Source organism: Collinsella sp. CLA-ER-H6, from assembly GCF_040092305.1.
Classification (GTDB): domain Bacteria; phylum Actinomycetota; class Coriobacteriia; order Coriobacteriales; family Coriobacteriaceae; genus Collinsella.
Genome location: NZ_JBBNLS010000020.1, coordinates 1 through 41,772, shown reverse-complemented (window position 1 = coordinate 41,772; position 41,772 = coordinate 1). Strand labels below are relative to the sequence as shown.

The following is a 41,772-nucleotide window of genomic DNA, read 5'->3' as shown; positions in this document are numbered from 1 at the left end:
ATAAGGAGGGCCTACGAGGCATGGGTCGAGGCCGGACTTCCGCTCGATTGGGACAGGCAGGCCTTCGAGGCCGAGCGCAAAATGGATTCTAAAAAACACCTTGCCAAATAGGAGCGTCAGGACGCAAGAAACCCCCGCCGCACGAAGTACGCAGCGGGGGTTTCTTGCATGTCCGAGGACGTTCTGAAAAGTAACTTCAGGGCGGGCCCGGACGAGAACAACCGACTACAGATCGATGTGCGATTCCTTGATCGGGAACGGCTCCGCGAAGTGGCAGGCGCAGCAGTGACCCGGTGCAACTTCCTTAAACTCGGGAAGCTTCTCGGAGCAGATGCCCTGCGCGATCGGGCAGCGCGTGTGGAAACGGCAGCCGGTCGGCGGATCCAGCGGTGACGGCGGATCGCCGGCAAGGATGATGCGCTTACGGGTCTTCTGGATATCAGGATCGGGAACCGGCACGGCAGACAGCAGCGACTGCGTGTACGGATGGTGAGGCTCGCTATAGAGCGTCTTCCAGTCCGAAACCTCGACCATCTTACCCAGATACATAACGGCGACGCGATCGGAGATGTGCTGCACGACGGACAGATCGTGGGCGATAAACAGATATGCGGTACCGAACTTGTCCTGCAGTTCCTTGAGCAGGTTTAGAACCTGGGCCTGAATAGACACATCAAGAGCGGAAACCGGCTCGTCGCAGATAATCAGCTTGGGCTTCAGCGCAAATGCGCGGGCAATGCCGACACGCTGACGCTGACCGCCGGAGAACTCATGAGGATAGCGGTTAATGTGCTCGGGGTTCAGTCCGACAACGTCGAGAAGCTCGCGGACACGCTCAATGCGCTCCTCCTTGGTGCCCACGCCGTGAATGGTCATGGGCTCGGAGACGATCTCGCCGATGGTCATACGGGGATTCAGCGAAGCATAAGGATCCTGGAAGATAAACTGCATCTCGCGACGCATGTCCTTGATCTCATGCTTGCTCATCTCGGCAACATCTTTACCCTGGAAGAACACCTTACCGGCGGTCGGCTTGGTCAGGCGCATAATGGTGCGGCCCGTCGTGGACTTACCGCAACCAGACTCGCCAACCAGACCAAAGGTCTCGCCAGGATAAATCTCAAAAGAGATGTCGTTTACGGCAGAGACGACGCGCTTGGAAAAACGCTTGGCGAACATGCCGGACTCAGCGGGGAACTCCTTAGAGAGGTGCTCGACCTTCAGCAGCGGAGTACGCTCGTTATTATCTGCCATTACGCCTCGCCTCCCTTCTTGGAATCCTTGCGCGAACGGGACGTCTCGGGGGCGTTCTTAAGGAACTCGGGGTCACCGGAATAATGACACGCAGAATAGTGGCCGGACTCGGTGACAACACGCTCGGGGCGCTGTTTGCGGCACTTATCGGTCGCATAGGGACAACGAGGCGAGAACACGCAGCCCTCGGGCAGGTTCATGAGCGAAGGCGGGTTGCCGTGAATCGGCGTAAGCGGCTTCTTCTCATCGATGGCCTGCTCCGGAATGGAGCGGATAAGGCCCCATGTGTAGGGGTGACGGCTCTCGTAGAAGATTTCCTCAGCAGTACCGAACTCGACGGGACGGCCGGCGTACATAACCATGATCTTGTCGGCCATATCGGCGACGACGCCCAGGTCATGGGTAATCATGATGATGGCGTTGCCGTTCTTCTCCTGCATTTCCTGCATAAGCTCAATAATCTGAGCCTGAATGGTAACGTCCAGGGCAGTCGTGGGCTCGTCGGCAATCAGAATATCGGGATCGCAGGCAAGGGCCATGGCAATCATGACGCGCTGACGCATACCGCCAGAGAACTGGTGTGGATACTCATTGACGCGCTTCTCGGGCTCGGGAATACCAACGAGGTCCAAAAGCTCGGTGGCACGCTTGAGCGCCTCCTGCTTGGAGTAGCCACGGTGCAGACGAAGGCCCTCGCCCACCTGTTTGCCGATCTTATAGACCGGGTTCAAGGAGGTCATAGGATCCTGGAAGATCATCGCGATATCGTTACCGCGAATGTGCTGCATCTCTTCCTCGGTCATTTCGAGGATGGAGCGGCCGCGATAGCGAACGTCGCCGCCCTCGATCTTTCCCGGAGGCATCGAGATAAGGCCCATGATGGTCATGGCGGTCACGGACTTACCGGAGCCGGACTCACCGACGACACCCAGAGTCTCGCCACGATCGAGCGTGTAGGACACACCATCGACAGCGCGAACAACGCCATCCTCGGTGTGGAAATACATCTTAAGGTCATCGACCTCGAGCAGATGCTGGCCCTCGGGAACCGGCTGGTCCTTCAGGTCCACATAGTTCTTGTTCTTCTTCATCCTTATGCGTCCTTCATCTTGACGTCGAGGGCGTCGCGCAGACCGTCACCCAGCAGGGTGAAGGCGAGCACCGTCGAGAGAATTGCCAGACCGGGCATGATCATCATCCAGGGAGCAGTCAGAAGATACTGCTGACCGTCCTGAATCATGGAGCCCCACGAAGGCGTAGGCGGAATAACGCCCATGCCGAGGAAGGACAGAGCGGACTCGGTCAGAATGGCGCCACCAATGTTCATGGTCGCGTAGACCACGATGGAGGCAACGGAGTTCGGGAAGATGTGACGTACAACGATACGAGCATCGGATGCACCCATCGCGCGCGCAGCGTCAACATAGTCGTTTTCCTTGACCGTCAAGATCGCAGAGCGGAAGACGCGCGCAATCGAAGGCCAGCCGAGAATACCGATGGCAATAAAGACGTTCTGAAGACCACGGCCGATAACGGCAATCATGGCGACAACGAACAGCACGTACGGGAACGCCAGGAAGATATCCGCACAGCGCATGATGATCGTATCCCAGATGCCGCCGTAGAAACCGGCCAGGGCGCCCATGACCAGACCGATCAACGTGGAGATGGCAGTGGCCATAATACCGACGGAAAGCGAAATACGTGCACCGTAGATAACACGGACCAGAATGTCACGACCAAGGGCGTCGGTGCCAAACGGGTGCTCTGCACACGGAGCCAGCAGCGACGTCTCGGCCATGGTGGTCGAGTCGGAAGCCGTCGGCGAACCGAGCCAGGGCTTAGCCCACAGATCTGCGGTCAGGGCAACCACAACGACGATGATGATCCAGCAGACACCGATAACGGCGAGCTTGTTCTTACGAAGACGCTTAAAAGCGTCGCCCCACAGCGTGCGGGACTTGGCGGGAGCAGATGCGGCCTTGGTGGCGGTAGCCTGCTCCTGAGACTGAGAATCAGTTTCCTGCATGAGACGTACCTCCCTTAGGCCTTATCCGACGGACCGCCAAGGCGGATGCGCGGGTCGAGGAATGCATAGCTGATGTCGACGAGCAGGTTGATCACCATGACGACGACGACGATGAGCGTAACGCCGCCCATAACGATGGGCCAGTCACGCATGCTAATGGCGCGATAGACCTCATAGCCGATACCGGGCCAGTTAAAGACCGTCTCGGTCAGGATGGCGCCCGAAAGCATGCCACCAAAGTCGACACCAATATAGGTAACGACGGGGATGAGTGCATTCTTAAGCGCATGCTTGATGATGATCGCACGATTGGAGAGACCCTTGGCCTTTGCCGTACGGATGTAATCCTGGTTCATGACGTCAAGCAGCTGCGAGCGCATGATGCGGGCAGCATAAGCGGTCGAAACCGAAGCCAGCGTAATGGTCGGAAGCACATAGTGCATCCAATCCTGATACTGAGAGCTGGAACCGCCGGCGCCCGAGATCGGCATGGAGAATGCACCGCCCGTGGCGTCCTTGAGGATGACGCCAAAGAACAGCTGCAGCAACATACCGAGCCAGAAGGCCGGGACCGCAACGAGGATCGACGTGGTGAGCGTTACCAAAATATCCCAGAAGGAATAACGCTTTACCGCCGAAATGATACCCGCACCGATACCCATGATTGCCTCGAGCACGATGGCGCACGCGGCAAGTTTGACCGTATACGGATACTTCTGAGCAAAGATTTCCGTAACCGGCAGCTTGCGCTGATACGAATTGCCCAGATCGCCATGAAGCAGGCCGTTCATGTAATACAAGTAACGGTCCACGAGCGACGTTTGAACGGGGTCGCCGTTCTCGTCAAGGATCGCGTTGCCGTCCTCGTCCGACTGGACCAGGTGATAGCGAACGCGAAGCTGAAGCTCTACCTCGGGGGACAGAGCCTTGTCTCCACCGATCAGCTTGATCGGATCTCCCGGCACGATATTCTGGAGGGCGAACAGAATCAGCGTAACGCCCAAAAACACCGGGATGAACTGAAGCACACGTTTAACGATGTACTTACCCATACCACTCCCCTATCTAGGGATTAACCTAAATGGGATGCCGATCGCCAGACCGGCATCCCAAAATTACCATCAGCCAGTTTACCCCAGGTTAGGGAGAACTGTATGTTTCCCATGAGGTCTACGTAAATACTTGACCCTCACGGAAGCTGCAAACTCTTAGGCGAGCTCAGCGGTACCCAGCTCGGCGTGCTTCTGCGGATCGACATAGAGGTGCTTGATGCGATCAGAACCGGCGATGGTATGCGTGTAGAACATCACCGGGATGACCGGGCAGTCAGCAGCGACCATTGCGTCGGCCTCCTGCATCTTAGCGACGCGCTCTTCGTCGTCAACCGTGGTACGGGCCTCGTCGACCTTGGCGTCGAACTCGGGGTTGTTGTAACCAGAACGGTTGTCGCCACCGAGGGAGTCGGAGTGGAACAGCGGATACAGGAAGTTGTCCATGATCGGATAGTCGGCAATCCAGCCCAGACGACCGAACTGATAGTCGAAGTTCTGGTACTGCTCGAGCAGGGCAGACCACTCGGGGGTATCGGAGACAGCGGTAACGCCAACCTTGGCGAGGTCGCCGATGATGGACTCCATGATCTCCTTGTGACCGCCGTCCTGGTTGTAGGAAAGGGTCACGCTAATGCCACGATCGCCGTTAGCGCCAGCGGGAGCAACCTTGTCGAGGTACTCGTTAGCCTTGTCGACGTCGTAGGCGCAGAACTCCCATGCGCCCTCCTTGTAGCCATCGATGCCCGGAGGAACAATGCCGTCAGCGGGGGTACGGGTACCCTTGAAGAGGGTCTTGCAGATGGCCTCACGGTTGATGGCCAGGGAGATACCCCTACGCAGGTCGGCGTTGTTGAACGGCTCGGCCGTGTTGTTGCAGGTCAAGTAGTAGGTGGAAGGCTCGGCGCCGAGCAGCATGCGCTCGCCGTCACCCATGGTGTAGCCGTCCTTGGACACGCCGCGATCCTTCTTGGCGGCGTCGATCTGAGCGACGGGAACGTCGCAGACATCGAGGTTACCGGCCTGGAACTCCTTGTAAGCGGTCTCCATGTCCTTGATGACCTGGAAGTGGATGCCATCGATCTTGGCCTTGTCGCCATAGTAATCGTCGAACTTCTTGAGGTTGATCTCCTGACCATCCTCCCACTTGCCGTCCATCATGAACGGGCCGTTACCGACCGGTGCAAGATAGAAGCTCTTGACATCGGACTCAGCGCACTCGGGAACCGGGGCCAGAGCCGGGTGAGAGGCGACGAAGGGGAAGTCGGCGTAAGCGGAAGACAGCTTGACGACGAGGGTCTCATCGTCGGGGCAAGTAACACCGCTGAGCTCGGTAGCGTTACCGGCAAGCAGGTCGTCATAGCCCTCGACCATGGAAAGGTGATAGGAGACCTCGGAAGGGCCGTACTCGGTAGCGATGGCCGACTTGGTGTTGACCAGACGCTCCCAACCGAGCTTGAAGGACTTGGAGGTAACGTCGTCACCGTTGTGGAACTTGGCCTTCTTGATCTTGAAGGTAAACTCGGTGGCGTCGTCGTTGGCCTTAAAGGACTCGCAAGCCAGCGGAACGATCTCGCCCTTCTCGGCGTCATAGGCGGTCAGAGCATCAAAGAGCTGGTACTCGACCTGAGTGCCCTGGTCCTCCTGGACATTGTAGGGGTCGATGCAAACCGGGTTGTTGATGTAGAAGTTCAGCGTCGAACCGGACTCAGAACCGGAAGTGTCGCCGCCCTTCTTGCCGCATGCGGCAAGAAAAGCCATGGAGCTCGCAGCAAGGGTGCCGCCAACAAAGGCGCGACGACCCATAACGGGCTGGTGGAACATAGAATCAGCCATGCCATCCTCCTTATGAGATAGGACAAAGAAATGTTCAGTCGGATACATGTCGAGACAATCCGATCCGAACCATCAAAACGCCGCCCGTTGCTATGGCTGGTTATGCACAACAGACCAACGTTTTGCAATACTGTAGCGCATTTTATGCACGATTTGGGGCTAATTCCGGTCAACGGTCGAGAATTTCTTTAGTTAGGCGAAGTATGTGGGGATATTTTGACTCTGTTACAAATATGTAAACAAAAAGGGTCCCGCACTTGCGAAACCCTTTTCAAGTATTTATGCAGCTCGTGCTTAGTAGCCCACGATGCCCTGCGGGAAGAAGAACATGCACAGGACGACGCACACGGCAAACACGACAGCCATGATGACAGTCAGGCGGTCAAGGTTCTGCTCCATAACGCCTGTGGCAGAGCTGGAGTTATACAGCGAACTAGCGATCATATCCGAAACGCCGGTGCCCTTACCGGAATGCATCAGGACGAGAATCGTCAACGCCACGGCAGAGACAGCCCAAACGACAAACAGAAGAATCTGAAACGGACCCATAGATAAGCTCCTTAATAGAACAATTCAAACTCCAGTACTGTACCACAATCCCCCGCTCTACCCTACCTGCCACTCGGAGACGGGGCGGAAATGGCAGAAATACCAAAAAGGGGGTTGTCCAATTGTGGACAACCCCCTGCAAGAAAACGCTTGGAGTTTTCTCTTAGGCCTCGGTGGCGAGCACGCGACCCGTCATCTCGGCGGAAGGCTCAATACCAGCCATGGTGAGCATGGTCGGAGCGATATCGGAAAGACGGCCGTCCTCGATACCGGTGAGCTTGGCCTTCTCATCAACGATGATGAACGGCACGCGGTTGGTGGTGTGAGCCGTGAACGGATGCTTGGAACCGTCGGAAGCGACGTCAAACATGTGATCGGCGTTGCCGTGGTCGGCGGTAATCAGCGCAAAGCCGCCCTTGGCGAGAATCGCCGGGACAACCTTGGACAGAGCATCGTCAACAGCCTCAACGGCCTTAACGGCAGCGTCGAAGACACCGGTGTGACCAACCATGTCGCAGTTCGCGAAGTTCACGATGTAGAAATCAGCGCGATCCTCGTTGATTGCGGCGACGAGCTTCTCGGTAACCTCGGGAGCGCTCATCTCGGGCTGCAGATCGTAGGTAGCAACCTTGGGGGAAGCGACGAGCACGCGCTCCTCGCCCTCCTTGGGCTCCTCGATGCCGCCGTTGAGGAAGAACGTCACGTGGGCGTACTTCTCGGTCTCGGCGGTGTGCAGCTGCTTCAGGCCATTGGCGGCGATAACGTCGGCCAGGACGTTCTCGGGGAACGTCTTGGGGAAGGCGACCTCAACGTCAAACGTCGGATCGTACTCGGTCATCGTCACAAAGTGCGAAAGTTTGATCTGCTCGCGCTCAAAGCCGTCGAACTCCTTGTCCGTGAACACGCGGGTCATCTGACGAGCGCGGTCGGGACGGAAGTTGAAGAAGATGGCCGCGTCGCCCTCGTGGATGCCCTCGTTGTGGGCAGCGAAGGGTTCGACGAACTCATCGCCGCGCGGATCCTTCTCGTAGTAGGCCTTGATACCGGCAACGGGGTCGGTATCGGCATCGGACGCATTGACCATGACGTCGTAGGCGCGCTGGATGCGCTCCCAACGGTTATCGCGGTCCATGGCCCAATAACGGCCCGAGACAGTAGCAACGCGAGCGTCGCAACCGGTCTCCTCGGAGATCTTCGCCAGGAAGGCGCAGAACTCGCTCATGTAGCCGGCACCAGACTGCGGGTCGACGTCGCGGCCGTCCATAAAGGCGTGGACGCGAACGGTCTTGACACCGTGCTCGGCAGCCATCTTGACCAGGGCCTCGACATGGTTCATGTGAGAATGAACGCCGCCAGGGCTCATAAGGCCCATGAGGTGAAGGGTCTTGCCATCGGCCTTGACATCATCCATAGCCTTGACGAAAACCTCGTTCTTGGCGATGGAGCCGTCCTTGATGGCGTTGTTGATGCGAGAAAGCTCCTGAAACACGATGCGGCCGGCACCGATGTTGAGGTGACCCACCTCGGAGTTACCCATCTGGCCGTCGGGAAGACCCACGTCCTCGCCCGAAGCACCGAGTGTGGTGTGGGGGTACTTCTCGTACAGGCTATCAAGGAAGGGCGTCTTGGCAGCGGCAACGGCGTTCTCGCCATCGGCCGGAGCCAGGCCGCAGCCGTCCATGATGATCAGGAGTGCAGGAAGATGACGCTGTGCCATATGTCCTACTCGCCTGCCTTGACGACCATAGAGGCAAAGTCGGCAGCCTTGAGCGAAGCGCCGCCCACGAGGGCGCCGTCAACGTCGGGCTTGGCGACGAGCTCGGCGATGTTGCCGGGCTTGGCGGAACCGCCGTAGAGAACGCGGATGCCGTTGGCGAGCTCCTCGCCGAACATCTCCTTGAGGGTCTCACGGATAGCACCGCAGACCTCCTGGGCGTCCTCGGCGGTAGCGGTCTTGCCGGTGCCGATGGCCCAGATGGGCTCGTAGGCGACGACGACCTGCTTGGGGCAGGTGATCTCAAGACCAGCAAGGCCGGCCTTGACCTGGTTCACGACGTGCTCGACATAGGTGCCGGCCTCGCGGACCTCGAGGGACTCGCCGCAGCAGAAGACGGGAACAAGACCGGCGGCAACGAGAGCCTTGGCCTTCTTGTTCTGGTCCTCGTCGGTCTCGTGGAAGTAGTCACGACGCTCGGAGTGACCGATGATGCAGTAGGTGCAGCCAGCGGACTTGAGCATGTCGCAAGAGGACTCACCGGTGAAGGCACCCTTGGCCTCCCAGTACACGTTCTGTGCACCGAGGGCGATGGGGGCAGCCTGAATGCGGTCATGGACCGTGGTGATGTCGATGGTCGGAGGGCAGACGAGCACCTCGACGCCAGCCGGAACCTCGGGCAGAGCCTGGGCCAGCTCGTCGGCGAGCTTGGCAGCCTCGGCGACGTCGTTGTTCATCTTCCAGTTACCAGCGATAAGAAGGGTGCGATTAGGCATCGAGAAGCGCCTCCACTCCGGGCAGGGCCTTACCCTCGACGAGCTCCATGGAAGCGCCACCGCCGGTGGAGATCCAGCTCATCTTGTCGGCCAGGTTAAACTTGTTGACGGCTGCGACGGAATCGCCACCACCGATGATCGAGGTGCAGTCGGCCTCGGCAACAGCCTCGGCGATAGCCTGGGTGCCGTGAGCGAAGTTGTCGAACTCGAAGACGCCCATGGGGCCATTCCAGAACACGGTCTTGGCGCCCTTGACAGCCTCGGCGTAGAGCCCCTCGGTCTTGGGGCCGATGTCCATACCCTCGCGGTCGTCGGGGATAGCGTCGGAAGCGACAACCTCGGGGACAGCGTCCTCGCCAAAGTGATCGGCAACGCGGTTGTCGATGGGGAGCAGGATCTTGACACCCTTCTCCTCGGCCTTCTTGAGCATCTCGCCGGCGCGCTCGACCCAGTCCTCTTCCTTGAGGGACTGACCAACGGACAGGCCCTGAGCCAGGAAGAAGGTGTAGGCCATGCCGCCACCGATGATCAGGGTGTCAGCGGAGTCGATGAGGTGATCGAGAACGCCGATCTTGGAGGAAACCTTGGAACCGCCGACGATGGCGACGAAGGGGCGCTCGGGCTCGGCGAAGATGCCGGTCAGCGTGTCGACCTCCTTCTCGAGCAGGAAGCCGGCGACGGCAGGCAGGTAAGCGGCGGGGCCCACGACGGAACCCTGGGCGCGGTGAGCGGTGCCGAAGGCATCGAGAACGAAGACGTCACCATAGGAAGCGAGCTTCTTGGCGATCTCGGGATCGTTCTTCTTCTCACGCTTGTCAAAACGGACGTTCTCGAGAACGAGGACCTTACCCGGCTCGACGGCGGCGACAGCCTCAGCAGCCTTCTCGCCGTAGGTGTCAGCGACAAAGGCAACGTCGAGACCAGAGAGCTCAGCGAGCTTCTTGGCGACGGGCTCGAGGGACAGCTCGGGCTGGAAGCCGGTGCCCTCGGGACGGCCGAGGTGGCTCATGAGGATGACGCGAGCGTTGTGCTCAACGAGGTAGTTGATGGTGGGCAGGGCAGCCTTGATACGGGTGGTGTCGCCAACGACGCCATCCTTGATAGGCACGTTAAAGTCAACGCGGACGAGAACGCGCTTGCCGTCGACATCGATGTCGCGGACGGTCTTCTTGGTAAAGGCCATGTTTGCTTCTACCTTTCGTACGTGTCTGCCTTCCATTACGGCAGACGATTTCTTATAAAAAGGACGCGACCCTAGGGTGTAAGCCCTATAAGGCCGCGCCCTTCTTTAGACGCTCAACGAGCTATTCGCTAAAAGCTAAATTAAGCAACGAACTTCTCGAAGTACTTGATGGTGCGGACCATCTGAGAGGTGTAGGAGTTCTCGTTGTCGTACCAAGAGGTGACCTGAACGAGGGTCTGGCCGTTGCCGAGGTCAGAGCACATGGTCTGCGTGGCGTCGAAGATGGAGCCGTGGGTCTCGCCGACGATGTCGCGGGAGACGATCTGGTCCTCGTTGTAGGCGAAGGTATCGGGGATGGTCTCGGCGTAGGCCTTCATGGCAGCGTTGACCTCGTCGACGGTGACCTTCTTGTCAACGACGGCGTAGAGGTTGGTCAGCGAGCCGGTCGGCGTCGGGACGCGCTGGGCGGCACCGATGAGCTTGCCGTTGAGCTCGGGGAGAACCAGGCCGATGGCCTTGGCAGCGCCCGTGGTGTTCGGGACGATGTTCTCGGAGCAGGCGCGAGAGCGACGGAAGTTGCCCTTGCGCTGCGGGCCGTCGAGCGGCATCTGGTCGCCGGTGAAGGCGTGGATGGTGGTCATGATGCCGGACACGATGGGAGCGAAGTCGTTCAGACCCTTGGCCATCGGGGCGAGGCAGTTGGTGGTGCAAGAAGCAGCGGAGATGATGTTGTCCTCAGCGGTCAGCGTCTCATGGTTGACGTTGTACACGATGGTGGGCAGATCGCTGCCGGCCGGAGCGGAGATGACGACCTTCTTGGCGCCAGCGTTGATGTGGGCCTGAGCCTTAGCCTTGCTGGTGTAGAAGCCGGTGCACTCGAGAACGACGTCGACGTCAAGGTCGCCCCAAGGCAGGTTGTTAGCGTCGGCCTCCTTGTAGATCTTGATCTCCTTGCCGTCAACGGTGATGGAATCCTCGCCAGCAACGACCTCGTGATCGCGAGCGTAGTTGCCCTGCGTGGAGTCGTACTTCAGCAGGTAAGCGAGCATATCGGGAGAGGTGAGGTCGTTGATAGCGACGATCTCGGAGCCCTCATGACCGAACATCTGACGGAAAGCCAGACGACCGATGCGACCGAAGCCGTTAATAGCAACCTTTACTGCCATTGTGTCTCCTTTCGTAAGGCCCCCGCGAGCTACAGCGCCCGCCGTTGAGGCCCACAAACTAACCACTCGCCTAATATACCTTTTTTTTGACTTGAATTTCACGAGAATGCCCGAAATTGAAAATCAAATTTACGTTAAAACGTTTTAAAGACTAAAATAGCAGCTAAATCCATATATAAGTCGTTACTTCAAACTACCTGTTTGCTTCAATGAGCTTTTCAAGCCGTAAAACACGATGGTAGAGGGCTGACTTCGACAAGGGAGGGTCAGCCATCTCCCCCAAATCACGCAGCGACAGATCAGGATAGCGCTCGCGCAGGTCGCAAAAGACCGCCAAGGCATCCGGAAGCGCATCGCGAAGGCCACGCTGCTCGAGCTCATCGATAAGCGCAAGCTGATGTTGGGCAGCACCGGCGCTTCTGGTCTGGTTGGCGAGCTCGGCATTCACGCGACGGTTCACATCGTTCTTAACCAACTTGACCGCGCGCGCCTCCTCAATCTCGGCAACGCTGCGCTTGGCACCAATCAGCTTTAATAGATGCTCGATTTCCTCGGCGCTCTTAATGTACACGGCATATGACCCCCGCCGTGCATTAACACGAGCATGGACCCCAATCTGCTCCAACAAATCGCAAAGTCCCTTGGCATATTGCTCGCCCTGCACAGCGATCTCCAAATGAAAATCGCCGCGTGGATCGGCCACGAAGCCGCCCGCGATGAGCGCGCCGCGGATATAGGCAAGTCTACAGCAAGGACGGGCGACAATGTGACGCGGCACACCTGCGACGAGCCCTCCCCTACGGTCGAGAATGCCCAGCAGCACCAGAGCCTTATCCAAATCGGGCTGATCAGGCAAGGTGATGAGGTAGTTTCGAACCTTATGCAAGACAGATTTGCGGACGGTGAACTCCGTTTTGAGCTTAAGGATACGATGCGTCAGCGTGATCATCGTGCGCGCGACGGCTCCCGTCTCAGTCGCAACCGTCAAACGATACCGCCCAGAGCCGGCAAGCGAGAGCGTACCGCTCACACGCGTGAGGGCGGCAAGCGTCGACAAGTCGCAGTATTCACATTCGGGTTCGCAGCGCGCAAGCTCGTCGCGCACCTCAGCGGTAAACGACATGCAGGCCTATGCCTTCGTGTTGGCGCGCGACAGGTCGCGGTGGGAGATGCTCACATGATACTGAGCGCCTTCCAGGTAACGGGCCGTGGCCTCGGCAATGGCAACGCTGCGGTGCTGGCCGCCCGTGCAGCCGATGGCGATAGAAAGCTGCGGCTTACCCTCCGCGATATAGCCCGGCATCACCGTATCGAGCAGCTGTGTCCAAGCCTTCCAAAACTCCTGCGTCTTGGGATGGTCCAGAACAAAATCGGAGACCTTTTTATCGAGACCGGTCATCGTGCGCATCTCGGGATCGTAGAACGGATTGGGCAGGAAGCGGACGTCGATCATAATGTCCGCCTCGACGGGCATGCCGTGCTTAAAGCCAAACGAGAACACGTGGACGTCCATGAGCTGCTGGTCGGACAGCTCGGAAAATGCCATACGTAGCTTGTTGCGCAGCGCAGAGGTGCGCAGACGGCTCGTGTCGATAATCATATCGGCTCGGTCGCGCACGCCCTGCAGCTGAAGGCGCTCGCGCTGAATGGCATCGGCCGTAGTCTCCCCCGGTTTGGCAATGGGATGACGGCGGCGATTTTCGCTATAGCGACGAATCAGCACCTCGTCAGAAGCCTCCAGGAACACGATGTCGCAGCTCATCTCGCGCTCTTCGAGCGCGGCGACCGCATCGAGCAACTCGTCAAACAGTCCCTGGCTACGCAAATCGCAGGTGACGGCGAGATGCCTGCCCACGCCCGTATTGATGCCGACGAGCTCGGCAAGCTGGGCGATGAGACGCGGAGGCAGGTTATCGATGCAAAAATAGCCCATGTCCTCGAACACGTGCATGGCCTGTGTGCGGCCTGATCCGGACATTCCGGTGATGATGACGATATCGGGGATGCGCTCCGAGCGCTCCGCCGCATCCATGGCATCTCCCTTTTGCATGTGTTGCCTCCCGAAAACAAGCGCGGGACCCAGCAACCCGGATCCCGCGCGGTCAATTGCCTATATTGAGTATACCGCCCCGAGCGGATACGAGGCCTGTCTTACGCCTCAAGCGCAGCCTTGAACCAACTCGTAATACTCGTGGGGTGCGTGATGGCGGTGCCGACGACAACGGCCCAGGCGCCAGCATCGATCGCGGCGCGAGCCTCCTCGGGCGTGTGCACGCGGCCCTCGCAGATGATGGGAAGACCGGGGAATTCCTCGGTCGCCTGACGCAGGAGCGGCAGATCAGGGCCATCGGCCATGGTGCAGTCGATGGCAGCGACACCGTGAGAAAGCGTGGTAGATACAAGGTCGAAGCCCATATCAACCGCACGGCGAATGTCCTCGATGGTGGCACAATCCGCCATCAGGAGCACACCCTCCTCGTGCAGCGGGCGGAAGGTATCCTCGACCGTCTTGCCATCGGGGCGCGGACGATCGGTGGCGTCGATCGCCACGATATCGGCACCGGCAGCAACGCAGGCGCGAGCGTGACGCAGCGTCGGCGTGATGTAAACGCCCTCGTGCCCATCCTTCCACAGGCCGATGACGGGAACCTCACAGCGACCCTTAATGGCGGCAATGTCGGCAAGGCCCTGGCAGCGAATGGCGGCGGCGCCGCCGAGCTCGCAAGCACGCGACATTTGAGCCATGGTCTCGGGCGTACGAAGTGGCTCGCCCATATACGCCTGAACGCTCACGACGAGCTTGCCCTTCAGGGATTGAATCAAAGGATCGACGGTCATAAGGCTGTAACCTTTCTCAGAACAGCCTCCCGAGGCGTGTTGTCTCGGGAGGCTCCTACAGAAGATACGTTTACTTCAACGAGGCAAGAAGATGCTCAGCGGCACCGATGAGCGGAGCATCGCCCTCCAGAGAACCGATGAGGATCGGCATGTCCTGAAGCGGATCGAGCGCCTGGCTGGCATAGCCCTCGTGTACCGAATCCTTCCACGTCTGTGAACGCCAATCGGGACCTTGGTGAATCACGCCACCCGAAAGCACGATGACCTCAGGGTCCAGGATGTTAGCGAGCGAGCCCAAGCTGGCACCCAGCGCAAAGCCGGCGTCATGGATGACCTCGGTCGCCTTTGCGTCGCCCGCACGGCACAGGTCGTTCACATCGCGACCGACCGAAGGACGGCTGGGGTCGACGCGACCAAAGCGCTCATCGTACATTCGACCAATGGAAGTGCCCGAAGCAACCGACTCCAGATGGCCGGAACGCCCGCAGGCGCAGGGAATGCCGGCGGCAGCCGAGCACTCGATGTGGCCCATATGGCCGGCAGCACCATGGAAGCCTTGCATCACGCGGCCGTTCTCGACATATGCGCCGCCGATGCCCGTACCGATGCCAAGACACAAGACGGAGAACTTGCCCTTGCCGACGCCCCAGTGGGCCTCGCCCAGAGCATGAGCCTGCACGTCGCCTACAACGGCAACGGGAAGACCAAGGTCCTCGCGCAGACGCGGCCCCAACTGAACGCCGGACCAGCCGGGCATAATCTCGTTGGCATACGCGATGGCGCCCGTCTTGGGATCGACGACGCCTGCGGCACCGATACCGACACCGAGGACCTCGACATCGGGATTCGCCTCAAGAGCGGCCTTGATGGACGCCTCGATACGTTGGAAGACGGCCTCGCCGCCCTCCTGGGCCTCAGTAGGAACCTCGGCCTCAAAAACGGGATGGGGCACGCTGCCGTCAGCCGGGTACTCCATAATGGCGGTCGCGATCTTAGTTCCGCCGATATCGGCAGAGCAGACGTACTTGTTCTCCATGTCGTTCTCCTTAGGAGATAAAAACAACTACAGGAAATGCGCCGTCAGGCTAGCCGTCACAGCGCGGTAAAGGTTTTCCAGGTGCCCGAGGTTGGGGTGAAAGTGGTCGGGCGTTGACCTAATGGGTCACGCCCGACCACTTGACCCCCAAGATCGGGTGCCTGGGGAAGCTTTACAGGAGACCGTTGTCCTGGAGGACCTTCTTAATCGCCTCGACGTTCTCGCCGGTCATGGCCTTCACCGGGCGCGGCATGGTCGGGCTGTCGAAGATGCCCATGAGGTTCATAGCGGTCTTGAAGGCGCCGACGCCACCGGCATAGCCCTGGACGCCCGAGGTGACATCCCAGATGTGGGAAATCTCGTTGAGGCGATCCTGCTCGGCCTTGACGGTAGCCCAGTCGCCGGCCTGAGCGGCCTTCCATTGGCGCACGTAGCCCTCGGGCTCAACGTTGGCGAGACCCGGAACGGAGCCATCGGCGCCGCCGAGGTAGGCGCCATCGACAACAACCTCGTGACCGGTAAGGATGCTCATCGGATGGCCGTTCTTCTCATTCTCCTGAACGAGGTAGCGGAACGAGATGTCATCGCCCGAGGAATCCTTGACGCCGGCCAGGACGCCCTCGGCGCCGAGCTTGGCAAGGAGCTTCCAGGGAAGCTTGGTGTGGACGCACACGGGGATGTCGTAAGCGAAGATGGGCAGGTCGAGTTCCTCGTGCAGGATGCGGAAGTGCTCCTCGACCTCGGTCATGCCCTGCAGGGCATAGAACGGGCAGGTGGCGACGAGGGCATCGGCGCCCAGCTCCTGGGCGACCTTGCCGTGCTCGATCATGCGCTCGGTCTCGGTGTCGATGATGCCGACCAGAACGGGAACGCGGTGATCGACGATGCGCACAGCCTCGGCGACAATCTGGCGACGACGCTCGTCGGTGGAGAAGACGACCTCGCCCGAGGAGCCCAGGAAGAACAGGCCATCGACGCCGGCATCGATCATGCGGTTGATGCTGCGCTCAAAGGAGGCAACGTCGAGCTGGTGGTCTTCGGTATCGGGAACAACGACGGGAGGGATAACGCCGGTGAATTTCTGAGTTGCCACAAGAATCTCCTTAGTTGTCTGGCGGGCGACCCTATGCCACCCACTCTTGTTGGCAGTGTCCAGGCCGTCTAGGCCAAAGAACACGGGTAGAACGTTTGGTTAAAAAAGTCGACGACTTCGTTTTCGAACGCATTGATACGCTCGTGAGCGTATTTGGCATAGATGATATGCCTCCGGTCACACTCAAGACCGTTGAACACGGCAAACTGACCCTTGGGGTCGCTCACGGTATCCATGAGCGATGTGCCCATGAACACCGAGCCGCGCACCCGAGACGACAGCGCCTCGAGGCCGCCGGGAAGCGGATTGGCAACCGCCGTGCAGGCGAGACCCCGCTCGTCCAGAGCAGAAACCGCCAGCGCGACTCCACCGCCTAGACCCTCGCCCCATGCAAAGATGCGGTCGGGGTCCATGCCATCAAGATTGCGCGCGACCTTCGCCAACGCACAGCCCCAACGGACGCGCCTGACAAAAGCAGGCGAAGTAATCCCCTGCCGCAGATCGCTGGGTCCAATCACCTCATCGTCCAGTGCAAGCACGGCATACCCCATGGCGGCAAATCTCGTCATGTGATGCCAGCCGCGCACAGGCCGATCGATGTCGTGGAACATCAGGCACAGCGGCACGCGCTCAGATACTCGGGCACGACCGACAGGCTCGATCAAACGAGCGTGAATCGCATCGTCACCGAGCTCAAAGGAGACCTCCGAGTAACGGGCGCAGGGGTTAACAAAGTCAATCGCCGTAATGGCCGGGCCTTGAATCTCAAGATTCGAAGCGCATGTCTCTAAATCAGAAACATCTGCTTGGACATCACCGCGCCAGTCCCGATATTCTGCGAGCCTTGACGAAACCGTTCCAGGAATTCCCACGAGCCCGGGGACAATCAGCTCATTGACATTGCTCTCGCACTTAGACATGAGCCTCCCCTCCCTTGCAGAAAAACGGAATGATCAGATCGTCAAAATCCTGAATCTCCTCGTGGCCAAAGCCTTCAAAGAACTCATGACGCTTTTCGCAGGTCAGGTTGTTATAGACCGCAAACTGCGTCGCTGGCGGGCAGACGATATCGGCTGTGCCGGTGCCAAACAGCACGGGGCATTTGACCATAGGGGCAAAGTTCTTGGAATCGAAGTACGCCAGCTTGGCATAGGCTTCGTCAATACGAGTCGAGTCCTCGTCAAACCAGCGAGACCAATAGCGCAGGCCCTCGTAGGCAATGTCGTCTGCATCCAAATCCCAGACTAGGCGGAAATCCGACAGGAAGGGATAGAGGATGGCGGCACGATTGATAAGCTCGCTGTTAAGCGCACAGGTCGCAATGCCCAAAACGCCACCCTGCGAAGCGCCGTTCACAAACACACGGGAAAGATCGATGCCCTCGAGCTCGCGAACAATACGGCACAGAATGCGAATATCTTGGTGCAAGCGGACATAGTAGAGGTTGGCCGGGTCGCCGTCGATACCGGCGACGATATGGCCCGCGACCGTTGTGCCCTCAAATCCGCCAATGTCCTCGGAGGGACCTCCTTGGCCGGGGCAATCAAGGGCGATGAGTGCCATGCCCATGCCCGCAAACGACGCCTGCTCAAACCAGCTGCGGCTTGCACCCGGATACCCATGGAACTGAAGCACCAATGGCACGGGCTCGTCCGAGACGGGTTTAAGGCACTTGGCATGCAGGCGAGCGCCACACATGCCGATATACCAGAGGTCGAAAAGCTGGCAGGTCACGGCATCGGTGACCGATGCCGTCTCGATCGCATAGTCAAGCCCAACGGCGTCGGCCTCGGCCATGCGATCCTTCCAAAAGAGATCGAAATCTGATGGACGAGGCATGGCGCCTCGATATTCACCAAATTGATGTTGTAGCTCCTGAGCACTTGGCATGGCTCGTGAACCCAACCTTTCGAAATCGCAACGGAGGTGCGCCCGGCAAGGGAACCGGGCGCACGGGAGGGAAAGCGAGGCTACTCGCCGAGCTTGGGATGCAGCAGCGACGGCGCAGCGCCGAGCAGCATCTTGGTGTAGGGGTCCTGGGGATGCTGGAAGACCTGCTTGGCCTCGCCCTGCTCGACGATCTTGCCGCCATTCATAACGATGATGTCGTCAGAGATATAGCGGACCGTCTGGATGTCATGGCTAATGAACACCATGGCCAGGCCGAGCTCCTTCTTAAGGTCGGTCAGCAGGTTCAGGATCTGCGCGCGGACCGAAACGTCCAGAGCCGAGGTGGGCTCGTCGGCGATGATGGCATCGGGGTTCAGCGACAGGGCACGGGCAATTGCGACGCGCTGACGCTGGCCGCCCGAAAGCTGACCGGGAAGAACCTCGGCGGCGGAGCTGGGCAGACCGGTGAGCTCCAGGAGCTCCTTGACGCGCTTCTCCTGCTCGGCCTCGGTACCCAGGTTGTGGACGCGCATGGGGTCGAGCAGCTGCTCGCGAACGACCATGCGGGGATTGAGCGCCGTGGCCGGGTTCTGGAACACGACCGAGATGACGCGACCCATGTGGCGACGGTCCTCGGCGGTACGTTTGGTAACGTCCTTGCCCTTAAAGTAGACCTTGCCGCTCGTGGGGGCCTGCAGGCCGCACATGACGTTGGCGGTGGTGGACTTACCGCAACCGGACTCGCCGACGATGCCGATCGTCTGACCGGGCATGAGCTTAATCGTTACACCCTGGACGGCGTGAACCAGGTTGGGGTGCAGAATCGAGCCGGTACGGGTCCTAAAGGTGACGTGGACGTCATCAAGAAAGATGATCGGCTCGACGCCGTTGACTGCGGTCTCGCTCATCTACATCACCTCCGCGTGAGGGGTCAAACCATTTGCCTTGAGCACCTCGTCGGGGAGCTCGGAATAGAAGTGCTCGGTACCGGGCACGCGCTTGAAGACCGGACGGGTATCCAGGCCAATACGCGGATGGCTCGAGCGGGGCGCGAAGCGATCGCCCTTGGGGAAATCGCGCGGGCTCGGAACGGCGCCGGGCACCTGGTGCAGGCGACCCGAACCGCTCTCGATGGACAGAACGGAACCCAGAAGACCGCGGGTGTACTCGTGGATCGGGTTGGTGAGCAGCTCCTTGGTGGGTGCCTGCTCGATAACCTGGCCAGCGTACATAACCGTGATGTTATGGGCAACCTCGGCGACCAGAGCCAAGTCATGCGAAACGAAGATCATGGCAAAGCCGAGCTTGGCCTGAAGATCGTTGAGCAGCTTGATGACCTGCTTCTGGACGGTAACGTCCAGAGCGGTCGTGGGCTCGTCGCAGATGACCAGCTTGGGGTCGCGGGTAAGGGCCATAGCGATCAGGACACGCTGACGCTGGCCGCCGGAAAGCTCGTGCGGATAGCTCTCGAGCGTGCGCTTGGGATCGAGGCCGACGAGCTCCAGGAGCTCCTCGGCGCTGCGGGTTCCGCCGCGCTTGGTGAGCTGCTTCATCTGGGCAGAGATGAGCATGGAGGGATTAAGCGAGGACAGGGCGTCCTGATAGACCATAGCGATATCGGTACCGCGCAGGCCGAACCACTCCTTCTTGCTCATCTTGAGCAGGTCACGGCCCTCCCAAAGAACCTCGCCGGAAAGATGCTCGTCATCGTCGGTCAGGCCCATGATGGCCAGCGTGGTGATGGACTTACCGCAACCGGACTCGCCCACCAGGCCCATGGTCTGACCAGGACGAACGTCAAAGTTGACATGGTCGACGACGTTGATATCACCGTGATGCTCAAACTGAATGCAGAAGTCACGGACCGAGAGAATCGGTTCAACAGACTCGTCGGGCACATGGCGATCGTCACGCTTGAGCTCGACATCGCGCAGGGCGCCAAGGCGAGCGGAGAGGGACTGGGCCTGCTCCTTGTAGGCGCGAACGGGGTCGGAGACCAGCAGGTCGGCCTCGCGACGCTTGGAGGAATCGGTAGGATCCAGGGCGGCGGAGGGGGCAGCGGCCATGGCGTCGGTAATGCCCTCGGAGAGGATGTTGAGCGCCAGGCAGGTGATCATGATGGCCAGACCCGGGAACAGCGCCTGCCACCAACGGCCGGCGAGCACGCCGCCGCGGGCGTCGGCGAGGATGTTGCCCCAGGTAGCGGTGGGCTCCTGGATACCAGCGCCGATGAAGGTCAGCGAGGCCTCGAAGATGATGGCGTCGGCGACCAGGGTAACGGTGAAGACCATGATCGGGGCGATGCAGTTACGCAGAACATGCTTGATCAAAATCCACGGAGCCTTAGCGCCGGAAACGATGACCGCGCGGACATAGTCCTCGCCGTACTCGGACACGATGTTGGCGCGCACGATACGGGCAATCTGCGGAGTGTACATAAAGCCGATGGCGAAGATGATCGACGGCACGGAGTTGCCCAGGATGGAGACGAAGACGGCCGCGAGGGCGATGCCCGGGATGGACATGATGATGTCCAGGATACGCATGATCGTCTCGGAGACGGCCTTGCGCGAAACCGCTGCAAGGGCGCCCACGACCGAGCCGCAGACCAGAGCCATGGCAGTGGCGCCAAAGCCGATAATCAGCGAGTAACGACCACCGTAGAGCATACGCGACAGAATGTCGCGACCCTTATCGTCGGTACCGAAGATAAATCCGTTGCCGGGAGCCTGGCGAGCCGTAAAGATCTCGACCGGGCTATAGGGGGCAAGAAGGGGCGCCAGGATCGCAGTCAGGGCGACCAGCACCAGCACGACGGCGGCAATCTTAGAAGACAGCGTCATCTTCTTCCAGCCACCGAGCTTGAGCCCCTTGGAGGCAGCCTTCTCGAGCTGCTCGGTTTGCTTCTCTCGAATCTTTACCATAATCTACACCGTCCTGATGCGCGGGTTGATGAGCAGGTAGAGCATGTCAACCACGATGTTGATGATGATGAAGGCAAGAGCAACGACGATAACGACGCCCTGAACCAGGTTCGCCTCGTTGCCCTGAACGCCCTGCAGAATCGCGGTGCCCATGCCGGGGAGGTTGAAGATAACCTCGATGACGACGGCGCCGCCCATGAGGTAACCGATCTTAAGACCGAGGGTGGTGACCGGGGTGATCAGCGCATTGCGAAGAACGTTGATGCCGACGACGACCTTCTCGGGAACGCCGGCGCCGCGAGCCATACGGACATAATCCTTGTCGAGCTCCTCGACCATGGCGGTACGCACGATACGAGTCATCTGGCCCGTCAGCGGAAATGCCAAGGCGATGGCGGGCATGATCATACGCCCCAGATAGCCAACCGGATTCGTGGTGAAGTGAGGCAGAGCACCCGATGCCGGGAGCACCTTAAGGTAGGAAGAGAACAGCAGAATCAACAGAACGGCAAGCCAGAACGACGGGGTTGCCAGGCCGGCGATGGAAAAGACGCGGATCACTTGGTCCGGCCATTTGTCGCGATACAGTGCCGCGATGACGCCGAGCAAAAACGAAACGACCGCACCGATGGCAAGACCGATGAAGGTCAGCTGCATCGTGACGGGCAGGGCCGTGGAGATGCGCTTGGCAACGGAGTTGCGAGCAGCGCCATAGGTGCCCATGTCGCCATGGATCAAATCGCCCATATAGCGCACGTAGCGCACGGGCCAGGGGTCGTCCAGACCATACTTCTCATGGTACTCGGCAACCGCCTCGGGCGAGGCACCGTCACCCAACGCCGTGTAGGCGGGGTCGGTCTTGGAGAACGACATAAGGAAGAACACCAGGACGGTGACGCCCAATGCCATGATCGGCAGCGCCACAAGACGCCTTCCAATCAAACGTAGCAAGTTGTTCACGTTCTCTCCCCTTTCTTTTGTCGGTAGGACCAACTGGTATATGAGTACGGATACTCATTACAAGACCCGAGCGACATCGTTGCCGCCCGGGTCTTTGTTTCAACTATGAGGATACGGTCCCAACGACCGACATCCTGCATTCAGACTCAAGCGAGTCTTACGCCTTGACGGTCGCAACGCCCCTGAAGGACATGCTCGTCGTGCCGATGCCCTTGAAGCCATCGAGGGCCTCGCCGTTGGGCGCAGTGGACGGATCGTCCCAGGAAGCGGAGACGGTCTTGACGTGGACAACGGGGTACAGAACGGCGTTGTCGGCAATGATGTCGAAGCACTCGTTCCACTTCTTCTGCTGCTCGTCGCCCTCGGCGGCAAGAGCCTCGTCCATGAGACCGTGGAGCTTCTGCCACTCAGCGGACTCCTTCCACGGGCAACGGGTCTGCATCCAGACGTTGTCGCCGTACCACCAGTTGAGCAGCAGGTCGGGATCAGCGCCGAAGCAGGAAGGATCGCCAGGGGCAAGGAGGATATCGTAGGCCTCGCCGCCGTCAATGGCAGCGTAGGTAGCCGGCGAGGTATCGGTCTGGATGGTCACATCGAAGCCGAGAGCGTCGAGGTCGTTCTTGACCTGGGCGGCCATGCCCTTAATCTGCTCGTTGTCGGTGGTGCGCAGGGTGATGGCACCCGGGGTGATGCCAGACTCCTCGATGAGCTTCTTAGCCTTCTTGGCGTCAGTCTTGTACACCGTGGAAGCCTCATGATAGTTGGTGAAGCTCTTGGGCAGGTAGCAGCTGGCAGCGGTGGCAAGGCCGGCGAAGGTGTTGCTGACCATCTTCTCGGTGTCGAGCGCATACATGACGGCCTGACGGACCTTGACGTTGTTCCAAGGCTCCTTGGCGACGTTGAACATGATGAAGCGGGTGCCGAAACCCTGAACGTTATCGATCTTGCAGCCGGCGCTCTCGAGCTGGTCGACGGCGTCAGCGGTAACGAGCTCCATAACGAGCGTGGAGCCCTCCTGCTGAGCGGTAACGCGAGCGGTGGGGTCGGTCAGGATGCTGTACTGGATCTTCTTATCCTCGGCAGCATACTCACCGTTGTACTCGGGGTTGGGAACCAGAGTGATCTCGGTATCGGAGATAGAGTCGTACATCCAGGGGCCGGAACCGATCGGCTGCTTGGCGCGATCCTCCTCGGTCTGGGTGGCCGGGGTAACGCGGACGATGGCCAGACGATCCTTGAGCAGGGAGAAGTTGGGGACCTTGGTCTTGACCGTCACGGTGCTGGCGTCCTTGGCCTCGATGGACTCGAAGGGCTGGAAGAACGGAGCATAGGTAGCGGAAGCGGCGCAAGCAGTGTAGGAGGCAACGACATCGTCAGCGGTGACCTCGGTGCCATCGGAGAACTTGGCGCCCTTGCGGATGGTGACCTCGAAAGTGGTGTCGTCCACAGACTTGGGATCGTCGGTGGCGAGCTCGTTGAAGGTGCTGTAGTCGTGGTAATCGATGCCGTAGAGGCCCTCGACGACGTGCCAGTTAGCACCCAGGCCCACAGCGGAGCCGGTGCTGGCGGGATCGAAGCTGGACGGAGCGTAAGCGGAACCAGCGGTGATCACGCCGCCGCCACGGTTAGCGGAATCGGTGGAACCGGAAGCGGAACCCTCGTCGTTAGAGCTGCCACCGCAGCCGGTGAGACCAAGCCCTGCGACAGCAGCGACGCTGCCGGTGAGGCCGAGGAACGAACGCCTGGACATACCCTTGTTGATGATGGCCATGTCTTCTCCTATCAATAGAGAATCTTACTCGGGAGCATCTAGACTTGCCCCCGCGCAACTTGCGGACGATATATACCTTACCTTCCGACGAACCCAACTGAGGTGCCGCGCTCGGCGACCGATACATGCATACGCTTGAACGGTATTTACTACCGTTCACCGAATTCGTTGACAAACGATTCGCCAGACAGTATGTATCGGCGAGGTGAGATATCAGTCTTCGTCAACCCGCAGGATAGCAGGGTTTTCGCTTGGGTTAGTCAAACGTTTTAGCGTTAATAAAACCCGAAACCAGCAGGCAATCATGGCGAAATAAATGGTTGAAAATCGCGCAATCATGTATATCAGTTGTTTAGGCTCGTGTTTAGCTATCGGAATGGCCAGCCGCCGCCTCGGCGCGCTCGGCATTCCACGCAACGAGCGCCTCATGGACCGCCTTGGCAACATCGGCAGGTATGCCGCGAACTTCCGCGATCTCTTGCTCGCTCGCCGCGCGCAAACGCTTCATCGAGCCAAAATGGCGCATAAGGGCACGTTTTCTGGTGGGTCCCACGCCTGGAACGTCATCGAGTACCGAAACTGTCATGGCTTTATCACGCAACTCACGATGGAATGTGATGGCAAAACGGTGCGATTCATCGCGCACCTGTTTAATTAGATAGAGCGAAGCAGACCCGGTCGGCAGCACGACGGGAGTCTCGTCCCAAGGCACGAAAACCTCCTCATCGGCCTTTGCCAAGCCACAAACTGGTATATCGAGCCCAAGAGCCTCAAGTTGCTTGATCGCAGCGGTCAATTGCGGCTTACCGCCATCGACAACGAGCAAATCGGGGCGCGAGCCAAAGCGCTCGTCGGCCATGCGCTCGGGAGCATAGCGTCGTCCCAAAACCTCGGACATCGACACGAAGTCGTTTGCCTCGTCCAATTCGGCCTGAATTTTAAAACGACGGTACTGGCTCTTGTCGGCGCGTCCGTTGGTAAACACCACCATCGAGGCGACGGTAAAGGTTCCATGCAGCGTCGAGATATCGAAGCACTCGATACGCATCGGCGGCGCCGGCAGCGCCAGCGCGCTTTCGAGCTCCAGGAGCGCTTGATTGGTGCGGTCGTCAGCGTACCCCGTTCGCATCATGTAGCGCATGAGGACATGGCGCGCATTTTTGGATGCCATATCGAGCAAACGGTGCTTTTCGCCACGCTGCGGCCTATGGAGATGGCAGGAACGCTCGCGCTTGCCTGCAAGCCACTCCCCCAGCGCCTCCGCATCCTCAAGCTCGACAGAGAGGTTTATCTCAGCTGGAATATCAGCCGTCTCGTCGTAATAGCGCTTAAGAAAGCCCGACTGGAGCTCTTCCTCGTCAACATCAAAACCCTTGTCAAGAATGAACTCGCAGGTGCGAACTGTTCGGCCCTCACGCACGACAAAGACGCAAGCGGCAGAGATGGTCTCCTCGCGATAGAAACCGATGACATCGATATCGACACTGGAGGGAAAAACGACTTGCTGACGGTCGTCCAGACCCCTGATGACCTCCAAACGACGCTTGACGCGTGCCGCGCGCTCAAAATCGAGTGCCTCGGCGGCATCCGCCATCTCGGAAGTCAGCTCGTCGACGACATCCTTGCGATGGCCCGACAAAAAGCGCTCGACACGCTTGACGTTCTTGGCATAGTCTGCCGGGGAAATCGCGCCGACACACGCACCCGGGCCGCGCCCGACATGGTAGTCAAAGCAGGGGCGCCCGTTTTGTGCGCAAATCATATTGACGATGTCTTCCTCGCCCTTGTGGGACTCGATGATACGGCGACAACGACGCCACTCCGCACAGGATGCAGAGCAGATGGGGATAACCTTGCGCAGCGTATCTATCGTCTCACGTGCCGCACGGCTATCGGTATAGGGTCCAAAATAGCGCGTTCCCGGCTTATGACGCTCACGCGTGTATTTGATAGCGGGATACAGGTCGCCCTTTGTAATGGCGATAAAGGGGTAGCTCTTGTCATCCTTGAGGTCGACGTTAAAGTACGGATGGTACTGGCCGATCAGGTTGCGCTCGAGTACAAGCGCCTCATGCTCGGTTTCGACAACGATGTAGTCAAAGCTCGCCACCAGCTGCATCATCAGCGGGATCTTTTGACGCTCATCCTGCAGCGTCACGTACTGGCGCATACGGGAACGCAGGTTTTTCGCCTTGCCAACGTAGATGACATCGCCCCTGGCATCTTTCCAAAGGTAACATCCGGGCTGCGTGGGAACGCGCGAAACCTGCTCGGCGAGTGTTGGAATGTTGTCGTGACCGGCCACACGCACCTACTTGCGACGAAGCAGCGCCGAGACCTCGGGCATCTTAAGGACGACGGCAAGGCCAAAGGTAACAGCAAGCGAGACGACACCCGCAACGCAAACGTAGCCAAGAGTAATCAGAATCGAGCCGCCAAGTGCCCCGACAAAGTGCTCAAGCGCCCACATGACGCCGGCGCCTGCGGCAGCACCCAGGCCACCGAGCAAAAGGCCAAAGAAACCGCCATGCAGGATAGATTTGACCTGAAGGCCACGCAGACGACGACGCAGCCACCATAGCGAACATCCGACCAAGATCACGTAGTCGACGACATACGAAAGCGCGATTGCCGGCATACCGAAGCCCAGCACAACGCCAAACAGCAGAACCGAGCCGGCCTGGCCGATGGCGGAATACAGGCAATAGCGGCTATAGGGCTTCATGTCGAGCAAGGCAGAGAAGCTCTTCTGCATCAACACGACCACGCCGTAGAGCGGCAGCGAGAACGCCAGGTAGACAAGGAACTCGGACACCAGCGCCACGCCGGATTCATCGAACTTGCCAGCACAGTAGATCATGTTGAGCGGACGTGCGAAGACAATCAGGTACAGCGCGAACGGAATCAGGAAGAACAGCATCTGGGCGACGCCACGCGAAATGCCCGTGCGAACGCTGTCGTAATCCTTCTCCTGTGCGTCGTGAGAGAGCTCGGTATAGAGCGCCGTCGAAAGCGAGGCGGCAATCAGCGCGTAGGGCAGCGTGTACCACAGGCGCGCATAGGCGATGACGGAAGGACCAGTCTCGGGCTGGACCACCAGCGCGGCAGCGTTGGTGATAGAAGTCGAGACAAACATGCACACCGTGGCGAGCAGCGTCGGGATACCGAGCGCAATCGTCTGGCGCAGTGCGGGGTCCTTAAAGTCGATATGGATATGGGGATGCACGCCGTGCTTGCCAAGCGCGGGGATCTGACATGCCATCTGAACAAAGACACCGAGGGTCGTACCGGCCGCAATCAAGATGATGCCGGCACGTTCGCCAAACTGTGCGGACACGGGCGCAAAACCCATAAAGCTCGCAATGACGATCACATTGTTGAGGACCGGGGCAAACGTCGACCAGAAGTAGTCGCGGTGTGCGTTGAGAACGCCCGAGAACACCGAACCCAAACCATAAAACAGAATCTGGATGGCAAAGAAACGGAACATGAACGCAGCGGTATCCATGCTGCCGCCGTCACCCGAAAGGAACGATTGTGTCCAGATAAAGCCCGGGGCGAACACGGTCCCCAGCAACGAAATGCCACCCAGCACCAAAAGCAGAATGCCGAGCAGGTTGCCCACGTACTCGTTCGAGGCCTCGCGACCCTGCTCACGCCTCACGCCCATGTACACGGGCAAAAACGCCGTCACGAGCATGCCACCCATCACGAGTTCGTAGAGCATATTGGGCAGGTTGTTGGCGACCTGATAGGAGGACGAGAGTAGCGACATGCCGATAGCGGCCGCCATTGCCCACGTGCGGATAAAACCGGTGACGCGAGACACGATAGTCAGGATGGTCATAAGCCCGGCGGAACGACCAACCGTGGAGTAGTCCGACGAGCCCATGTCGTCAGTGTCATCTCGCGACGAAGAAGCTTCGGACGAGGGTGTCTGAGGCGCAGATTCTTTTGCAAAATGAGCTCCGCGCTTCAATTCTTCCTGCGGCATCGCTCAGTCCTCTCTCGTAATCGCGGCAACCGTCGCCCCGCAAAATGCAATTAAATCATCGGGTGCAAGCTCGAGCTGATAACCACGCTTGCCTCCCGAAATAAAAATGGTATCCCAAAGGACACACGTCTCATCAATGAGCGTCCGGTAGCGTTTTTTCATACCGACCGGGCTGCAGCCGCCGCGAACGTAGCCAGTCGCCGCAAGCAAATCCTTCACATGCATCATGGCCAAGGACTTCTCCCCCGCGGCACGCGCGGCGGACTTTAGATCGAGCTCGTCGGCAACAGGGATGCAGCACACGACATAGTCGTTGGACGGCGTCACGCAGACCAAAGTCTTAAATCCTTGACCGGGCTCCTCGCCAAGCTGCTCCGAAATCGCGACCCCCAGGCCCACCGACTCATCACCATCGTCTTCGTACGTATGTAGAACATAGGAAATGCCGGCACTTTCCAGCTCGCGCATCACATTGGTTTTTGGCGTCTTTACAGCCTTTGCCATGACATATCCTTTCCCTCGCATTCGGACGCAAGGATTAAGTATATGTCCAATTCGGCTGTATACGTCACTTCGGCACAGCAAGCGCCATCGAATCACAAGGAGTCGATGGCGCCCATAAACTGAATCGCCTATTTATTGAGCATCAAGTTGAGCCTGACGCTCCCGGTCACGCCTGAGCAACGGCGCCAAAAACTTGCCCGTATAACTCTGCGGACAGTCCGCAACCTGCTCCGGTGTGCCCGAAACCACGACGGTTCCGCCGCCGTTACCGCCCTCGGGACCCATATCGATCAGGCGGTCGGCAACCTTGATGACATCAAGGTTGTGCTCAATCACCAGCACCGTGTTGCCCGCATCGACCAAGCGCTGCAGCACATCGAGCAGCTGGCGGACGTCCTCAAAATGAAGACCGGTCGTCGGCTCGTCCAAAATATAGAACGTCTTGCCCGTCTGGCGTCGATGAAGCTCCTTGGCGAGCTTCACACGCTGCGCCTCGCCGCCCGAGAGCGTCGTGGCGGGCTGGCCCAGGCTCACGTAGCCTAAGCCTACATCGTACAGCGTCTGGAGCTTGCGCTTAATCTGCGGGATATTCCCAAAGAAGGCCAGCGCCTCGGTGACGCTCATGTCGAGCACGTCCGAGATGGTCTTGCCACGGTAGGTGACCTCGAGTGTCTCGCGGTTGTAGCGTTTACCGCCGCAAACTTCGCAGGGAACGTAGATATCGGGAAGGAAGTGCATCTCGATCTTGATCTGCCCGTCGCCCTTGCACGCCTCACAGCGCCCGCCACTCACATTAAAGGAGAAACGACCCGGCGAGTAGCCGCGCGCCTTCGACTCCGGCGTACTCGCAAACAGCGCGCGAAGATCATCCCACAGGCCGATATAGGTAGCAGGGTTGGAACGCGGCGTGCGGCCAATCGGCGACTGGTCGATATCGATAACCTTATCGATACACTCGATGCCCTCGATTTTCTTATACGGACCCACGGGGCGCGTCGAGCGGTGAATGGCATTCGTAAGGGCAGGCGCAATGGTGTCGGTAACCAGGGAGCTCTTGCCCGATCCCGACACGCCGGTAACAACCGTAAGCGTACCAAACTCGATCTTGGCGGTAACGTTTTTGAGGTTGTTGGCTCGAGCGCCCGTAATTTTAAGGCAGCCGCGACCGGGCTTGCGCCGTTCATCAGGCACCCGGATCATTCGTTTGCCGGTCAGATAAGCGCCCGTCATCGACTCAGGACACGCCATGATATCGGCAGGCGTTCCCGCCGCGACTACGTGCCCGCCGTTGACGCCGGCGCCGGGCCCCATGTCGATCACGTAGTCGGCGGCACGGATTGTATCCTCGTCGTGTTCGACAACGATAACGGTATTGCCGATATCGCGCAGGCGCTCGAGCGTCTTGATCAGGCGCTCGTTGTCACGCTGATGAAGACCGATCGAGGGCTCGTCCAGAATATAGAGCACGCCCATGAGACCCGCGCCGATCTGCGTTGCCAGGCGAATACGCTGTGCCTCGCCACCGGAAAGCGTCGCCGAGGCACGATCGAGCGTCAGATAGTCAAGTCCGACATCGACCAGAAAGCGTAGGCGCTCCAGGATTTCCTTAACGATGCGCCCGCCGATAAATTGTTGGCGCTCGGTAAGCTCCAAACCCTCAAAAAACTTGAGCGACTCGCGGCACGATAGGCAGCAGACCTCGTAAATGGACTTACCGCCTACGGTAACGGCGAGCATCTCGGGGCGCAAACGAGCGCCGTGGCAACTCGAGCACGGCTCCTCGCGGATGTACTTCTCCAAGCGCGCCTTGGTGTTCTCATTCGTCGTCTCGATATAGCGCTCGTACAGGATATTGCGCACGCCCGAAAACTTGGTATCCCACTGGCTGCGACGTCCGTCGAGCTTTTGGTAGTCGACCGAGATCTTCGTATCGCCCAGGCCATCCAAGAATGCACGACGCACGCGAGGGGGCAAGTCCTCCCACGGCGTATCGGCGCTCACCTTAAAGTGTTTGCAGACCGCAGCAAAAATCTGCGGATAGTAGTTCGAATTGCCAAACAGGCTACCAAAGACTCCATCGGCAATGGACTTCGAGGGATCCTCAATCAGCGCCTCGGCATCAACGGTTTTCTTAAAGCCCAGGCCGTCGCACTCAGGACATGCGCCATAGGGAGCGTTGAACGAAAAATCACGCGGCTGAAGATCGTCAATGGAGTGTCCATGCTCCGGGCACGCCAAGGCCAACGAATACTCCAGAAGCTCGCCCTCGGTTCCCTCGGGAGCATCACGATCGGGCAGCATGTACACGTTTACATTGCCGTGAGCCAGCGCGGTCGCCTGCTCAACAGACTCGGCGATACGGCCAAGAGAGTTCTCACGGATCACGATGCGATCGACCACGACCTCGATATCGTGCTTGAACTTCTTGTCCAGATCGATCGGATCATCGAGCGAGCGCACTTCGCCGTCGACACGCACGCGGCTAAAGCCCTCGGCGCGAAGGTCCTCAAACAGTTTGGTGTACTCGCCTTTTCGCCCACGCACCACCGGTGCCAGCACAAACGCGCGGCGACCCTCCCCCGCCGCCAAGACCTTGTCGGCAACCTGGTCGGTCGTCTGGCGCTCAATGACGCGGCCGCATTCGGGACAGTGCGGGGTGCCCACACGGGCGAACAGCAGGCGCAGATAGTCATAAATCTCGGTTACGGTGCCAACCGTCGAGCGAGGGTTTTTAGACGTCGTCTTTTGGTCGATCGACACCGCCGGCGAAAGGCCGTCGATTGAATCCAAGTCGGGTTTGTCCATCTGGCCCAAGAACTGGCGCGCATAGCTCGAAAGGCTCTCGACGTATCTGCGCTGGCCCTCGGCATAGATGGTGTCAAATGCCAGCGAACTCTTGCCCGAGCCAGAAAGACCGGTAATGACCACGAGTTGGTCACGCGGAATGGAAACATCGATATCACGGAGGTTGTGCTCACGAGCGCCGCGAATAACGATAGAAGAATCAGACATGGAAGCTCCTTGCCTCCTATTGCATCGAATCATACTGTCGATGAGTTTAGCGCACTCGACGCGCACAGATGTTCGTAATACAAGATTCGCAGACCTTTAGCTTTGCGTATCGGGCGCTTTGTTTCTCGAAATGCCGTGGAAAGGTTACAGTAATCTAATACTGAACTTAATTTGCCGTAACAGAGGAACGTCCATGACCGAAGATATCCCCCTTGAAATCACTTCGAGCGACATGGCCAATCTGCCCGTATTCATCGCCGTCCTTATCGTGGCCATCGTCGTGGTGCGCGTATATTTTTCAATCAAACACAATGAAAAGCCGCCCATTGCCCGCGTCTTTTGGTGCGCGACGCTCCTCATCCCGCTCGGCATGGTAGCTGCATGGATTACGAATCAATTGCTCGTAAATGAGGACAATTCCCTATGGGTCCTTTCTTATTCGGCGCTCGGTGCTACCGCCGTCATACTTCTTGTCGAGCCCTTGGTTTCGGGACTTATCGACCAAACCGATCTTGCGACGGGAACGGTTGCCTGTATTTGCCGTGACATCCTTGTCATCGCCGCTGTTTCAGCGCTCTCGTTCGTTTCACTCGAAATTGCCTGTAACGAAACGTTCTATCGCATTCCCGCCAACTCATTCGGGTTTTCCGTCGGGCTGCTCGCGACGGTTCTGCTCTCCCTTTATTTGCTGGGACAGCGTCATGGAGGCGTCATGGCCCTCGTGCCCGTCGCCTGTTGCATCCTTGGCATTGCCGAGCACTTCGTCATAACGTTTAAAGGCGAGGCCATCCTGCCAAGCGATATCTTGGCCCTTGGCACCGCAATGGAAGTGAGCGAGGGATACGCGTTTACCTTTACCGCCGGAATCGTAACCTCTCTAGCCCTGCTGGAGATTTCCCTGGGGCTTCTTTCGCTTATCCGACCGAGAAAGCTCCGTACGCCCACCCACGTCTTCCCCGCAATCGCCGCTAACCTCTGCGCTTTTCTGCTAGTGACCGTTGTGGGGCTCTCGGGCTTTTCCAGCATCGACTTGGAGCAGGCACTGAATTTTGGATTTGACCGTTGGCAGCCCATCACCACGTATGCGTCTCAGGGTTTTATCACTTCGTTCACCGAAATGGTCAACGAGTTGCCCATTGAGAAGCCCGAAGACTATACGCCCGATGAGGCGCAGAGCATCGAGCAGGAGCTCGCCGCCACCTACGACAGCACGTATGGCTCGAGCGAGCAGCGCGCGGCGGCCGTTGCCCAGTTCAATGAAATCAAGCCGACGATTGTTGCCGTCATGAACGAGAGTTTTAGCGACCTTTCGTGCTTTGAGCAGCTCCAGGCGGCCGGGTACACCGGCCCCGCATTCTACAACTCGCTTCCCGACACACTTGTTCGCGGCACCATGCTCGCTTCGGTCGCCGGTGGCGGAACGGCGAACTCCGAATTCGAATTTTTGACCGGAGCGACAACGGCCTTTGTCGGATTAGGCAAAATCCCCTATCAGCTATATCAGATGAATGGCGTCAACAGCCTGGCAAAGGACCTTAAGGAGCTTGGGTATACCGCTACCGCTATGCACCCGCAAAACCCCGTCAACTACCATCGAGATAAAATCTATCAGCAGCTGGGCTTTGGAGACTTTCTTTCAATCGGCGATTTCGAAGGTGCGCCCTGTTACCATGCCGGCGTATGCGACTACGCCACCTACGACAAGATACTCGACCTGCTTAGAACCGACGAAGCCCCGCAGTTCATCTTTGACGTCACGATGCAAAATCACGGCGGCTACGACTATGGCACCGTTCCCGCCGAGGAGCTGACAAACTATTGGGTCGAGGGAGCCAGCGAGGGCGCCAATAGCGCGCTCAACACCTATCTTACCTGCATCAACGCATCCGACCGGGACCTCGAGTACTTTATCAACGAGCTCCGCAATATCGGCAGACCGGTTGTCCTTGTCTTTTTTGGCGACCATCAGCCGAGCGCCGCAACGACTCTCAACGACGAGCTGTACCCTCAGGAAGATACGGCAAGCCACGCTTTCCGTATCTATCAGTCGACATATTTCGTCTGGGCTAACTATGAAATCGCCGGCAATACCGAGCTCAACGTCTACGACACCGTTGGGGCAAACGAGATTGCAGCCATTACCCTTAATAAGATCGGCGCCCCGCTCACCGACTATCAAAAGGCTCTGCTTGCAACAAGGTCAGATGTGCCCACCATCAATGTCGCCGGCTACCTTGGTGCCGACGGGCTGCGCTACGACTTGGAATCTGAAGACAGCCCATACGCCTCGACGATCGACAAGCTGCAGCGCATGCAATACCTCGAGTTCGCCAGCAAAGTTCAGTAAGCCCGCCCATTCGCTTGGACCCATCGTATTGCAAGCACGCTCGGCCCGAATGCATCGCAAATGACTCCCGCTCGCAAACGAGGGTACAATGACGCTCGTGTCATATCACGGGGTCCCGGCCCCAACATATAACAAAGGAGTCATACATGGGTTGCGAGCACGCACAGGCCGCCGGCGGACAAACGTCGCCGTCGCAATTTGAGGAGAATACGCTGTCCGAGGTCAAGCGCGTCATCGCCGTGCTTTCCGGCAAGGGCGGTGTCGGCAAGTCGTTTGTCACCGGTGCCATCGCCACCGAGCTTGCCCGCCACGGTCACAAGGTCGGCGTCCTCGATGCCGACATCACCGGTCCCTCTATCCCCAAGATGTTCGGTATGAGCGGACGCCACGTCCATGCCCTTGGCAACCTTATGCTGCCCGAAATCTCCGAGCACGGCGTCAAGGTCATGAGCTCCAACCTTCTGCTCCAAAACGAGACCGACCCCGTCCTTTGGCGCGGTCCGGTCATCGCAGGCGCCATTAGGCAGTTCTGGAGCGAGACCTCGTGGGGCCCCATCGACTACCTGCTGGTCGACATGCCTCCGGGAACAGGCGACGTCGCGCTCACCGTCTTCCAGTCGCTGCCCGTCGACGGCATCGTCATCGTCACGAGCCCGCAGGACCTGGTCTCGATGATCGTCGCCAAGGCGGTCAACATGGCCGAGAAGATGAACGTCCCCATTCTGGGCATCGTCGAGAACATGAGCTATATCGAGTGCCCCGACTGCGGCAAGAAGATCGAGGTCTTTGGCAAGAGCAAGCTCCCCGAGGTCGCAGAGCGCTACAACCTCGAAATCTTGGGCCAGCTTCCCATCAATCCGTCACTCGCCGAGGCCTGCGATAAGGGCGAGGTCGAGACCGCGCTGCCCGATGGCATGCTGCCCAAGGCCGTCTCTGCCGTCGAGATTATTACCCCGCACGAGACCGACGAGGCCTAAGTGAACACGAGCGCCTTCTATGACGTCCTGGTAATCGGCGGCGGGGCTTCAGGCCTCGCCGCCGCCATTACGGCCGCACGCGCTGGCAAAAGCGTCTGCATCGTTGAGCGCGATGTCGCCTGCGGCCTTAAACTCCTTGCGACCGGCAACGGCCGCTGCAACCTCTCCAACGAATCGATTGATCCACAGCGGTATAACCACCCCGCATTCGTTGAATCCGTTATGGGCCCCCAGCCCGAACAAGAGCTTATGGGTTTCTTCTCCTCGCTGGGCATCATGACAACCTCCGAGGAAGGCCGGCTGTACCCGCGCTCCCTTCGCGCCGAATCGGTGCGCGACGCACTTCTCAATGTTTGCGACCGCCTGGGTATCACCTTAATCTGCGGAGCCAACGTTGCCTCGGCACACAAAGCTTCCGAAGGCTGGGCACTCCAAATAGACCGTCCAGCGCGGGCGCTCAAGGCAAAAAAGCACGACGACCGAAAATCGGAGCTCCGCTCGCTTCGGAAAGCGCTCGCCGATGTCCCTCGCAAGAACGAGGCCCTGGAGGCACATGCCGTAATTATCGCCACGGGTGGCAACCCCACCGGTATCGCCGATACGTTTCGCCTCCCCCTCACTTCGCTGCGCCCCATCCTCTGCCCCGTATCGGCAACGGTCGTCGGCGATCGGGCGGCACTCAAGACGTTGGATGGCCTGCGCGTCCGCGCCCGCTTGACGCTCGCCCGCAATCATAATGAGCTCTGGCACGAAGACGGTGAAGTCCTGTTTCGAACCTTCGGTATCTCGGGCGTCGCTGTCTTCAACCTCTCCCGTCGTATCCAGCGCGGCGATACGATCCTGCTCGACGTTTTCCCCGACCTCTCTAAAGACGAGTTGCTCGATATGCTTAACCGGCGCGTTGAGCTGCTCGGCGGCTTTTCGCCCCGCGATCCCCGTTGGCTCGACGGTATGCTTGCCCCGCAACTCTCCCGCGTCGTCTGCACAGCGTTCGAGCAGTGCCATCCAGGCTCCAACGATGTCATCCACCTGGTCTCGATCCTCAAGCACTTTAAGTTGCTCGTCGAAGGAACCGCCGAGGAGCGCTCGGCGCAGGTCACGCGTGGTGGCATATCTGTCAAGAGCATCTCAACACCCAGTCTACGCGCGCGCAGCGTTGTCGACGCCCCGCTTTACGTCTGCGGCGAAGCGCTCGACATCGACGCCGATTGCGGAGGCTTTAACCTTGCGTGGGCATGGCTCTCGGGCATTCGCGCTGCAAGCAGCCTGTAGCCGCGCAGTCTATAATCAAAAACGCATTCGGGCCGTCTGGGATACCGGACGGCCTCTTTCTTGCCTCTAAGGAGACCTCGATGATCGAAATCACCCAAGTCAACGCGTCGCTCGATGAAGCCGGCGATGAAAATGCCTGCCTCATTGTTGGCAAGCGAGTCGCCAAGCGCGTCCTACGTTGCAAGGACTCCGAGATCAAGTCCATCGAGCTCCACCGCAAGTCAATCGACGCTCGCAAAAAACGAGACGTCCATTTTATCCTGAGCTTTCGTGTTGAGCTGACCAGTCCCCACCTCGAGCGAGAGGCGGTCGACAGCGTTTCCGAACGTGACCGCTCGCACGTACGCGCGATAGATGACGATGAGCCTTCATTCCCCTTCCCCGTTTCCGGCGCACCCAAAGAGCGCCCCGTCGTCATCGGTGCCGGATGCGCCGGCCTTTTCGCCGCACTCACCCTTGCCGAAGCAGGTCTTAAGCCCTTGCTCATCGAGCGCGGCGACCCGGCATTTCGCCGCTCGCATGCGATCGACCTCTTTCTAAAGGAGCGCATCCTCGACCCCGAGAGTAATATCCAGTTTGGCCTGGGCGGCGCGGGGACCTTCTCGGACGGCAAGCTCAATACAGGAACAAAAAATCCCGCCCATCGCCTTATCCTCGAAACCTTCGTCGAGGCGGGTGCGCCCCGCGATATTCTGTGGGATGCCAAGCCGCACATTGGCTCCGACATCCTTCCCACGGTTGTCACCGCTATATCCCAGCGCATCGAGCAGCTCGGAGGTGTCGTCCGTTATCGAACAAAGCTCGTCGACATTCACATCGACGCGTCTGGCGCCATTACCGGTATTGATGTCCAATCGTCCCAAGACGCCGCTTGCGAGCCAATCGAGACAAAGCACCTCATCCTCGCCTGCGGGCATTCTGCTCGCGATATTTTTGAGCTCCTTAAGGACCACAACGTGGCCCTCGCACAAAAGACCTTTGCCATGGGCGTTCGCATCGAGCATCCGCAGCGCGACATCGACCGAGCCCAATATGGAGCCTCGGCGGGGCATCCTGCCCTCGGAGCAGCCCCCTACAAGCTCGTCGCCCATCTTCCCAACGGCCGCAGCGTGTTCTCGTTTTGCATGTGCCCCGGCGGGCAGGTTGTCGCCGCCTCTTCCGAGCAGGGCCACCTGTGCGTCAACGGCGCCAGCCTCAATGCCCGCGACGGACGCAACGCAAACGCCGCCCTGCTCGTTAACGTCACGCCTGAGGACCTTCCCAACGATGACCCGCTCGCCGGCATCGAGCTCCAGCGTGCCTGCGAGGCGGCCGCCTATCGCCTGGGTGGTTCCAACTGGAACGCACCGGCACAACTCGTCGGAGATTTCCTCGCAGGACGCGCCAGCAAGGCGCCCGGAAAGGTAAAGCCCACCTATCCGCTCGGTGTGACCTGGACGGCAATTGACGAAGCCCTGCCGCAGCATATCGTCGAGTCGCTCCGCCTGGGACTTCCCCTACTCGGAAAAAAGCTACGAGGCTACGACCGCCCCGATGCCGTTCTTACCGGCGTGGAGACTCGTTCGAGCTCACCGGTTACTGTCACCCGAGACCGAACGTGCCATGCCGTGTCGACCCCGGGCCTCTACCCTTGCGGTGAGGGAGCTGGATATGCCGGCGGCATCATGAGCGCGGCCACCGACGGCATTCGTTGTGCCGAAGCCCTGATCGCAGACCTCTAGCGCACGAATTCCAGCACGCAAAAGACACAGGCCCCGAGCTCCACAGGGAACTCGGGGCCTGTTCGCTATTTCTTAAACCGTGCACCCTGGCGTTTTCTGCCCGATGCGAACGTGGAACCCTTGCGGGCCTGCGAACGTAAGCGCTCGATCGTCTCGTCCTCAGACGCACCCTCGAGCATCGCCCGAATCTGAACGACGGCATCGCGCAGGCGCGCCGCCTCCTCAAAGTCCATGGCGGCAGAAGCGTTGCGCATATCCTCTTCCATGGTTTCGACGATCCGCACAAGCTCGTCATGCGGCAGTTCTTCCAACTGCTCCGCAAGCGTCTGCTCGGGTGCCACCGTTTCCGGCACGCCGCCCTCGCCCGACTCATCGGGCGTATAGAATGCACCATGGCCAAGAGAGTCGCCCTTCGAGCGTCCCTTGGAACCCACGGTTTTTTCGGCCTCGGCAATAAAACTTGAGATGTCGTTGATGGCCTTGCGCACCGTCTTGGGCACGATGCCATGCTCTTCGTTATATGCCATCTGAATCTCGCGACGGCGCTGCGTCTCTTCGATGGCCTCCTTCATCGAATCGGTCACAACGTCCGCATACATGATGACTTCGCCATCGGCGTTACGGGCCGCGCGGCCAATCGTCTGAATCAGCGAACGGCGGTTGCGCAAGAAGCCTTCCTTATCGGCATCGAGAATTGCCACCAGTGAGACCTCGGGAAGATCCAGGCCCTCACGAAGCAGGTTGATGCCAACGAGAACATCGATCTTGCCCTCGCGCAGCGTTCGCAGGATCTCGACACGGTCCATTGTCGCCGTATCAGAGTGCATGTAATTGACCTTAATGCCCGCGTCGAGCAGATGGTCGGTCAGGTCCTCGGCCATGCGCTTGGTCAACGTGGTCACCAGCACGCGCTCCTTGCGGGCAACGCGCTCGCGAATCTCGTCCTCAAGATCGTCAATCTGGCCGCGTACTGGACGCACGTCAATCTTGGGGTCGAGCAGGCCGGTCGGACGAATAATCTGCTCCACGTCGTTTTGGCTCACCCGCAGCTCGTAGTCGCCCGGCGTGGCCGAAACATAGATAAACTGGGGTATCCTTGCCTCAAACTCATCGAAACGAAGCGGGCGGTTATCGAGCGCGGAGGGCAGGCGAAAACCGTGTTCCACCAGCGTCACCTTACGCGAGCGGTCACCTTCGTGCATGCCGCGAATCTGCGGCACCGTCACATGGCTCTCATCGATGATGCAGAGCATATCCTTGGGAAAGTAATCGATTAGGGTAAACGGCGGCTCACCCGGTTTGCGACCGTCCAGATGACGCGAGTAGTTCTCGATGCCGTTGCAAAAGCCCATCGTCTCGAGCATCTCAAGATCATAATCGGTGCGCTGCTGCAGACGCTGCGCCTCGAGCAACTTGTCGGTCGCCTTGAGCTCCGCCACGCGCTTCTCGCACTCTTCGCTGATCGATTTCAGAGCCGCCTTGACCTTCGGCTTCTCGGTCACGTAGTGCGATGCCGGCCATACGGGGATGGCCTCGTACTCACGAAGCATCTCACCGGTGACCTCATCGATCTCGGCAATCAGCTCGACCTCGTCGCCAAAGAACTCAAACCGCAACGGATGCTCGGCATAAGGCGGATACACGTCGACAACATCGCCGCGCACGCGGAACGTGCCGCGTGCCAGGTCATAGTCATTGCGATCATATTGAATGTCGATAAGTGCATGGATAAAGTCATCGCGCTCGAGCGGCACCTTCTTGTCGACGTTTGGAGCCAGACCCGCATAGTCCTCAGGAGAGCCAATGCCATAGATACACGAGACCGATGCGACAACGATCACATCGCGTCGAGAGAGCAGCGATGCGGTCGCCTGATGTCGCAGCATCTCAACCTCTTCGTTAATCGAGGAGTCTTTCTCGATATATGTATCGCTTTGCGGCACATACGCCTCGGGCTGATAGTAGTCGTAGTACGAGACGAAGTAGACCACAGCGTTGTTGGGAAAGAACTCTTTGAGCTCGCTCGCAAGCTGAGCGGCGAGCGTTTTATTCGGAGCCATGACCAGCGTCGGCTTTCCCAGGGCCTCAATAGTCTTTGCCATCGTGAAGGTCTTGCCCGAACCAGTCACGCCCAGCAAAACCTGATAGCGGTCTCCGTCCCTCACGCCCTGCACAAGCGACTCAATGGCCTTAGGCTGGGAACCGGCAGGCTCATAGGGAGACACGACCTTAAACGGCACGTCAGAGCCTTCAACGCCAAAGCGCTTAAGTTCACCACCAACGCGTTCTACTTCAAATTCCGCCATGGATACTCCTAACTCATACATCTGCAGTATACGCAGGCGGCAGGCATAGTCCTATACGAACCGATCGGGATAGATGGTCTTGTAGCGAGCCCAGGCATTATTGACACGAATCAGATACGCCTGCGTCTCGGGAAAGGTGATTGCATTATGAAGCGACGTACCCTGCTGCGCCCATCCGTCGACATTGCCCATACCGGCGTTATAGGCAGCAATGGCACTGTCAGTCGACCCGTTAAAATACGCTAGAAGATACGAAAGATACGCACAGCCAAACTCGATATTCGTAGCCGGATCGTTAAGGTTGTCGGCCGAATACTCGCCACCGTCGACAAGGCCCTTGGCGATCATATCCTGGGCAGTCTCGGGCATCAGCTGCATCAATCCCTGAGCACCCTGATTCGACTCGGCCTCGGAATCCCAATTCGATTCAGACTTAATGACAGCGCACACCAGATACGGATCCAGATTATGCGAAATACTGGATTGCTTTACATACGCCTCGTAGTCAATCGGATACAGCGGCTTAAAGAAAGCGGCAGGAGCATACGAGTAAACGAGTGAGATAAGGCCGAAGGCAAAAACGGCAGCCAGCGGTATAAGGCGATACCACGTAAGGAAACGTGTCTTAGGCATCGGCCTCCTCCTTTTCCACTACATCCCCGAACCCATGGCGCGAAAGCCATGCGTCCAGTTGTTCAAAGAGCGAGTTATCGTCTGCCGCATTGTCAATCACAGTTGTAGCGAGATTGCACAGCGCAGACTCTTCGGGCTGGCAAGCAGAACGGGCATCGAAATCAGATGGCTCCATGCCACGTTGAATAGCGCGCTCGCGACGAACTGACAAAGGGGCGCTGATGACCAAAATTTCATCAGCCAAGCCAAATGCATCCTCAAAACCAGTCGGAGCAGAAACCTCGACCACCGCAAAAGGATAACGGGGAGATGAAACCGTACAACAAACCGGATCGAGAATCCTAAGCGAAAGCTGTTCAATCAGAATGGGATGCACGATGTCATTGAGCCGTGCGACCGAATCAGGAGAAGCGAAAGCTCGAGAAGCGAGGATGCCGCGGCGAATGCCGCCTTCCTCATCCAAAATGTCCCAACCGAATTCATCCGCGAGTGTATTGACGATATCAGAGCCCGGCACATACAGCGATTTTGCAAGCTCATCCAGATCGATAAGCATAGCGCCACGAGATTCGAAATAGCGGCAGGCAGTCGACTTACCCGAAGCAATATTGCCCAAGACAAATACGGTAAACATCAAGCCCTCCCTAACGCCAATGCGAGTAATTATCGCTCAAATACACTAGATGGACTCAAAATACAGCCAAACAGTAAGAGCACATACGGGGGAGCTAGGTCCCAAAGTACAACGTGTATACAACGCAAAAAAGGGGGAGGCCGCGAGGCCTCCCCCTTCTCAGTTCAAGCGTACGGCTCGGTGCCGTCCACCGGTCAGCGGCGCCCTGGCCTCCCACGGGCTGACCCCGCAGTACTCTCGGCGCGATGGGGCTTAGCTTCCGGGTTCGGAACGGGACCGGGCGTGCCCCCCATGCTCTGGCCGC

General features: G+C 58.8%; 32 protein-coding genes and 1 rRNA gene. 4 read left to right on the top strand and 29 right to left on the bottom strand.

The window, feature by feature from the left end:
- Window positions 1-225: 225 nt before the first annotated feature.
- The 25 genes from AAAX77_RS08815 to uvrA form a co-directional block, all read right to left on the bottom strand.
- Window positions 226-1,254: a dipeptide ABC transporter ATP-binding protein gene (locus tag AAAX77_RS08815; RefSeq protein WP_006236139.1), complete on the bottom strand. Its 1,029-nt coding sequence runs from the start codon at window positions 1,252-1,254 to the stop codon at window positions 226-228.
- Window positions 1,254-2,345, bottom strand: a complete 1,092-nt coding sequence (locus AAAX77_RS08810; RefSeq protein WP_349105882.1) for an ABC transporter ATP-binding protein — start codon at window positions 2,343-2,345, stop codon at window positions 1,254-1,256. The genes AAAX77_RS08815 and AAAX77_RS08810 overlap by 1 nt, the downstream gene beginning before the upstream one ends.
- A gap of 2 nt (window positions 2,346-2,347) precedes the next feature.
- Window positions 2,348-3,283 (bottom strand): ABC transporter permease, encoded by a 936-nt coding sequence (locus AAAX77_RS08805; protein ID WP_349105880.1) that lies wholly within the window; start codon window positions 3,281-3,283, stop codon window positions 2,348-2,350.
- A gap of 14 nt (window positions 3,284-3,297) precedes the next feature.
- The gene (locus tag AAAX77_RS08800) at window positions 3,298-4,335 is read right to left on the bottom strand and encodes an ABC transporter permease (RefSeq protein ID WP_117877270.1); all 1,038 of its coding nucleotides are present in this window, start codon (window positions 4,333-4,335) and stop codon (window positions 3,298-3,300) included.
- Window positions 4,336-4,491: 156 nt separating this feature from the next.
- Window positions 4,492-6,168 carry an ABC transporter substrate-binding protein gene (locus AAAX77_RS08795; RefSeq protein WP_349105878.1) on the bottom strand — a complete coding sequence of 559 codons (1,677 nt, stop codon included), beginning with the start codon at window positions 6,166-6,168 and terminating at the stop codon, window positions 4,492-4,494.
- Between the two features lie 294 nt (window positions 6,169-6,462).
- Entirely contained in the window at window positions 6,463-6,717 is a 255-nt protein-coding gene (secG, locus tag AAAX77_RS08790) for a preprotein translocase subunit SecG (RefSeq protein WP_006236144.1), read from the bottom strand.
- A gap of 163 nt (window positions 6,718-6,880) precedes the next feature.
- Window positions 6,881-8,434 carry a 2,3-bisphosphoglycerate-independent phosphoglycerate mutase gene (gpmI, locus tag AAAX77_RS08785; protein WP_117877273.1) on the bottom strand — a complete coding sequence of 518 codons (1,554 nt, stop codon included), beginning with the start codon at window positions 8,432-8,434 and terminating at the stop codon, window positions 6,881-6,883.
- Window positions 8,435-8,439: 5 nt separating this feature from the next.
- The gene (gene tpiA / locus AAAX77_RS08780) at window positions 8,440-9,207 is read right to left on the bottom strand and encodes a triose-phosphate isomerase (protein ID WP_022094882.1); all 768 of its coding nucleotides are present in this window, start codon (window positions 9,205-9,207) and stop codon (window positions 8,440-8,442) included.
- The gene (locus AAAX77_RS08775) at window positions 9,200-10,390 is read right to left on the bottom strand and encodes a phosphoglycerate kinase (protein ID WP_349105876.1); all 1,191 of its coding nucleotides are present in this window, start codon (window positions 10,388-10,390) and stop codon (window positions 9,200-9,202) included. The genes tpiA and AAAX77_RS08775 overlap by 8 nt, the downstream gene beginning before the upstream one ends.
- Window positions 10,391-10,530: 140 nt before the next feature.
- On the bottom strand, window positions 10,531-11,556 hold the full coding sequence (gap, locus tag AAAX77_RS08770) for a type I glyceraldehyde-3-phosphate dehydrogenase (RefSeq protein ID WP_006236151.1): 1,026 nt from the start codon (window positions 11,554-11,556) through the stop codon (window positions 10,531-10,533).
- Window positions 11,557-11,749: 193 nt separating this feature from the next.
- Complete coding sequence (gene whiA / locus AAAX77_RS08765; protein WP_022094879.1) at window positions 11,750-12,679, bottom strand: DNA-binding protein WhiA; 930 nt, start codon at window positions 12,677-12,679, stop codon at window positions 11,750-11,752.
- A 6-nt stretch (window positions 12,680-12,685) separates the two neighbouring features.
- Entirely contained in the window at window positions 12,686-13,606 is a 921-nt protein-coding gene (gene rapZ / locus AAAX77_RS08760; protein WP_022094878.1) for an RNase adapter RapZ, read from the bottom strand.
- A gap of 101 nt (window positions 13,607-13,707) precedes the next feature.
- Window positions 13,708-14,394 carry an N-acetylmannosamine-6-phosphate 2-epimerase gene (locus AAAX77_RS08755; protein WP_022094877.1) on the bottom strand — a complete coding sequence of 229 codons (687 nt, stop codon included), beginning with the start codon at window positions 14,392-14,394 and terminating at the stop codon, window positions 13,708-13,710.
- Between the two features lie 70 nt (window positions 14,395-14,464).
- Window positions 14,465-15,430, bottom strand: a complete 966-nt coding sequence (locus tag AAAX77_RS08750) for an ROK family protein (protein WP_349105874.1) — start codon at window positions 15,428-15,430, stop codon at window positions 14,465-14,467.
- Between the two features lie 172 nt (window positions 15,431-15,602).
- Window positions 15,603-16,523 (bottom strand): dihydrodipicolinate synthase family protein, encoded by a 921-nt coding sequence (locus tag AAAX77_RS08745; protein ID WP_138375023.1) that lies wholly within the window; start codon window positions 16,521-16,523, stop codon window positions 15,603-15,605.
- A 68-nt stretch (window positions 16,524-16,591) separates the two neighbouring features.
- The gene (locus AAAX77_RS08740) at window positions 16,592-17,443 is read right to left on the bottom strand and encodes an acetylxylan esterase (protein WP_349105872.1); all 852 of its coding nucleotides are present in this window, start codon (window positions 17,441-17,443) and stop codon (window positions 16,592-16,594) included.
- Window positions 17,436-18,413 carry an acetylxylan esterase gene (locus AAAX77_RS08735; RefSeq protein WP_349105870.1) on the bottom strand — a complete coding sequence of 326 codons (978 nt, stop codon included), beginning with the start codon at window positions 18,411-18,413 and terminating at the stop codon, window positions 17,436-17,438. The genes AAAX77_RS08740 and AAAX77_RS08735 overlap by 8 nt, the downstream gene beginning before the upstream one ends.
- Before the next feature lie 80 nt (window positions 18,414-18,493).
- A complete protein-coding gene (locus tag AAAX77_RS08730; RefSeq protein ID WP_006236159.1) occupies window positions 18,494-19,321 on the bottom strand; it encodes an ABC transporter ATP-binding protein in 828 nt (275 codons plus the stop codon).
- Window positions 19,322-21,337 carry a dipeptide/oligopeptide/nickel ABC transporter permease/ATP-binding protein gene (locus tag AAAX77_RS08725; protein WP_035138893.1) on the bottom strand — a complete coding sequence of 672 codons (2,016 nt, stop codon included), beginning with the start codon at window positions 21,335-21,337 and terminating at the stop codon, window positions 19,322-19,324.
- A 3-nt stretch (window positions 21,338-21,340) separates the two neighbouring features.
- Window positions 21,341-22,297, bottom strand: coding sequence for an ABC transporter permease (locus tag AAAX77_RS08720; RefSeq protein WP_035138896.1), 957 nt, complete (start codon window positions 22,295-22,297; stop codon window positions 21,341-21,343).
- Window positions 22,298-22,454: 157 nt separating this feature from the next.
- A complete protein-coding gene (locus AAAX77_RS08715) occupies window positions 22,455-24,068 on the bottom strand; it encodes an ABC transporter substrate-binding protein (protein ID WP_117638004.1) in 1,614 nt (537 codons plus the stop codon).
- Window positions 24,069-24,432: 364 nt separating this feature from the next.
- On the bottom strand, window positions 24,433-26,373 hold the full coding sequence (uvrC, locus tag AAAX77_RS08710; RefSeq protein ID WP_349105868.1) for an excinuclease ABC subunit UvrC: 1,941 nt from the start codon (window positions 26,371-26,373) through the stop codon (window positions 24,433-24,435).
- Between the two features lie 6 nt (window positions 26,374-26,379).
- Complete coding sequence (gene murJ / locus AAAX77_RS08705) at window positions 26,380-28,062, bottom strand: murein biosynthesis integral membrane protein MurJ (RefSeq protein WP_349105866.1); 1,683 nt, start codon at window positions 28,060-28,062, stop codon at window positions 26,380-26,382.
- Window positions 28,063-28,065: 3 nt separating this feature from the next.
- Window positions 28,066-28,566: a Cys-tRNA(Pro) deacylase gene (ybaK, locus tag AAAX77_RS08700; RefSeq protein WP_349105865.1), complete on the bottom strand. Its 501-nt coding sequence runs from the start codon at window positions 28,564-28,566 to the stop codon at window positions 28,066-28,068.
- A 132-nt stretch (window positions 28,567-28,698) separates the two neighbouring features.
- On the bottom strand, window positions 28,699-31,578 hold the full coding sequence (gene uvrA / locus AAAX77_RS08695; RefSeq protein WP_349105863.1) for an excinuclease ABC subunit UvrA: 2,880 nt from the start codon (window positions 31,576-31,578) through the stop codon (window positions 28,699-28,701).
- A gap of 193 nt (window positions 31,579-31,771) precedes the next feature.
- Here uvrA and AAAX77_RS08690 point away from each other — a divergent pair, with 193 nt between their 5' ends.
- The 4 genes from AAAX77_RS08690 to AAAX77_RS08675 all read left to right on the top strand — a co-directional run bounded on the left by AAAX77_RS08690 (window position 31,772) and on the right by AAAX77_RS08675 (window position 37,895).
- Entirely contained in the window at window positions 31,772-33,925 is a 2,154-nt protein-coding gene (locus tag AAAX77_RS08690) for an LTA synthase family protein (protein WP_349105862.1), read from the top strand.
- Window positions 33,926-34,071: 146 nt separating this feature from the next.
- A complete protein-coding gene (locus tag AAAX77_RS08685) occupies window positions 34,072-34,902 on the top strand; it encodes an Mrp/NBP35 family ATP-binding protein (protein WP_271730892.1) in 831 nt (276 codons plus the stop codon).
- Window positions 34,903-36,174, top strand: coding sequence for an NAD(P)/FAD-dependent oxidoreductase (locus tag AAAX77_RS08680; RefSeq protein WP_349105861.1), 1,272 nt, complete (start codon window positions 34,903-34,905; stop codon window positions 36,172-36,174). It begins immediately after the preceding gene.
- Between the two features lie 80 nt (window positions 36,175-36,254).
- On the top strand, window positions 36,255-37,895 hold the full coding sequence (locus AAAX77_RS08675; protein ID WP_349105858.1) for an FAD-dependent protein: 1,641 nt from the start codon (window positions 36,255-36,257) through the stop codon (window positions 37,893-37,895).
- 65 nt (window positions 37,896-37,960) lie between these two features.
- Here AAAX77_RS08675 and uvrB read toward each other — a convergent pair whose 3' ends face one another.
- The 4 genes from uvrB to rrf form a co-directional block, all read right to left on the bottom strand.
- Window positions 37,961-40,201, bottom strand: a complete 2,241-nt coding sequence (gene uvrB, locus AAAX77_RS08670; protein ID WP_035138903.1) for an excinuclease ABC subunit UvrB — start codon at window positions 40,199-40,201, stop codon at window positions 37,961-37,963.
- A 51-nt stretch (window positions 40,202-40,252) separates the two neighbouring features.
- The gene (locus AAAX77_RS08665) at window positions 40,253-40,834 is read right to left on the bottom strand and encodes a lytic transglycosylase domain-containing protein (protein WP_349105856.1); all 582 of its coding nucleotides are present in this window, start codon (window positions 40,832-40,834) and stop codon (window positions 40,253-40,255) included.
- The gene (coaE, locus tag AAAX77_RS08660) at window positions 40,827-41,468 is read right to left on the bottom strand and encodes a dephospho-CoA kinase (protein WP_349105854.1); all 642 of its coding nucleotides are present in this window, start codon (window positions 41,466-41,468) and stop codon (window positions 40,827-40,829) included. The genes AAAX77_RS08665 and coaE overlap by 8 nt, the downstream gene beginning before the upstream one ends.
- A 192-nt stretch (window positions 41,469-41,660) precedes the next feature.
- Window positions 41,661-41,772 (bottom strand): 5S ribosomal RNA (gene rrf / locus AAAX77_RS08655); the annotation flags it as partial.

Excerpts from the sequence above, each read along its gene's own strand:
- AAAX77_RS08730 (WP_006236159.1), bottom strand. The coding sequence starts at position 19,321 with ATGAGCGAGACCGCAGTCAACGGCGTCGAGCCGATCATCTTTCTTGAT.
- secG (WP_006236144.1), bottom strand. The coding sequence starts at position 6,717 with ATGGGTCCGTTTCAGATTCTTCTGTTTGTCGTTTGGGCTGTCTCTGCC.
- AAAX77_RS08815 (WP_006236139.1), bottom strand. The coding sequence starts at position 1,254 with ATGGCAGATAATAACGAGCGTACTCCGCTGCTGAAGGTCGAGCACCTC.
- AAAX77_RS08735 (WP_349105870.1), bottom strand. The coding sequence starts at position 18,413 with ATGCCAAGTGCTCAGGAGCTACAACATCAATTTGGTGAATATCGAGGC.
- rapZ (WP_022094878.1), bottom strand. The coding sequence starts at position 13,606 with ATGCAAAAGGGAGATGCCATGGATGCGGCGGAGCGCTCGGAGCGCATC.
- AAAX77_RS08725 (WP_035138893.1), bottom strand. The coding sequence starts at position 21,337 with ATGGTAAAGATTCGAGAGAAGCAAACCGAGCAGCTCGAGAAGGCTGCC.
- AAAX77_RS08750 (WP_349105874.1), bottom strand. The coding sequence starts at position 15,430 with ATGGAGAACAAGTACGTCTGCTCTGCCGATATCGGCGGAACTAAGATC.
- AAAX77_RS08795 (WP_349105878.1), bottom strand. The coding sequence starts at position 6,168 with ATGGCTGATTCTATGTTCCACCAGCCCGTTATGGGTCGTCGCGCCTTT.
- murJ (WP_349105866.1), bottom strand. The coding sequence starts at position 28,062 with ATGCCGCAGGAAGAATTGAAGCGCGGAGCTCATTTTGCAAAAGAATCT.
- AAAX77_RS08800 (WP_117877270.1), bottom strand. The coding sequence starts at position 4,335 with ATGGGTAAGTACATCGTTAAACGTGTGCTTCAGTTCATCCCGGTGTTT.
- AAAX77_RS08690 (WP_349105862.1), top strand. The coding sequence starts at position 31,772 with ATGACCGAAGATATCCCCCTTGAAATCACTTCGAGCGACATGGCCAAT.
- gap (WP_006236151.1), bottom strand. The coding sequence starts at position 11,556 with ATGGCAGTAAAGGTTGCTATTAACGGCTTCGGTCGCATCGGTCGTCTG.
- AAAX77_RS08715 (WP_117638004.1), bottom strand. The coding sequence starts at position 24,068 with ATGGCCATCATCAACAAGGGTATGTCCAGGCGTTCGTTCCTCGGCCTC.
- coaE (WP_349105854.1), bottom strand. The coding sequence starts at position 41,468 with ATGTTTACCGTATTTGTCTTGGGCAATATTGCTTCGGGTAAGTCGACT.
- uvrA (WP_349105863.1), bottom strand. The coding sequence starts at position 31,578 with ATGTCTGATTCTTCTATCGTTATTCGCGGCGCTCGTGAGCACAACCTC.
- whiA (WP_022094879.1), bottom strand. The coding sequence starts at position 12,679 with ATGTCGTTTACCGCTGAGGTGCGCGACGAGCTTGCGCGCTGCGAACCC.
- AAAX77_RS08665 (WP_349105856.1), bottom strand. The coding sequence starts at position 40,834 with ATGCCTAAGACACGTTTCCTTACGTGGTATCGCCTTATACCGCTGGCT.
- AAAX77_RS08685 (WP_271730892.1), top strand. The coding sequence starts at position 34,072 with ATGGGTTGCGAGCACGCACAGGCCGCCGGCGGACAAACGTCGCCGTCG.
- AAAX77_RS08775 (WP_349105876.1), bottom strand. The coding sequence starts at position 10,390 with ATGGCCTTTACCAAGAAGACCGTCCGCGACATCGATGTCGACGGCAAG.
- AAAX77_RS08675 (WP_349105858.1), top strand. The coding sequence starts at position 36,255 with ATGATCGAAATCACCCAAGTCAACGCGTCGCTCGATGAAGCCGGCGAT.
- tpiA (WP_022094882.1), bottom strand. The coding sequence starts at position 9,207 with ATGCCTAATCGCACCCTTCTTATCGCTGGTAACTGGAAGATGAACAAC.
- uvrB (WP_035138903.1), bottom strand. The coding sequence starts at position 40,201 with ATGGCGGAATTTGAAGTAGAACGCGTTGGTGGTGAACTTAAGCGCTTT.
- AAAX77_RS08810 (WP_349105882.1), bottom strand. The coding sequence starts at position 2,345 with ATGAAGAAGAACAAGAACTATGTGGACCTGAAGGACCAGCCGGTTCCC.
- AAAX77_RS08740 (WP_349105872.1), bottom strand. The coding sequence starts at position 17,443 with ATGTCTAAGTGCGAGAGCAATGTCAATGAGCTGATTGTCCCCGGGCTC.
- AAAX77_RS08805 (WP_349105880.1), bottom strand. The coding sequence starts at position 3,283 with ATGCAGGAAACTGATTCTCAGTCTCAGGAGCAGGCTACCGCCACCAAG.
- gpmI (WP_117877273.1), bottom strand. The coding sequence starts at position 8,434 with ATGGCACAGCGTCATCTTCCTGCACTCCTGATCATCATGGACGGCTGC.
- AAAX77_RS08755 (WP_022094877.1), bottom strand. The coding sequence starts at position 14,394 with ATGACCGTCGATCCTTTGATTCAATCCCTGAAGGGCAAGCTCGTCGTG.
- ybaK (WP_349105865.1), bottom strand. The coding sequence starts at position 28,566 with ATGGCAAAGGCTGTAAAGACGCCAAAAACCAATGTGATGCGCGAGCTG.